General features: G+C 57.1%; 58 protein-coding genes, 1 pseudogene and 1 riboswitch (1 of these 60 running past the window's edge). Of the genes and pseudogenes, 31 read left to right on the top strand and 28 right to left on the bottom strand.

Annotated features, from left to right (window positions below):
* Position 1 precedes the first annotated feature (1 nt).
* Positions 2-1,813, top strand: coding sequence for a phosphogluconate dehydratase (gene edd / locus GNG27_RS14055; RefSeq protein WP_156264053.1), 1,812 nt, complete (start codon positions 2-4; stop codon positions 1,811-1,813).
* Between the two features lie 39 nt (positions 1,814-1,852).
* Positions 1,853-2,494, top strand: coding sequence for a bifunctional 4-hydroxy-2-oxoglutarate aldolase/2-dehydro-3-deoxy-phosphogluconate aldolase (locus tag GNG27_RS14050; RefSeq protein ID WP_059307637.1), 642 nt, complete (start codon positions 1,853-1,855; stop codon positions 2,492-2,494).
* Between the two features lie 103 nt (positions 2,495-2,597).
* Here GNG27_RS14050 and GNG27_RS14045 read toward each other — a convergent pair whose 3' ends face one another.
* Both GNG27_RS14045 and purT read right to left on the bottom strand, forming a co-directional pair.
* Positions 2,598-3,920: an IS4 family transposase gene (locus GNG27_RS14045; protein WP_156264052.1), complete on the bottom strand. Its 1,323-nt coding sequence runs from the start codon at positions 3,918-3,920 to the stop codon at positions 2,598-2,600.
* Positions 3,921-4,024: 104 nt separating this feature from the next.
* Positions 4,025-5,203 (bottom strand): formate-dependent phosphoribosylglycinamide formyltransferase, encoded by a 1,179-nt coding sequence (gene purT / locus GNG27_RS14040; protein WP_156264051.1) that lies wholly within the window; start codon positions 5,201-5,203, stop codon positions 4,025-4,027.
* A gap of 148 nt (positions 5,204-5,351) precedes the next feature.
* On the opposite strand from purT, the gene yebF reads away from it, so the two are divergent.
* The 3 genes from yebF (at position 5,352) to ptrB (ending at position 8,615) form a co-directional block, all read left to right on the top strand.
* A complete protein-coding gene (gene yebF / locus GNG27_RS14035) occupies positions 5,352-5,705 on the top strand; it encodes a protein YebF (RefSeq protein ID WP_156264050.1) in 354 nt (117 codons plus the stop codon).
* An 87-nt stretch (positions 5,706-5,792) separates the two neighbouring features.
* Positions 5,793-6,443, top strand: coding sequence for a tellurite resistance TerB family protein (locus tag GNG27_RS14030; protein ID WP_156264049.1), 651 nt, complete (start codon positions 5,793-5,795; stop codon positions 6,441-6,443).
* Between the two features lie 90 nt (positions 6,444-6,533).
* Entirely contained in the window at positions 6,534-8,615 is a 2,082-nt protein-coding gene (ptrB, locus tag GNG27_RS14025) for an oligopeptidase B (protein WP_156264048.1), read from the top strand.
* Here the strand turns inward: ptrB and exoX are convergent.
* The 3 genes from exoX to GNG27_RS14010 form a co-directional block, all read right to left on the bottom strand.
* Positions 8,597-9,259, bottom strand: a complete 663-nt coding sequence (gene exoX / locus GNG27_RS14020) for an exodeoxyribonuclease X (protein WP_142489960.1) — start codon at positions 9,257-9,259, stop codon at positions 8,597-8,599. The two genes, ptrB and exoX, sit on opposite strands and share 19 nt — an antisense overlap.
* A 24-nt stretch (positions 9,260-9,283) precedes the next feature.
* A complete protein-coding gene (locus GNG27_RS14015) occupies positions 9,284-9,943 on the bottom strand; it encodes a carbon-nitrogen hydrolase family protein (RefSeq protein WP_156264047.1) in 660 nt (219 codons plus the stop codon).
* Between the two features lie 107 nt (positions 9,944-10,050).
* Positions 10,051-10,281: a DNA polymerase III subunit theta gene (locus tag GNG27_RS14010; protein WP_156264046.1), complete on the bottom strand. Its 231-nt coding sequence runs from the start codon at positions 10,279-10,281 to the stop codon at positions 10,051-10,053.
* A 136-nt stretch (positions 10,282-10,417) separates the two neighbouring features.
* Here GNG27_RS14010 and yobA point away from each other — a divergent pair, with 136 nt between their 5' ends.
* Genes yobA through GNG27_RS13995 form a run of 3 tightly spaced genes read left to right on the top strand, consistent with a single transcriptional unit; the run spans position 10,418 to position 12,019 of the window.
* Positions 10,418-10,792 carry a CopC domain-containing protein YobA gene (yobA, locus tag GNG27_RS14005; RefSeq protein ID WP_142489957.1) on the top strand — a complete coding sequence of 125 codons (375 nt, stop codon included), beginning with the start codon at positions 10,418-10,420 and terminating at the stop codon, positions 10,790-10,792.
* Between the two features lies 1 nt (position 10,793).
* On the top strand, positions 10,794-11,666 hold the full coding sequence (gene copD, locus GNG27_RS14000) for a copper homeostasis membrane protein CopD (protein ID WP_156264045.1): 873 nt from the start codon (positions 10,794-10,796) through the stop codon (positions 11,664-11,666).
* A gap of 14 nt (positions 11,667-11,680) precedes the next feature.
* Complete coding sequence (locus GNG27_RS13995; protein WP_142489955.1) at positions 11,681-12,019, top strand: YebY family protein; 339 nt, start codon at positions 11,681-11,683, stop codon at positions 12,017-12,019.
* Between the two features lie 399 nt (positions 12,020-12,418).
* Here GNG27_RS13995 and GNG27_RS13990 read toward each other — a convergent pair whose 3' ends face one another.
* Positions 12,419-13,366 (bottom strand): VirK/YbjX family protein, encoded by a 948-nt coding sequence (locus tag GNG27_RS13990; protein WP_156264044.1) that lies wholly within the window; start codon positions 13,364-13,366, stop codon positions 12,419-12,421.
* Positions 13,367-13,544: 178 nt separating this feature from the next.
* Here GNG27_RS13990 and pphA point away from each other — a divergent pair, with 178 nt between their 5' ends.
* Entirely contained in the window at positions 13,545-14,186 is a 642-nt protein-coding gene (gene pphA, locus GNG27_RS13985) for a protein-serine/threonine phosphatase (RefSeq protein WP_156264043.1), read from the top strand.
* Here the strand turns inward: pphA and GNG27_RS13980 are convergent, their stop codons facing one another.
* The 5 genes from GNG27_RS13980 to yebS form a co-directional block, all read right to left on the bottom strand.
* Positions 14,187-14,378 carry a YebW family protein gene (locus tag GNG27_RS13980; protein WP_142489952.1) on the bottom strand — a complete coding sequence of 64 codons (192 nt, stop codon included), beginning with the start codon at positions 14,376-14,378 and terminating at the stop codon, positions 14,187-14,189.
* Positions 14,379-14,482: 104 nt separating this feature from the next.
* Positions 14,483-14,722 (bottom strand): YebV family protein, encoded by a 240-nt coding sequence (locus tag GNG27_RS13975; protein WP_032611546.1) that lies wholly within the window; start codon positions 14,720-14,722, stop codon positions 14,483-14,485.
* Positions 14,723-14,825: 103 nt separating this feature from the next.
* On the bottom strand, positions 14,826-16,268 hold the full coding sequence (rsmF, locus tag GNG27_RS13970) for a 16S rRNA (cytosine(1407)-C(5))-methyltransferase RsmF (protein ID WP_156264042.1): 1,443 nt from the start codon (positions 16,266-16,268) through the stop codon (positions 14,826-14,828).
* Positions 16,269-16,344: 76 nt separating this feature from the next.
* Positions 16,345-18,978 carry a PqiB family protein gene (locus tag GNG27_RS13965; protein WP_142489950.1) on the bottom strand — a complete coding sequence of 878 codons (2,634 nt, stop codon included), beginning with the start codon at positions 18,976-18,978 and terminating at the stop codon, positions 16,345-16,347.
* On the bottom strand, positions 18,947-20,230 hold the full coding sequence (gene yebS, locus GNG27_RS13960; RefSeq protein WP_156264041.1) for a membrane integrity lipid transport subunit YebS: 1,284 nt from the start codon (positions 20,228-20,230) through the stop codon (positions 18,947-18,949). The genes GNG27_RS13965 and yebS overlap by 32 nt, the downstream gene beginning before the upstream one ends.
* A 131-nt stretch (positions 20,231-20,361) precedes the next feature.
* Here yebS and GNG27_RS13955 point away from each other — a divergent pair, with 131 nt between their 5' ends.
* The 4 genes from GNG27_RS13955 (at position 20,362) to htpX (ending at position 24,788) form a co-directional block, all read left to right on the top strand.
* On the top strand, positions 20,362-20,859 hold the full coding sequence (locus GNG27_RS13955) for a GAF domain-containing protein (RefSeq protein WP_142489948.1): 498 nt from the start codon (positions 20,362-20,364) through the stop codon (positions 20,857-20,859).
* Between the two features lie 97 nt (positions 20,860-20,956).
* Complete coding sequence (proQ, locus tag GNG27_RS13950; RefSeq protein WP_142489947.1) at positions 20,957-21,643, top strand: RNA chaperone ProQ; 687 nt, start codon at positions 20,957-20,959, stop codon at positions 21,641-21,643.
* 19 nt (positions 21,644-21,662) lie between these two features.
* On the top strand, positions 21,663-23,711 hold the full coding sequence (prc, locus tag GNG27_RS13945; RefSeq protein WP_156264040.1) for a carboxy terminal-processing peptidase: 2,049 nt from the start codon (positions 21,663-21,665) through the stop codon (positions 23,709-23,711).
* 195 nt (positions 23,712-23,906) lie between these two features.
* Complete coding sequence (gene htpX, locus GNG27_RS13940; protein WP_142489945.1) at positions 23,907-24,788, top strand: protease HtpX; 882 nt, start codon at positions 23,907-23,909, stop codon at positions 24,786-24,788.
* 47 nt (positions 24,789-24,835) lie between these two features.
* On the opposite strand, the gene GNG27_RS13935 is transcribed toward htpX, so the two are convergent.
* Positions 24,836-26,209 (bottom strand): MFS transporter, encoded by a 1,374-nt coding sequence (locus tag GNG27_RS13935; RefSeq protein ID WP_156264039.1) that lies wholly within the window; start codon positions 26,207-26,209, stop codon positions 24,836-24,838.
* 178 nt (positions 26,210-26,387) lie between these two features.
* Here GNG27_RS13935 and kdgR point away from each other — a divergent pair, with 178 nt between their 5' ends.
* On the top strand, positions 26,388-27,179 hold the full coding sequence (kdgR, locus tag GNG27_RS13930) for a DNA-binding transcriptional regulator KdgR (RefSeq protein WP_106993296.1): 792 nt from the start codon (positions 26,388-26,390) through the stop codon (positions 27,177-27,179).
* A 54-nt stretch (positions 27,180-27,233) separates the two neighbouring features.
* Here the strand turns inward: kdgR and GNG27_RS13925 are convergent, their stop codons facing one another.
* Positions 27,234-27,473 (bottom strand): YobH family protein, encoded by a 240-nt coding sequence (locus GNG27_RS13925; protein WP_142489943.1) that lies wholly within the window; start codon positions 27,471-27,473, stop codon positions 27,234-27,236.
* Between the two features lie 159 nt (positions 27,474-27,632).
* On the opposite strand from GNG27_RS13925, the gene mgrB reads away from it, so the two are divergent.
* The 7 genes and pseudogenes from mgrB to rlmA all read left to right on the top strand — a co-directional run bounded on the left by mgrB (position 27,633) and on the right by rlmA (position 32,858).
* Positions 27,633-27,776, top strand: coding sequence for a PhoP/PhoQ regulator MgrB (gene mgrB / locus GNG27_RS13920; RefSeq protein WP_103180034.1), 144 nt, complete (start codon positions 27,633-27,635; stop codon positions 27,774-27,776).
* A 73-nt stretch (positions 27,777-27,849) separates the two neighbouring features.
* Positions 27,850-28,140, top strand: a complete 291-nt coding sequence (locus tag GNG27_RS13915; RefSeq protein WP_156264038.1) for a YebO family protein — start codon at positions 27,850-27,852, stop codon at positions 28,138-28,140.
* 19 nt (positions 28,141-28,159) lie between these two features.
* Positions 28,160-29,149, top strand: coding sequence for an MBL fold metallo-hydrolase (locus tag GNG27_RS13910; RefSeq protein WP_156264037.1), 990 nt, complete (start codon positions 28,160-28,162; stop codon positions 29,147-29,149).
* Positions 29,150-29,676: 527 nt separating this feature from the next.
* Positions 29,677-29,821: pseudogene (locus GNG27_RS13905) on the top strand (DUF2627 domain-containing protein).
* 12 nt (positions 29,822-29,833) lie between these two features.
* Positions 29,834-30,043, top strand: a complete 210-nt coding sequence (gene cspE / locus GNG27_RS13900) for a transcription antiterminator/RNA stability regulator CspE (protein ID WP_001062678.1) — start codon at positions 29,834-29,836, stop codon at positions 30,041-30,043.
* A gap of 217 nt (positions 30,044-30,260) precedes the next feature.
* Positions 30,261-31,979, top strand: coding sequence for a peptidoglycan glycosyltransferase FtsI (gene ftsI / locus GNG27_RS13895; protein WP_156264036.1), 1,719 nt, complete (start codon positions 30,261-30,263; stop codon positions 31,977-31,979).
* 63 nt (positions 31,980-32,042) lie between these two features.
* Positions 32,043-32,858, top strand: a complete 816-nt coding sequence (gene rlmA, locus GNG27_RS13890) for a 23S rRNA (guanine(745)-N(1))-methyltransferase (protein WP_156264035.1) — start codon at positions 32,043-32,045, stop codon at positions 32,856-32,858.
* On the opposite strand, the gene mntP is transcribed toward rlmA, so the two are convergent.
* From mntP to manX, 5 genes are all read right to left on the bottom strand, one after another.
* A complete protein-coding gene (mntP, locus tag GNG27_RS13885) occupies positions 32,855-33,418 on the bottom strand; it encodes a manganese efflux pump MntP (RefSeq protein WP_142490115.1) in 564 nt (187 codons plus the stop codon). The genes rlmA and mntP overlap by 4 nt on opposite strands.
* A 1-nt stretch (position 33,419) precedes the next feature.
* Positions 33,420-33,610, bottom strand: a riboswitch (yybP-ykoY riboswitch).
* A gap of 197 nt (positions 33,611-33,807) precedes the next feature.
* Positions 33,808-34,266, bottom strand: a complete 459-nt coding sequence (locus GNG27_RS13880; protein WP_156264034.1) for a DUF986 family protein — start codon at positions 34,264-34,266, stop codon at positions 33,808-33,810.
* Positions 34,267-34,323: 57 nt separating this feature from the next.
* The gene (locus GNG27_RS13875; protein WP_039030789.1) at positions 34,324-35,175 is read right to left on the bottom strand and encodes a PTS mannose transporter subunit IID; all 852 of its coding nucleotides are present in this window, start codon (positions 35,173-35,175) and stop codon (positions 34,324-34,326) included.
* Positions 35,176-35,187: 12 nt separating this feature from the next.
* Complete coding sequence (locus GNG27_RS13870; RefSeq protein WP_142489937.1) at positions 35,188-35,985, bottom strand: PTS mannose/fructose/sorbose transporter subunit IIC; 798 nt, start codon at positions 35,983-35,985, stop codon at positions 35,188-35,190.
* Between the two features lie 47 nt (positions 35,986-36,032).
* Entirely contained in the window at positions 36,033-37,004 is a 972-nt protein-coding gene (gene manX, locus GNG27_RS13865; RefSeq protein WP_142489936.1) for a PTS mannose transporter subunit IIAB, read from the bottom strand.
* A 463-nt stretch (positions 37,005-37,467) separates the two neighbouring features.
* On the opposite strand from manX, the gene yoaE reads away from it, so the two are divergent.
* Positions 37,468-39,027 (top strand): CNNM family cation transport protein YoaE, encoded by a 1,560-nt coding sequence (yoaE, locus tag GNG27_RS13860; protein ID WP_142489935.1) that lies wholly within the window; start codon positions 37,468-37,470, stop codon positions 39,025-39,027.
* Here the strand turns inward: yoaE and GNG27_RS13855 are convergent, their stop codons facing one another.
* From GNG27_RS13855 to pabB, 4 genes are all read right to left on the bottom strand, one after another.
* Positions 39,028-40,620, bottom strand: coding sequence for an EAL domain-containing protein (locus GNG27_RS13855; RefSeq protein WP_156264033.1), 1,593 nt, complete (start codon positions 40,618-40,620; stop codon positions 39,028-39,030).
* Positions 40,621-40,768: 148 nt separating this feature from the next.
* Positions 40,769-42,133, bottom strand: a complete 1,365-nt coding sequence (gene sdaA, locus GNG27_RS13850) for an L-serine ammonia-lyase (RefSeq protein ID WP_142489933.1) — start codon at positions 42,131-42,133, stop codon at positions 40,769-40,771.
* Positions 42,134-42,316: 183 nt separating this feature from the next.
* On the bottom strand, positions 42,317-42,895 hold the full coding sequence (locus tag GNG27_RS13845) for a CoA pyrophosphatase (RefSeq protein WP_142489932.1): 579 nt from the start codon (positions 42,893-42,895) through the stop codon (positions 42,317-42,319).
* Between the two features lie 3 nt (positions 42,896-42,898).
* A complete protein-coding gene (gene pabB / locus GNG27_RS13840; protein WP_156264032.1) occupies positions 42,899-44,251 on the bottom strand; it encodes an aminodeoxychorismate synthase component 1 in 1,353 nt (450 codons plus the stop codon).
* A gap of 61 nt (positions 44,252-44,312) precedes the next feature.
* Between pabB and GNG27_RS13835 the strand changes: the two genes are divergently transcribed.
* The gene (locus GNG27_RS13835; protein ID WP_142489930.1) at positions 44,313-44,498 is read left to right on the top strand and encodes a YoaH family protein; all 186 of its coding nucleotides are present in this window, start codon (positions 44,313-44,315) and stop codon (positions 44,496-44,498) included.
* Positions 44,499-44,503: 5 nt separating this feature from the next.
* On the opposite strand, the gene GNG27_RS13830 is transcribed toward GNG27_RS13835, so the two are convergent.
* Entirely contained in the window at positions 44,504-44,848 is a 345-nt protein-coding gene (locus GNG27_RS13830) for a RidA family protein (RefSeq protein ID WP_142489929.1), read from the bottom strand.
* Between the two features lie 127 nt (positions 44,849-44,975).
* Between GNG27_RS13830 and GNG27_RS13825 the strand changes: the two genes are divergently transcribed.
* The 5 genes from GNG27_RS13825 to rnd all read left to right on the top strand — a co-directional run bounded on the left by GNG27_RS13825 (position 44,976) and on the right by rnd (position 51,371).
* A complete protein-coding gene (locus GNG27_RS13825; protein WP_156264031.1) occupies positions 44,976-46,886 on the top strand; it encodes an ATP-dependent DNA helicase in 1,911 nt (636 codons plus the stop codon).
* A 66-nt stretch (positions 46,887-46,952) separates the two neighbouring features.
* Entirely contained in the window at positions 46,953-47,648 is a 696-nt protein-coding gene (gene tsaB, locus GNG27_RS13820) for a tRNA (adenosine(37)-N6)-threonylcarbamoyltransferase complex dimerization subunit type 1 TsaB (RefSeq protein ID WP_142489927.1), read from the top strand.
* Between the two features lie 37 nt (positions 47,649-47,685).
* On the top strand, positions 47,686-48,279 hold the full coding sequence (locus GNG27_RS13815) for a Slp family lipoprotein (protein ID WP_156264030.1): 594 nt from the start codon (positions 47,686-47,688) through the stop codon (positions 48,277-48,279).
* 204 nt (positions 48,280-48,483) lie between these two features.
* On the top strand, positions 48,484-50,169 hold the full coding sequence (fadD, locus tag GNG27_RS13810; RefSeq protein ID WP_142489925.1) for a long-chain-fatty-acid--CoA ligase FadD: 1,686 nt from the start codon (positions 48,484-48,486) through the stop codon (positions 50,167-50,169).
* Positions 50,170-50,243: 74 nt separating this feature from the next.
* A complete protein-coding gene (gene rnd / locus GNG27_RS13805; protein WP_156265147.1) occupies positions 50,244-51,371 on the top strand; it encodes a ribonuclease D in 1,128 nt (375 codons plus the stop codon).
* 91 nt (positions 51,372-51,462) lie between these two features.
* Here rnd and minE read toward each other — a convergent pair whose 3' ends face one another.
* The 3 genes from minE to minC are packed head-to-tail and all read right to left on the bottom strand — an operon-like array spanning position 51,463 to position 53,264.
* On the bottom strand, positions 51,463-51,732 hold the full coding sequence (gene minE / locus GNG27_RS13800) for a cell division topological specificity factor MinE (protein ID WP_032611475.1): 270 nt from the start codon (positions 51,730-51,732) through the stop codon (positions 51,463-51,465).
* Between the two features lie 3 nt (positions 51,733-51,735).
* The gene (gene minD / locus GNG27_RS13795; RefSeq protein ID WP_142489923.1) at positions 51,736-52,548 is read right to left on the bottom strand and encodes a septum site-determining protein MinD; all 813 of its coding nucleotides are present in this window, start codon (positions 52,546-52,548) and stop codon (positions 51,736-51,738) included.
* A gap of 23 nt (positions 52,549-52,571) precedes the next feature.
* Positions 52,572-53,264: a septum site-determining protein MinC gene (gene minC / locus GNG27_RS13790; RefSeq protein WP_142489922.1), complete on the bottom strand. Its 693-nt coding sequence runs from the start codon at positions 53,262-53,264 to the stop codon at positions 52,572-52,574.
* 125 nt (positions 53,265-53,389) lie between these two features.
* Between minC and GNG27_RS13785 the strand changes: the two genes are divergently transcribed.
* From GNG27_RS13785 to GNG27_RS13775, 3 genes are all read left to right on the top strand, one after another.
* On the top strand, positions 53,390-53,665 hold the full coding sequence (locus tag GNG27_RS13785; RefSeq protein WP_156264029.1) for a YcgL domain-containing protein: 276 nt from the start codon (positions 53,390-53,392) through the stop codon (positions 53,663-53,665).
* 47 nt (positions 53,666-53,712) lie between these two features.
* Positions 53,713-54,372 (top strand): fumarylacetoacetate hydrolase family protein, encoded by a 660-nt coding sequence (locus GNG27_RS13780; RefSeq protein ID WP_156264028.1) that lies wholly within the window; start codon positions 53,713-53,715, stop codon positions 54,370-54,372.
* A 93-nt stretch (positions 54,373-54,465) separates the two neighbouring features.
* Positions 54,466-54,909: a YcgN family cysteine cluster protein gene (locus GNG27_RS13775; RefSeq protein ID WP_142489919.1), complete on the top strand. Its 444-nt coding sequence runs from the start codon at positions 54,466-54,468 to the stop codon at positions 54,907-54,909.
* 98 nt (positions 54,910-55,007) lie between these two features.
* On the opposite strand, the gene dsbB is transcribed toward GNG27_RS13775, so the two are convergent.
* Entirely contained in the window at positions 55,008-55,538 is a 531-nt protein-coding gene (dsbB, locus tag GNG27_RS13770) for a disulfide bond formation protein DsbB (RefSeq protein WP_156264027.1), read from the bottom strand.
* Positions 55,539-55,680: 142 nt separating this feature from the next.
* Positions 55,681-56,796 carry the 3' portion of a sodium/proton antiporter NhaB gene (nhaB, locus tag GNG27_RS13765; protein WP_156264026.1) on the bottom strand. Its footprint extends 423 nt past the window's final position, so 1,116 of the gene's 1,539 nt are visible here — the last part of the coding sequence; its start codon lies beyond the right edge, outside the window; its stop codon occupies positions 55,681-55,683.

Genomic DNA, 56,796 nt, shown 5'->3' with positions numbered 1-56,796 from the left:
TATGAATTCGACTTTGTTACGGGTAACACAGCGCATTGTTGAGCGCTCGAAAAAGACCCGTTCAGCCTACCTCGCGCGCATTCAGCAGGCGAAGACCGATACGGTCCATCGTTCGCAGCTGGCCTGCGGTAACCTGGCGCATGGTTTTGCCGCCTGCCAGCCAGAAGATAAAGCCTCGCTGAAAAGCATGCTGCGTAACAATATCGGCATCATCACCTCCTACAACGACATGCTCTCGGCGCATCAGCCGTATGAGACCTACCCGGACATCATTCGGAAAGCGCTGCACCAGGCCAATGCCGTGGGCCAGGTCGCGGGCGGGGTGCCTGCGATGTGCGACGGCGTGACCCAGGGTCAGGACGGGATGGAACTCTCGCTGCTGAGCCGGGAAGTGATCGCCATGTCCGCCGCGGTCGGCCTGTCGCATAACATGTTTGATGGCGCGCTGTACCTCGGCGTGTGCGACAAGATTGTTCCGGGGCTGGCGATGGCGGCCCTGTCGTTTGGTCATCTTCCTGCGCTGTTCGTGCCGTCAGGCCCGATGGCCAGTGGTCTGGCTAATAAAGAGAAAGTGCGCATTCGCCAGCTGTATGCCGAAGGCAAAGTGGATCGCATGGCGCTGCTGGAGTCGGAAGCGGCGTCCTATCACGCGCCGGGCACCTGTACGTTTTACGGTACCGCCAACACCAACCAGATGGTGGTGGAATTTATGGGAATGCAGCTGCCGGGCTCGTCGTTTGTCCACCCGGATGCACCGCTGCGTGAAGCCCTGACCGCCGCAGCGGCGCGGCAGGTGACCCGCCTGACCGGTAACGGCAACGAGTGGATGCCGCTCGGTAAAATGGTTGATGAAAAAGTGGTGGTCAACGGTATCGTGGCTCTGCTGGCGACCGGCGGCTCCACCAACCACACCATGCACATGGTGGCGATGGCCCGTGCTGCGGGCATTCTCATCAACTGGGACGATTTCTCCGATCTGTCTGAAGCGGTGCCGCTGATGACCCGTCTCTACCCGAACGGCCCGGCAGACATTAACCACTTCCAGGCGGCGGGCGGCGTACCGGTGCTGATGCGCGAGCTGATGAAGGGCGGTCTGCTGCATGAAGACGTCAACACGGTGGCCGGTTTTGGCCTGCAGCGTTACACCCTGGAGCCGTGGCTGAACGATGGCGAGCTGGACTGGCGTGAAGGGGCTCAGGCTTCGCTGGATGAGAGCGTGATCGCCACCTTCGACAAGCCATTCTCTCACCACGGCGGCACCAAAGTGCTGAACGGCAACCTGGGTCGGGCGGTAATGAAGACCTCTGCGGTGCCGGTGGAAAACCAGGTTATTGAGGCCCCGGCGATTGTGTTCGAGAGTCAGCATGACGTGCTGCCGGCATTTGAAGCCGGTCTGCTGGACAAAGATTGCGTGGTTGTGGTCCGTCATCAGGGACCAAAAGCGAACGGCATGCCAGAATTACATAAACTAATGCCGCCACTTGGTGTATTATTGGACCGCTGTTTCAAAATTGCGTTAGTAACCGATGGACGCCTCTCCGGCGCATCAGGTAAAGTGCCTTCTGCCATCCATGTCACCCCGGAAGCTTACGACGGTGGATTGCTGGCAAAAGTGTACGATGGCGACATCATCCGCGTTAACGGTCAGACCGGCGAGTTGACCTTACTGGTGGATGAGGCGGTACTTGCCGCACGTAAGCCACATATTCCTGACCTGAGCGCATCGCGCGTGGGCACGGGGCGCGAAATGTTCAGTGCGCTGCGCGAGAACCTCTCGGGCGCAGAGCAGGGCGCGACCTGTATTACGTTTTAAGACGACAAGAATTATCGATCTGGCGAGAGAAAAACTCTGATGAAAAACTGGAATACAAGTGCAGAAGCAATCCTGAAAACTGGCCCGGTAGTGCCGGTGATCGTGGTTAACAAGCTGGAACACGCTGTGCCGATGGCGAAAGCGCTGGTTGCCGGTGGCGTTCGCGTCCTGGAAGTGACCCTGCGTACCGCCTGTGCAATGGATGCGATTCGCGCCATCGCCAAAGAAGTGCCGGAAGCCATCATCGGCGCAGGTACCGTACTGAACCCTCAGCAGCTGGCTGAAGTCACCGAAGCCGGTGCGCAGTTCGCCATCAGCCCGGGCCTGACCGAGCCGCTGCTGAAAGCGGCAACCGAAGGCTCTATTCCACTGATCCCGGGCATCAGCACCGTATCTGAGCTGATGCTGGGTCTGGACTACGGCCTGAAAGAGTTCAAATTCTTCCCGGCGGAAGCCAACGGCGGCACCAAAGCGCTGCAGGCTATCGCAGGTCCGTTCGCCAACGTGCGTTTCTGCCCGACCGGCGGCATCTCTCCGGCGAACTACCGTGACTACCTGGCGCTGAAAAGTGTGCTGTGCATCGGCGGCTCCTGGCTGGTTCCGGCGGATGCGCTGGAAGCGGGCGACTGGGATCGCATCACTAAGCTGGCGCGCGAAGCGGTAGAAGGCGCGCAGCAGTAAGATTTAGGTATTGTGCGCGTTTTTTGCCGGGTGGCGCTGCGCTTACCCGGCCTACGATAAACGTCAAATGTCTAAAAAAAACGGGCCATCAGGCTAATGCTGGTCACTTAAGGTGACCAGCATTGTTTTTAAAGGGGTATTTGGACCTTTTTGGTCTCACTTCTCTCTCATATTTCCGCTCCCGCCTCCCTGGTAGTTTCAGCATCGCGGCGTTACTGTAGAAGTGCTTCAGGTGACCCGGGATGGCTCCCGGTGAAGACCACGGCAGCCCGATTAACAACCGCAGTATCTCTGCCACCGAGCCGCTGAAGCTCAGCTGATACGGCAGGTAATCCCCTTTCAGGCTGAACGCCATTTTCACCATCTGATACCGCACCAGGTTGTACGTCAGCAGTATTCCCCACAGCTCCTGCCTCACCAGTTCCGGTAATTTACTTCTCAGCGTCCAGCGGTTGCCGCACAGGTACTGCTTTGCCTCACGGTACCCCAGCTCGATTTCCCACCGGTGCTTATACAGCTCAGCAATGTCTGCTGCCGGATAACGCATCGCATCCGTCATCGACGTGACAACCTGACGCTCCACGCCGTTAACCTTCCTGCTGATTAGCCGTACGGTGAGTTCATCCGGCAGGCCTTCCCACTGCTTTCTTGCCTGCGGCGAGGTCTTCAGCATTATCAGCTCATCCTGTTTACCCAGCCTGCGCACCACTTCATACTGCGTTCCCTTCTTCAGCGGCAGCAGCCAGTGGCGGTTCTCACCTGTCTGATGCCAGTCATGCAGCAGGCCCGCTGACCAGAAGCCCCGGTCGAACAGCGTCACGCTGTTATCCGGAGCCTGCTTCGCCAGTCCGGCGGCCAGCCGCACTTCACTGACATCATAGCGGTCCATCACGCTGGCCCGCAGCAGATGGCTGCTCAGCTCCATCAGGCACACCATGCGAACCTGCGGACAGCCACGTGCTCCGTACTGATTGCCGGCTTTCGCGAAGGCTGCGGCATTTTCCGGTGTGTCGGGCGTGCGCCAGACCACGCCGTCAACGGCATTGAGCGTCAGGCCGTTCCAGTGCGGGTGCCGGGCTTCCTCATGCCAGTGCTGTTGCGTGAGCCCGAACAGCACCCGGATGGCATCCTCACCCAGGGTTTTACGGCGGGCAATCACGGAGCTGGGTGCGGTGAATGGTCTACCGGTCCGGTCAACAATGTCCATCAGGTTGACGATATGGGACAGGGGTTTGTTGTTGAATATCGCCATGCCAATAACCAGCCAGACCATGGACTCAAGGGGAAGCTTGCGCTTACGCAACGTCACCGTGTCAGTGAGGGAAAAGGCCTGCTGAATAAGGTCGGGAGGAAGGAGGTCGGCAAGACTCTGGACCTCTTCGGGGGCGGTGAGATTGATAATGCCGAGGGCCTGGGAAAGTTCCATTTAAAAAGGGCTCCATGATAAACATGGAACCCTTTTTACACCAGCCACCGGATCGGTCAACCGATCCTTAAACGATCGGCATTAGGCCATCAGGCCCGTTTTTTTTATCCAGCTACCTGCACGCTGGCGGCGGCCTGTTTCGCCCGCTCTACCGCCTCTTCCACGCTGTCACCCGTCGCCAGCGCCACGCCTAAGCGACGCGAACCTTCGATTTCCGGCTTACCGAACAGACGCAGCTGCAGGCCCGCGCCCACCGCGGCATCAACGTTATCAAAAGTGACGTTCTGGCTGGTCAGCTGGGGCAGGATCACTGCTGACGCTGCCGGACCATACTGACGCACGCCACCGACCGGCAGGCCGAGGAAGGCACGGACGTGCAGGGCAAACTCGGAGAGGTCCTGCGAGATCAGGGTCACCATGCCGGTATCGTGCGGACGTGGGGAGACTTCGCTGAAAATTACCTCGTCGCCGCAGACAAACAGCTCAACGCCAAACAGCCCGTGGCCGCCCAGGGCTAGCACCACTTTGCGGGAAATATCTTCGGCGCGCGCCCGGGCCAGCGGGCTCATCTGCTGCGGCTGCCAGGATTCACGGTAGTCGCCATCTTCCTGGCGGTGGCCAATAGGATCGCAGAAGTGCACCCCATCGACGGCGCTGACGGTCAGGAGGGTGATCTCAAAATCAAACTGCACTACCCCCTCAACGATGACCCGGCCGGCACCGGCGCGGCCACCCTGCTGGGCGTAATCCCAGGCCTGGTCCAGCTGGTCGGCGCTGCGCACAAAGCTCTGTCCTTTGCCGGAGGAGCTCATCACCGGCTTAATGATGCACGGGTAGCCAATGTCGTTCACCGCCTGCAGAAAATCGCTCTTGCTGTCGGCAAAACGGTAGCGGGAAGTAGGCAGGGCCAGCTCTTCCGCGGCCAGGCGGCGAATACCTTCCCGGTTCATGGTCAGCTTCGCGGCGCGGGCACAGGGCACCACGTGCTGGCCTTCGGCTTCCAGCGCCAGCAGGGTATCGGTGGCGATGGCTTCGATTTCCGGCACCACGAAGTGCGGTTTTTCTGCGGCAATCACCGCGCGCAGGGCGTCGCCATCGAGCATATTAATGACGTGCGAGCGATGGGCAACGTGCATGGCCGGGGCATCGGCATAGCGATCGACGGCGATCACTTCAATCCCTAAGCGCTGGCACTCGATGGCCACTTCTTTGCCCAGTTCACCGGATCCGAGCAACATTACGCGCGTCGCTGCCGGGCGCAGCGCAGTTCCTAAACGAGTCATAATCATCCCCCTGAAAAAGTTGCGCGCAGTATAAACGAAAACGTTTGCGTCTGTCTTGCTTCGCGAAAATCTGCCATGCCGACAGGCGGTTATTTGCATCGTCATATTTTTCGGCCATGCTTTTGGGGAGCCAATACAGGAGATCGTGATGAACAAAACAGGGGTCGTGATGGCGCTGGCGCTGCTGGGTGCCAGCCTGACGGCGCAGGCCGCCGATGAGAAAACCGTGAAGTTTCCGACCTGTGAAGGTCAGGATGCCGAGGGGATTGCCGCCAGCGTGAAGCGGGACTATCTGCAAAACCGCATCGTGCGCTGGGTGGACGATCAAAAGACGCTGGGGATGGCCGACCCGGTAGCGTGGATCAACCCGAAGGAGGTGAAGGGTGAAAAAGATCGCTGGACCGTGCCGCTGACGGTGCGGGGCAAAAACACCGATATCCATTATCAGGTGAAGGTGGACTGTAAAGCGGGCAGCGCGCAGTACCAGTCAGCGAAAAAGTGAATTTTCGCTTCTTTTGTCGCCGCAGACATTTCCTGACATCCCCTCGCTTAGGCTGTGAGATTCATGCACCGTTAAGTGAGGGAAATCATGTCAAACTGGTTGAATCAATTACAGTCGCTGCTGGGGCAGAAAGCGGGGTCATCCTCGGGAGAAGGGCTGAGCAAAATGCTGGCGCCAGGGGCGCTTGGCGGCCTTGCCGGACTGCTGGTAGCGAATAAATCCTCGCGTAAGCTGTTGGCGAAATACGGCACCGGGGCCCTGCTGGCGGGCGGCGGCGCTATTGCCGGTACCGTGCTGTGGAACAAGTATAAGGACAAGGTGCGCAGCGCCCATCAGGATGAACCGCAGTTTGGTCAGCAGGCCTCTGCACTGGATGTGCGCAGCGAAAGGCTGATCCTGGCCCTGGTCTTTGCGGCGAAGAGCGACGGGCACATTGACGATCGAGAGCGCGCCGCCATTGAGCAGCAGCTGCGGGAAGCGGGCGTGGAGGAGCAGGGCAGGGCGCTGGTGGCCCAGGCCATCGAGCAGCCGCTGGATCCGCAACGACTGGCGCAGGGGATAAAAAATGAAGAGGAAGCGTTGGAGCTCTATTTCCTGAGCTGCGCGGCGATCGATATCGATCACTTTATGGAACGCAGCTATCTCAATGCGCTGGGCGATGCGCTGAAAATCCCGACCGAGGTCCGGGAAGGCATTGAGCAGGATATTCGTCAGCAAAAACAGGCGCTCCCCGGCTAACTTTTTACCCCCGGGTATCCCGTTTCGCTTGCATCGTGCGCATGTTTTGCCAACCTTATAGGGTGTTAAACGTAAAAGAATCATACTGACATGCCACCTAAAGCCCAACGCATACCGCACGCTCTCACCGCGCACGGTGACACGCGTATCGACAACTATTACTGGTTGCGCGACGATACCCGCTCACAGGCGGAGGTGCTGGATTACCTCCACGATGAAAATGACTATGGCCGCAGGGTCATGTCGACGCAGCAGGCGCTGCAGGACCGTCTGCTTAACGAAATGGTAGAGCGCGTTCCGCAGCGTGACGTCTCGGCGCCCTGGAGTCGCAACGGCTATCGATACCGACACGTCTATGAGCCCGGTAACGAATACGCCATCTATCAGCGGCAGTCGGTGCTCTGCGCCGAGTGGGAGGAGTGGGAAACGCTGCTGGATGCCAACCAGCGGGCGTCGCACAGCGAGTTTTATACCCTGGGCGGCATGGCGGTGTCGCCGGATAACGCCATTATGGCCCTGGCCGAAGACTACCTCTCCCGACGGCAGTACGGCTTACGGTTCCGCAATCTGGAGTCCGGGAACTGGTATCCCGAGATGCTCGACAACGTCTCCCCCGATTTTATCTGGGCCAACGACTCGGAGACCGTCTATTACATCAAAAAGCATGCCACCACGCTGCACCCTTTTCAGGTCTGGCGGCATACGGTAGGCACCGCGTCCACCAGCGACGAGCTGGTTTATGAGGAGAAAGACGAAACCTTTTACGTCAGCCTGCACAAGACCACGTCGAAACACTACGTGATTATCTTCCTCGCCAGCGCCACCACTACCGAGGTGCTGCTGCTGGATGCCGAACTGCCGGACGCCCAGCCGCTGTGCTTTATGCCGCGCCGCAAGGATCACGAGTACAGTCTCGACCACTTCCAGCACACCTTCTATCTGCGCTCCAACCGGGAGGGCAAAAACTTTGGCCTTTACAAAACCAAAGTGCGCGACGAACGCAAATGGGAAGTGCTGATCCCGCCGCGCGAGCAGGTGATGCTTGAAGGCTTTACCCTGTTTACCGACTGGCTGGTGGTGGAAGAGCGCCAGCGCGGGCTGACCAGCCTGCGGCAGATCAACCGCAAAACCCGGGAGGTGATCGGTATCGCCTTCGACGATCCCGCCTACGTAACCTGGATTGGCTATAACCCGGAGCCGGAAACGTCGCGCCTGCGCTACGGTTACTCCTCCATGACCACTCCCGATACCCTGTTCGAGCTGGATATGGACACCGGGCAGCGCAAGGTGCTGAAGCAGGCCGCGGTCAAAGGCTTTAATGCTGAACTCTACCGCAGCGAGCACGTCTGGATTGTAGCTCGCGACGGCACCGAAGTGCCGGTTTCGCTGGTCTACCATAAGCACCATTTCCGCAAGGGCAAAAACCCGATCCTCATCTACGGCTACGGTTCTTATGGTTCCAGCATCGACGCCGATTTCAGCAGCAGCCGCTTAAGCCTGCTCGACCGGGGCTTTGTCTTTGCTATCGCCCATATTCGCGGCGGCGGCGAGCTGGGGCAGAAGTGGTATGAAGACGGCAAATTCCTGAAAAAGAAAAACACCTTCAACGACTATCTCGATGTCTGCGATGGGCTGCTGGAGCTGGGGTATGGCGACAGGAAACAGTGCTTCGCGATGGGGGGTAGCGCGGGCGGCATGCTGATGGGTACCGTGATCAACGAACGTCCGGGGCTGTTTAAAGGCGTGGTGGCGCAGGTGCCCTTTGTCGATGTGCTGACCACCATGCTCGACGAGTCCATCCCGTTGACCATTGGAGAGTATGAGGAGTGGGGCAACCCGCAGGATCCGACCTACTACCGCTACATGAAAGCCTACAGCCCTTATGACAATGTGGAGGCGAAGGCCTATCCGCACATGCTGGTCACCACCGGCCTGCATGACTCCCAGGTGCAGTACTGGGAGCCCGCGAAGTGGGTGGCGAAACTGCGTGAGATGAAGACCGACGATAATTTATTGCTGCTCTGTACCGACATGGATGCCGGACACGGCGGGAAATCCGGGCGCTTTAAATCCTATGAAGGGGTGGCGCTGGAGTATGCGTTTATCGTCGGCCTGGCGCAGGAGACACTGACCGCCCGGTCTGGAGAGGCGGATCAGGATCCGCCCAGATAGTGCTTCAGGGTGAGGCGCAGCTCGGGGCTCATTCTGTCGAGGTTGTTATACAGCCAGCGCAGATAGCCCGGATCTTTGTCTGCCACCTCCGCTACCGCTTTCCCGCGATATTTACCGAAGGTAAAGGTGGTCAACAGCGCCGGTCGTCCGGTGATGTCGGCCATCTCATCCGGGGTCCAGCCGGTGGTGTTCATGATATCAATCAGCAACGCGGCGGTAATATAGCAGTCGTACAGGGCGCGGTGATGATGCAGCCCTTCCGGCGTCCTGACGCTGAGTTTGCGCGACTTATAGAGCGCCATATTGCTGTATTTGATCCCCGGCCATACGCGCCGGGCCAGCTTCATAGTACAGATCCATTCTCCCGGCATCTCGGGCAGAACGCGGCGATCGAAGCTGGCGTTATGCGCCACATACCACTGGCTGCCGTGATAGTGCGGGATCACCTCTTCAATCCAGGGTTTGTCGGCCACCATCGCCTCGGTGATGCGGTGAATCGCCATCGCCTGCGGGCTGATGGGGCGATCCGGACGCACCAGATGGCTGCATGGGTTGACGATCTGCCCGTTCACAACATCGACAGACGCCACTTCCACAATCCCTCCCTGCAGATCGCAGGTTTCGGTGTCGATGACACGTAGCATGGCTCTCTCCTGGCCGTAAAAGGTTTAGCGTAATGGAATGATCTCACCTTGCCAACTCTGCTCTACATAGCGACCCGTTAATAACAGCTCGCCGGAATCGGCGCGAAGGATTAACTGCCCGCGCGCATCCCACAGGGCGCTACCGCCGTCGTGATTGGCCACCAGCACCGCAATCCCGTAGCGATGGGCAAAACGCTGCCACTGTGCAAAGGAGGCGGGCCTTTCAGCTTCACTCACCGCCATGCCGCGGGTAAACAGCGTGGCGTTGGGGGTGATATTGGGCGGCTCGGCGTGAGCATCGACAAGAGACAGGCCGCTGCTGTGTCGACTCTCCAGACAGGCACCTGCGCCATGCGGGTAGAGAATGGCCTGGGGCCGTTCCGGGCTAAACCACGCCAGCCCACGCTGACGCTGGCCGTTATCGTCCACCGTGATCCCGGCAATAACCGAGAGGTTACACGCCTGAACGGCCTCATGCAGCGGCGCGAGCTGCTGGCGAGCAGGTGGGGCAGGGAGTTGGCTGTCTGGTAAGACCGGGCCGGTTAACGAGAGTTCCGGAAAGAGCAGCAAATTGCACTGCTGGCGTGCGGCGGCGGTGATAAAACGCAGATGGTGTGATACGTGGTCGTCCACGCAGTGATGGGTCGGCTGGTACTGAGCAGCCGCAATAGTCCAGTGAGACATCGTGATTTCCTTATGCACGGAGTCGCAGAGATTCATAAAGCCCCTGAATGAATCAGGGCTTTTTATCCTGGCATAATCTGTGTAAGGAACTGTAACAGCGGGTAAGGTTACTTAACTTTCGGCTCCCACGGCAGGTGCGAGAGGTTAACAGAGGTTAATCGATGCGCAATCAGTCGCTCGCGAAACCAGTCGCGCAGGTGCGCCGGTTGTTCCCGCTCTACCACCTCAGCGATAACCGGCATGTTATAGCGCTCTTTAAAAGCTACGCCCGCAGCGGCCAAATCTACATTCACTTTGTCCATCTCCTCCTGGGGGAGGGTGGCGAGATTAGTCTTCATAAGGGTCTCCTTCATTTGCGGGCCAACGTTACCCAAACGGCGGCGCATTGACAAGCCCGGGCAGGATGATCCTCGACTGGATCATTATACAGAGTTATCCTCTGACAATCAGGCATAACAAAAAGGAATGTATGTGATGGCGATACCCCTTTCCCGTGCTCTCTGCACGCTGACTCTGTTATTGACTACGTTGACGACGCCGGTTGTCTTTGCTCATGCCCATTTGCAGCATCAATACCCCGCGGCCGATGCCGCCGTTGACGCGGCGCCCCAGGCATTAACGCTCAACTTCTCCGAGGGGATCGAGCCGCGGTTTAGCGGGGTTTCCGTCACGGATGATAAACAGCAGCCCGCCGAAACCGGGGCGGTAAAACGCAATGAGAAGGACCCGACCCAGCTGATCGTGCCATTAAACTCTCCGCTGACGGCAGGCACCTACCGGGTGGACTGGCATGTGGTCTCCGTGGATGGTCACAAAACCCAGGGTAGCTACCGTTTTAGCGTGAAGTAAAATGCTGGCGTTCTGCTACGTTACGCTGCGTTTTGTCCATTTTTCCGCCCTGATGGTGCTGTTCGGCAACGCCCTGTACGGCGCCTGGCTGGCACCCGTCTCGCTGCGGCGTCTGCTGGCGCGCCGTTTTCGTCGCCAGCAAAAAGCGATCGCTTCTGTTGGCCTGCTCTCAGCAGTGATGATGCTGGCGCTACAGGGCGGGATGATGGGCGATGGCTGGCAGGATGTTATTAGCGCGCCAACCTGGCTTGCAGTACTCACCACCCAGTTTGGCCGGATCTGGCTATGGCAGATTATCCTGGCCCTGATGACCTTCTGGATTGCCTGGCTGGAACCGCGAAAAGCCGTTCCGCTGATCCTGCTGTTTACCGCCGCGCAGTTTATCCTGCTGGCGGGCGTCGGGCATGCGGCGATGCATGAGGGCATTCTGGGGAGAGTGCAGCGCAGCAATCATGGCCTGCATCTGCTGTGTGCGGCCGTCTGGCTGGGTGGCTTATTGCCGCTGCTCTTTTGCCTGCGCCTGTCGCGCGGACGCTGGCGGGAGGCCGCCATCTATACCATGATGCGCTTCTCGCGCTATGGTCATCTGGCCGTCGCCGGGGTGGTACTCACCGGGGCGATCAATACCCTGCTGATCCAGGGCTGGGTAGCGCCGTGGCACTCGGCATGGGGGCGGTTGCTGTTGTTGAAATGTGCGCTGGTGGCAATGATGGTGGTAATTGCGCTGGTGAATCGGTATGTTCTGGTGCCGCGATTTCGTTCTGGCGACGGACGTGAGCAACGCTATTTTATCAGGATGACGCAGACTGAGGTTGTGCTGGGGGCGCTGGTTCTGGCGGCAGTCAGCCTGTTCGCGACCTGGGAACCCTTCTGACGAGGTGGAACACAATGAAAAAAACAGTACTTTCTCTCTTATTGCTGGCCTGTTCCGGCACGGCGCTGGCGGCACCGCAGGTGATCACCGTTAGCCGGTTTGAAGTGGGTAAAGATAAATGGGCGTTTAACCGGGAAGAGGTGATGCTGACCTGTCGTCCAGGCCATGCGCTGTATGCCATCAACCCAAGCACGCTGGTGCAGTATCCCCTGAACGACGTGGCGCAGCAGCAGGTCGACAGCGGTAAGAGCAACGGCCAGCCGATTTCCATAATCCAGGTTGATGACCCGGCTAACCCAGGGCAGAAGATGAGTCTGGCGCCGTTTATTGAGCGCGCCAATACGCTCTGCTAGCTTCCCGCTTCCAATAAAAAAACCGCAGGCTTCTCTTCGGAAGCATTGCGGTTTTTGTGTTTAAGGACAGGCTAACGCTTTTTTTCAGGCCACTTTTGCTGCGGACTGGAAAACCTGGCGTCGTCATCTATTCTTAAAGTGCAAGGCGACTTAGCCTGCATTAATGCCAACTTTTAGCGCACGGCTCTCTCCCAAGAGCCATTTCCCTGGACCGAATACAGGAATCGTATTCGGTCTCTTTTTATCTGTTGAAAGTAAACGCATTTTCCTGTTGCGGACTTTAACAGTTGGGCAACATCCTCTGTTATTCCTTAAACCATACCACACTACGCCCGGCGGAAGTCCAGCGCTTTTTAGCGCTTGTGTTAAATTTTTGCCTGTCACCGATGAAAGCAGATATTAGCGGCAAAACCGGACGCGGATGGCCTGCTCAATCTCATCCAGCAGCTGAAAACGACGACGGTATTCGGCGCGTTTTTTACTGGCAATGCTCTCCAGTGATTTGCGTTCCATGCCGGCTGGCAGGGCCCAGCGGAAGGCAGTGTCCTGCTTACCGCCCAGTGACGCCCAGAATTCATCGTAGCTGGCGTGCAGATGACGCCCTTTGCTCAGACGGTAACGCAGGGCGCGAAAAACATGGCCCTCATCGCTGACGCCGTAAATGGCGCTGATATTTGACTGCTTCGCCAGGTTGAAGACGGCTTCCAGCAGAATACGTTTCGGAAACAGGCCATAACAGGCCCGTGTGGCGTTTTTAATCGTCTCCCGGCCGACATCACGGCGTGGCCCCTGCAGGCCGCCAATCACCAGCGCGCTGCGCCCGTTCTCTCCGATGACGCTGAAGGTCAGACTTGCCAGCAGGGTATTATCCCTGGCGCGTAACCAGAGAGTGGTTTCCCCCTCGCGCTCGGCCTTCACCGCGGAAGTGGCGTAGATCGTATAGCAGGCGTCCTCTTTGGTGGCGAACTGCAGCAGCGGAAGCGGCGACGGGCTGGTAAAAAGATGCGCCAGGCTACTATCCGGTAGCGCATCAATCCAGGCATAGTGGTGCAGGATCGCCGCAGCGCGCTCACCGGCCGTCAGCCCGCGGGTGAGGTACTGGCGCTGGGTTTTCACCGGCAGCGTTGGCTGTGCCTTCAGCAAGGTTGAAAAATCATCGCGACGGGCGATCGTCTCCAGCATGCGGGTGGTCGAGGACCAGAACAGCAGGGTGCGCAGGAAAAATTTCAGCCGGTAATCGCGTTTTTGCCACAGCGGCCCGGGCGTAAAATCGCCTTTCGTCAGGGCGAGAATCACGGAAGAACGGTGCGCGTATGGCACCTCAGCAGGCAGGATAGTATTTGACACGATGAAGACCTCTTTATAATTCTGCAATTATCTTAAAGGTCATCGGATAATCATTTAACCGTTGCTAAACCTTTATTTCCGCTTCGTTTAATAACGATTGAGGTTATTAAACAGGGTGCCTTCCTCTCCTCACCAGTGCTCCATTCCGCAGGGGCTATACTGATCCTGAGGAGGCGCTATGTATCTAAAACTTGATGGTCACAACTGGCGACACGTCTGGGTGGTAAGCGATCTTCACGGCTGTTATCAACTGCTTATGGATGAAATAAAGCAGCGGCATTTTAATCCGTATGAGGATTTACTTATTTGCGTCGGCGATCTTATCGACCGCGGGCCGGACAGCGTCAAATGCCTGCAGTTATTAAATGAAAACTGGTTTTATGCGGTGCGCGGTAATCATGAGCAGATGGCGCTGGATGCCCTGCATAATAAGAGCTTCGGGCTGTGGTTGATGAACGGCGGCGTCTGGTTTGCCGAATTAAAGGGCGACCAGCAGCAGGCTCTCGACCTGTTCAGGCGCTGCGAAACGCTGCCGTGGATTATCGAAATCACCTGCGCCAACGGCGTGAACGTGATTGCCCATGCCGATTACCCGTCATCGCAGTATGAATGGGATAAACCGGTCGCGAAGCAGCGCATTCTGTGGGACAGGGATCGCCTGCGGGCTCTAATGAACGGTCATGAGGAGGGGATTGCCGGGGCCGATCACTTCTGGTTTGGCCATACGCCGCTAAGTCAGCGGTTTGATTGCCAGAACCTGCACTATATCGATACCGGGGCGGTGTTTGGCGGGTCGTTGACTCTGGCGCAGCTACAGTGATTAGAGGTCGGCATACTCCTGAGCCGGACGCCAGAAGCCGTCGATAAAGTCTTCGACCGGATAGCAGCCGCCGTGACGGATCCGCTGATCGTCCATCGAAGCCTCGCACTGCAGTTCGGTGCGATAAACGTCCACGACCAGGTCTTCGCAACCCGCGTCCAGATAACAGATAAACAGAACCAGTGCGTACATCATGCCCCTTAGCATTCACTATCGTATTAATATTGTAGGGGATGATTCAGGGAAGGGGAAAATACGCTGACAAATAACCCGCCTGCGGGCGGGTTCTCTCCAAATCATGCAAGGCGCATGATCCAGGCATCGGAACCTTGATCGTAATGCTCACGGTATAGTACGGAGTGTTCGCCATCGAGGAGTGCCGGGACGCTGGTATCTGCATCCCAGGCATCGAGCTGCATGCACAGGTCAGGGTCAGACTTGCAGGGGATGGTTAACGTTCGTTCGCCCTGCGTATCGCCGTTTAACTCGGCATCATCGATTTCGAATGCGCCAATGCGCACATTGGTTTTCGTCATAATGCTCTCCAGAATCTCGCTGTGGTCTGGTACGACCAGTATAGTCGCCCACTTTTCAGCCTGGTCAATGGAGAGCAAAAGCGCCAGTAAAAAAGTGCCTTTTTTAGCCCGCGTCACCGTTACCGGTAAACAAACGACCATCGCGAACCAGCTCGCGCGGGTAGCTATTCTTCAGACGTGAGCCCACCTTTTTCGCCAGACCGATGGGGAAGCCCTGGTAAGTCACCACCGCATCATCTCCGGCAGGGGTCGCCTGCGGCCAGACGTCGCGGCCGCGATACCACTCTTCCGCTTCCTGCTGGGTTAAGGCAAAAGCGTTGTCCTGACTGGCCAGGGCAATCACCGCTTCATGCTGCCAGCGGTAACCTTTATTGTGGGTTTCTGCCAGCCGTATGCCGAGGCGGGAGAAGCGCACTTTGCCGATCAGCGGCTCAATCTCCATCGGGAATAACCACACCTCTTTGTCGCGCTGCCACAGTCGCAGGTTATCGTCCCAGTGCAGACCCGCCTGGTTTGCAGCAGCAGTAATCTGCGCGGCTTCGCGGGTTTTAAGCGGCGTGAACGGGAAAGTGCCCACCTTGAATTTAGGGGCTGGCAGAGGCGCGATGGCGGCGGTTTTGCGCAGCCGTGCCACGAAGAAGCCTTCGCAGTCGTAGATGTGCGGGAAGACGTGCAGGAAGCCTTCCGGCGTGACGCATTCACTGGCGCTGGCGAACAGGTCGTTCAGCGGCAGAAACTCCACGGCGTCGGGATACTGCTCTTTTAACCACAGGCAGACCGCTTCGTTCTCGTCGCGGTTGAGAGTGCAGGTGGAGTACACCAGGGTGCCGCCGGGACGCAGGGCATGGAAGGCGCTGTCGATCAGCTCGCGCTGGGTGGCGGCGATCTCCAGATTGCTGGCCACGGACCAGTTCATCAGCGCATCGGGATCTTTGCGCACCACCCCTTCGCCGGAGCAGGGGGCGTCCAGCAGGATCGCATCAAAGGCTTCCGGTAGCGCAGCGCCAAACACGCGGCCATCAAAATGGGTTAACGCCACGTTGCTGATCCCGCAGCGGCTAATGTTGGCATGCAGCACCTTAACGCGGCTGGCGGAAAACTCATTGGCGAGGATCGCCCCCTGATTATTCATCCGCGCGGCGATTTGGGTGGTTTTGGAGCCCGGGGCTGCCGCCACGTCCATCACGCGGGATGGCGTATTGTCGTCAGCAAAGAGCGCGGCAACCGGCAGCATGGAGCTGGCTTCCTGAATGTAAAACAGCCCGCTCAGGTGCTCGGCGGTACTGCCCAACGGCAGGGCTTCCTCGTCGTCACGTTCGATCCAGAATCCCTCTTCGCACCACGGAACCGGCGTCAGTTGCCAGCCGTACGGCGCGACCAGGGTGAGGAAATCCTCCACGCTGATTTTTAGGGTATTGACGCGCAGGCTGCGGCGCAGCGGGCGCTGGCAGGCGGCGATAAACGCATCGAGAGCGAGAGAGTCAGGCAGAGCCTGGCGCATTTGCGCCAGAAATTCATCTGGCAGATAGACGGGACGTTGAGACACGAGCGCACCACAGGGAGTAAAAGAGGCGCGCAGTGTACCACAAAGGCTCCGGTGGGTTGACACCGGAGCGCAGGCATTAACGTGGCAGGGCGGTTCCCCAGGTGCGCCACTCTTTCGGCTCGCTCTCCTGCAACAGGAAGTGCTTGCCGGGCTGGGATTTCGGTGCCAGCGGCGTGCCCGGTGGCGTCGCGAAGGCGATCCCCCCACGGATAAACTGATTAAAGGTCCCGGTTTTCACTACCCCGCCGGTCAGACCGAAATCGAGCGAGTAGCCGGAGGCCAGCCAGAAGACCGAGTTGTTCCGCACCAGATGCTGATAACGATCGCTGATGCGCAGGGCCACCATCACCCTGTCGGAAAGCGTCCCCAACGTCAGGCCAGTGACCGTGCCCACTTCCATTCCGCGGAACAGCACCGGCGTACCGATATCGAGCGATGCCGCATCCGGCACTTCCACCACAATGCTCAGGCCATCGAGATAGCGTGAGTCGGTGATGGTCGCTTCCTGCAACTCAAAATCGCGGCGCGGTTTGCCCTGTCCGGGCTCGACGTTGATATAGGGCTGGAGGATAGTATCCAGATGCTCCACGCCTGCGGCGGAAATCTGCGGGGTGATCACCGAGAAGCGTGTTCCGGCGCGGGCGAAGTTATCGACATATTCCGGATACAGCACCGCTGTGGCCTGCACTTCATTGCGGGCGGTAATCAGCTTCAGGCTCTGGACCTGGCCAATATCAATCCCCAGATAGCGCACCGGCATCCCTTCCGCGAGCTTGCCGGCATCAAAGGCGTGCAGGGTGATCTGACCGCCCACCGCGCGGGCGGCAGTTTCAGACGGATAGAGGATCCGCTTGTCACCCTTACGCTGGCTGGCGCTGGCGCCGCTCAGGTTGTCAAAGCTGATGGCACCGCGCAGGGCACGGGAGAGGGGGGAGGCCTGCACCGTCAGCCCGCTGCCGTTGAGCTGCACCTTGGCCCCGCCTTCGGCCCAGAACACGCTGTTGCTGGTCAGCAGCTTGCGGTACTCCGGTTTGATATGCAGTTCGATATCAAAGGCATTTGCGCGCGGGCGCACGAGGATCACCTCACCCACTTCGAATTTGCGATACAGCACCACCGAGCCCGCCTGCACGTCCGGCAGGGTGTCGGCTACCAGCGTGAGGGTGGTGGTCGGCAGATCGCTCAGGCTGTTTTCGAGGGCTTTGTCCAGGTTGGCATACAGCGGGTAGCTGTCGCGCATGGCGCCTTTCTCACCCGGCAGGATACGGATCCCGCCGCTGATCCACTCGCTGGCGCTGGCCGCCAGGAACTCGACCCCGTCGAGCCCGACTTTGACATCCACCCGGCTGTTGACCACGAATTTGCTGTCGCCATGCACCAGCTCGCGGTACTGCGGATCGATCGCCACCTCAAAGGTAACCCCTTTGCTGGTTAACGACCGCTCAAGCACCTGACCAATCTGCACGCCGTGCAGAATCAGCGGCTGACCGGCGTCGATACCGTAGCTTTCCGGCGCGCTAAGGCTTACGGTCAGGACACCTGGTTTTTGTAACAGCGCCTTATCGGCAGGGGCGATAGTAAACTGGTTGACCGGTTCGCCGCCGCCGGGGATCAGCTCAAAGGTACTGCCGGTGAGCAGGCTGCTGACGCTGGGGTTGCTGAGGGACAGCTTAGGGCTGCGCATTTCGATACGCGTTTTTTCCCGCAGCAGATCGACCACGCTGGGATCAACGGTCATCTCACCGGTCACCAGGCCGCCAGGATTCAGCGTCATTTTGGTGAGCTGACCTACCTGTAGCCCCTGATACATCAGCGGCGTGGAGTCGGCCTTGAGGCCATCCGCAGAGGGGAGGGTGAGCTTGACGATCACGCCGCGCTGGCTGTGGGCCAGATCTTTGTACAGGCCGAAATCATCTTCCTGTGTGGCGGGCTCGGAGCCTTCCGGCGAATCGAAGGCGATGGCACCATTCACCAGCGCCGCGAGGCTTTCCAGCTTTACTTTGGCCCCGCTCAGGCTCAGGTCGGCATCGACGCCAGAGACGTTCCAGAAGCGGCTGCCTTTTTTCACCAGCGAGGTGAAGCGTCGTTCAATCAGCACGTCGATGGTCACCCCCTGCTTATTGGGGGTGATGGCGTAGTCGTAGACGCGGCCCACGGGGATCTTGCGGAAATAGACCAGCGACCCGCTGTTCAGTGAGCCCAGATCCGGGGCGTGGAGATGAATCATCAGATCGCCGTTGTTGAGCCGGTACTTCGGCTGCGTATCCAGGGCGGTAAAGTGATCCTTTGGCTCACCTTTGCCCGGCATCATGCCGATGTAGTTGCCGCCGACCAGCGCATCCAGCCCGGAAACGCCCGCCAGCGAGGCTTTTGGCGTCACCAGCCAGAACTGCGTTTCTTCCCGCAGGGCGTCTTTCATATCGGACTTGATGCTGGCGCGAACCTCAATTTTATTCAGGTTCTTGTCCAGAGAAATATCCTGGACGGTGCCCACCTCAACCCCCTGGAAACGCACGGGCGTACGGCCCGCAACGATACCGTCGGCGCTCTGGAAATCAATGGTAATGGTATTGCCGCGATCTTCGTAACTGGTCCAGATTAACCAGCCGGCGATCATCAGAGCGATAACCGGCAGTAACCAGAAAGGCGAAATACGACGTTTTGTTTTAACTCGCGCTTCAGTCGGCGAAGCTGGCGTTTCCTGACTCATGTGCATCCCAAAGTAAGCGGCTATCCAGCCATTCCACTGCAAGAATAGTCAATATCACCGCAGTACCGAAATAGAGCGCCGCGGGTCCCATAGTAAAAGCAAGGAGCTGATCGCGATTGATCAGCGACATCATCAACGAAATAACAAACAGATCCAGCATTGACCAGCGGCCAATCCAGGTAACGAAACGCAACAGCAGTATGCGGGTTCTTAGCCCCTGTTCACATTTAAAATGAATGCTGACGAGCAGGGTAAACATCACCACGACTTTGGTAAAGGGCACCAGAATACTGGCGATGAACACCACGGCCGCGACGGCGATGTTGCTCTGCGCCAGCGAGACGATGCCCGACATAATGGTATCTTCCTGGCGTGCACCGTTGACGTAAATCACCGAGATGGGCAGCAGGTTAGCCGGTAACAGCAGTATCAGCGAGGCGATCAGCGCCGCCCAGCATTTTTGCAGACTGTTATGGCGGCGCAGGCGCAGCGGAATATGGCAGCGCGGGCAGCGACCGCGCGCGTCGGGTAGCCCGGTATAGTGACAGCCCAGACAGACCCGCAAATCGGTGTTGTAGCGGGTGGCAGGGCGCTGGGGGTAAAACCGCTCCCAGAGCTGCTCCACGTTCAGGTGGATCATTGTGAGAATGCTGAGGATCACCAGCGCGATAAAGGCGAACAGACCACTGCCGGGCTGCAGCCAGGCGTAATCCTGCACCTTGATTGACGCCACGACGATCCCCACCAGGTAGATATCCAGCATCACCCACTCCTTAAGCCTCTCGAGCATCAGAAGCACCGGGCGCAGGTTCATCCCCAGAATATTGCCAAACCACAGGTAGGCGATGGCGGCCACCAGCACTACCGGCGCGCCGACGGTGCAGAACAGTACCATCGAGGCGGTGAGGGGATCGCCCTGGCGGGTCATCTGCCAGATCCCCTCCAGCAGGTTGGCGTCAATACGCACACCCAGCAGGTGCAAACTGAGCAGCGGTTCGCTCCAGGCAAAGGGCATCAGCAGCAACATGGTGACGGCCATCGCGGCCAGTCGCGTCAGGGACCAGTCGCGGCCATCGCGGATTTTTGCGTTGCAGCGCGGGCAGAAAGCACTTTGGTATGATTTCATCTTTGGCAACGTAAAAAGCGTATCGCATTGCGGACAACGCTGATAATGTGCACGGGGCAGCGCATCGCCAACCGCATGCACAGTAATCTTTTTCGCCGGTGTTATTTTCGGTGTTTTAAGAGCCATCGGTCGCGCTAAAAAAGGATAGTTAATAGTTATCTTAACTCATGAATGGATTCATCTTGAGCATGAACGTAAATAATGCGTATTTTAATAGGCTATGCTGTAATTTTGTAAGACAACCAAGTGATTGAATAATGAACAAAACAGAATTCTACGCGGATTTGAACCGTGACTTTCAGGCATTGATGGCAGGTGAAACCAGTTTTTTAGCCACGCTGGCGAATACCAGCGCGTTGCTTTTCGAACGTCTGTCTGATGTGAACTGGGCCGGTTTCTATCTGCTGGAAGGCGAGACGCTGGTGCTGGGACCCTTCCAGGGCAAGCTGGCCTGCGTACGTATTCCGGTCGGGCGCGGCGTGTGTGGTACCGCGGTGGCGCAGGACCAGGTGCAGCGTGTTGATGATGTCCACGCGTTCGACGGGCATATCGCCTGCGACAGCGCCAGCAATGCTGAAATCGTACTTCCTCTGAAAGTGAATAATCAGATTATTGGTGTACTGGATATCGACAGCACGGTCTTCAACCGCTTTACCCACGAGGATGAGCAGGGGCTGCGCGAGCTGGTGGCGAACCTTGAAAACGTCCTCGCCGCGACCGATTATCATAAATTCTTTGCGAGCGTCGCAGGATAATCAACGGATAACGTAGCATTTACCGATGGCGTCATTATAATGACGCCTGTTCATGCCTGCGGCTTGTCGGCAACGTCCGTTGTAATCAGGAAATTTCATGGAAAATCAACCTAAGTTGAATAGCAGTAAAGAAGTTATCGCGTTTTTGGCCGAACGTTTTCCTCAATGTTTTAGTGCCGAAGGCGAAGCTCGTCCCCTGAAAATTGGTATTTTTCAGGATCTGGTAGAGCGTGTTGAAGGTGAGATGAACCTCAGCAAAACCCAACTCCGCTCCGCCTTACGTCTTTATACTTCGAGCTGGCGTTACCTGTACGGTATCAAAGCGGGCGCAACGCGTGTGGATCTCGACGGCAACCCTTGCGGTGTGCTGGATGAGCAGCACGTTGAGCACGCCCGTAAGCAGCTCGAAGAAGCCAAAGCGCGAGTTCAGGCTCAGCGTGCTGAACAGCAGGCGAAAAAACGCGAAGCTGCCGCGGCCAATGGCCAGGAAGAAGCCCCTCGCCGTGAACGCAAGCCACGTCCTGCACCGCGTCGCAAAGAGAACACCGAGCGTAAGCCACGTGCTGAGCAACCGGCGGCAAAAGCCCCGCGTGCGCCTCGTGAAGAGCCGCGCCACACTCCGGTTTCTGACATTAGCGTCCTGAGCGTTGGTCAGTCTCTGAAGGTGAAAGCGGGTAACAATGCTATGGATGCCACCGTACTGGAAATCACCAAAGATGGCGTTCGTGTACAGCTGACTTCTGGTCTGTCAATGATTGTACGCGCAGAACACTTGTTGTTCTAAAACGGAGGCCAAGCCCGGCATGAACACATTTTTTAAGCTCACCGCGCTGGCTGGCCTGTTTGCGATAACAGGCCACGCCTTCGCTGTGGACGAGATTACGCGTGTCGATCAAATTCCGATTTTGAAGGAAGAGACTCAGCACGCAACGGTCAGTGAGCGCGTTACCTCGCGCTTCACCCGCTCGCACTATCGTCAGTTCGACCTTGACCAGGCCTTTTCGACAAAAATTTTCGACCGCTATCTGAACCTGCTGGACTACAGTCACAACGTCCTGCTGGCCAGCGATGTCGAACAGTTTGCCAAAAAGCAGTCTGAGGTGGGTGACGAGTTACGCAGCGGCAAGCTGGACCTGTTCTACGATCTGTATAACCTGTCGCAGAAACGCCGTTTCGAGCGCTATCAGTACGCGCTTAAGGTGCTTGAACGTCCGATGGACTTCACGGGTAACGACACCTTTAATCTTGACCGCAGTAAGTCGCCGTGGCCGAAAGATGAAGCCGAGCTGAATGCCCTGTGGGACAGCAAAGTGAAGTACGACGAGCTGAGCCTCAAACTCACCGGTAAAGATGAGAAAGAGATCCGCGAAACGCTGACCCGCCGCTACAAATTTGCCATTCGTCGCCTGGCGCAGACCAACAGTGAAGATGTGTTCTCGCTGGCGATGACCGCCTTCGCGCACGAAATCGATCCACACACCAACTATCTCTCTCCGCGCAACACCGAGCAGTTCAACACCGAAATGAGCCTCTCCCTTGAAGGGATCGGTGCGGTGCTGCAGATGGACGACGATTACACCGTCATCAACTCCATGGTTGCCGGGGGCCCGGCTGCCAAGAGCAAGGCGATTAGCGTAGGCGATCGCATTGTGGGTGTTGGCCTGGTTGGCCAGAACATGGTCGATGTGATCGGCTGGCGTCTGGATGATGTCGTTGCTCTGATCAAAGGGCCAAAAGGCAGCAAGGTCCGTCTGGAAATCCTGCCTGCCGGTAAAGGCACCAAGACCCGTATCGTTACCCTGACCCGCGAGCGTATCCGTCTGGAAGATCGCGCGGTGAAGATGTCGGTGAAAACCGTGGGTAAAGACAAAGTCGGCGTGCTGGATATTCCTGGCTTCTATGTGGGCCTGACGGACGACGTCAAGGTTCAGCTGCAGAAGCTTGAAAAACAAAACGTTAAGAGCGTCATTATCGATCTGCGTACCAACGGCGGCGGCGCCCTGACCGAAGCGGTTTCGCTTTCGGGTCTGTTTATCCCGTCCGGCCCGGTGGTACAGGTACGCGACAACAACGGTAAAGTGCGTGAAGATGCCGATACCGATGGCGTTGTTTACTATAAAGGCCCGCTGGTGGTGCTGGTCGATCGCTTCAGTGCGTCGGCATCGGAGATCTTTGCCGCTGCAATGCAGGACTACAGCCGCGCACTGATTGTTGGCGAACCGACCTTCGGGAAAGGCACGGTGCAGCAGTATCGTTCCCTGAACCGCATTTACGATCAGATGCTGCGTCCGGAATGGCCGGCGCTGGGCTCGGTACAGTACACCATTCAGAAGTTCTATCGCGTGAATGGCGGCAGTACCCAGCGTAAAGGCGTGACCCCGGATATCATCATGCCGACTGGCACTGAAGAGACGGAAACCGGCGAGAAGTTCGAAGATAACGCGCTGCCGTGGGATAGCGTTAACGCTGCCACCTACGTGAAGTCGGGCGATATGACTCAGTTTGGTCCGGCGCTGTTGAAGCAGCACGACGATCGCATCGCCAAAGATCCTGAGTTCCAGTACATCGTGAAGGATATTGCCCGTTTCAATGCCCTGAAAGCGAAACGCAATATCGTCTCTCTGAACTACGCTCAGCGTCTGAAAGAGAACGAAGAGGATGATGCAACACGTCTGGCGCGTATCAATGACCGCTTTAAACGTGAAGGCAAGCCTCTCCTCAAAAAACTGGACGACCTGCCGAAGGATTACCAGGAGCCCGATCCGTATCTTGATGAGACGGTGAAGATCGCCATTGACCTGGCGCAACTGGAAAAAGATCATCCTGCCGGGAATCCCGCCCCGGCGAAATAATCTCCCCTGACAGGCACAAGAAATTGTGCCTGTTTTTTTGTTAACCGCATCCAGCCGTCAGGCAGTCATTTCATTGTGTAAAGTTGTGTCTTTCTGGTGACTTACGCCGCTGCAATCCTTGAAAATATGCGGAATACCCATACGATGTGGGTAATCGCATAGTGCGTTTTGTTAAACTGAGGTTAAAAGAATATTATGATGCGAATCGCGCTCTTCCTGCTCACCAACCTTGCGGTCATGGTGGTCTTCGGGCTGGTGCTCAGCCTGACAGGAATTCAGTCGAGTAGCGTTCAGGGCTTGTTAATCATGGCGCTGCTGTTTGGTTTCGGTGGCTCCTTTGTCTCGCTGCTGATGTCCAAGTGGATGGCGCTCAAGTCCGTGGGCGGCGAGGTTATTGAGCAACCGCGTAACGACATGGAACAGTGGTTGATGACCACCGTTGCCAACCAGGCCCGCCAGGCGGGTATTGCTATGCCGCAGGTCGCGATCTATCACGCGCCGGACATCAACGCCTTCGCCACCGGCGCGCGTCGCGACGCGTCTCTGGTTGCGGTCAGTACCGGCCTGTTGCAGAACATGAGCCGTGACGAAGCCGAGGCGGTTATCGCCCATGAGATCAGCCACATTGCCAACGGCGATATGGTGACCATGACCCTGGTTCAGGGTGTGGTGAACACCTTTGTTATCTTTATCTCGCGTATTATCGCGCAGATTGCCGCAGGCTTTATGGGCGGCGATCGGGAGGAAGGCGAAGCGAGTAACGGCAACCCGCTGATTTATTTTGCGGTCTCAATGGTGCTGGAACTGGTGTTTGGTATCCTGGCGAGCATTATCACCATGTGGTTCTCCCGTCACCGTGAGTTCCATGCGGATGCCGGCTCAGCCAAACTGGTAGGTCGCGAGAAGATGATTGCCGCGCTGCAGCGTCTGAAGACCAGCTACGAGCCGCAGGAAGCCTCCAGCATGATGGCGTTCTGCATCAACGGTAAATCGAAATCGCTGAGTGAACTGTTCATGTCCCACCCGCCGCTGGACAAGCGTATCGAAGCGCTGCGTAGCGGCGAGTACCTGAAATAACGGTTTCGGGTCGGAAATAAAAAAGCGCGTCCCCGGACGCGCTTTTTTTATGCCTGCGAACGTGGCTGCGTCACCCTTAGCCCGCTGATAATGGCCGCGACGGTGGCCAGCGTGCCGGCGGTCAGCAGCGCCAGATGGGTCCCGCTTTGCCCGGCCAGGTTAAACATCAAGGCCACCAGCGCCGCCCCGGTACTTTGTCCCAGCAGGCGGGCGGTACCCAGCATGCCGCTGGCGCCGCCGCTGCGATGGCGAGGGGCGGCGGTAATAATGGTATGGTTATTTGGCGACTGGAACAGACCAAAGCCCGCCCCGCACAGCATCATCCGCCAGATAATATCCAGATCGTGCGGTGCCGCCGGCAGCAGGGCGAGGGCGAAAAGACCGACCGCCATTATCACCAGCCCCAGCGCCCCCAGTAAGCCCGCATGCACCCGTTCAATCAGATAGCCTGCCAGCGGCGCCATCACCATCGTGGCCAGCGGCCATGGGGTTAACAGCAGACCCGTTTCTACTTCCGAGCGACCAATCACGCTCTGCAGGAAGAAGGGCAGAGAAACCAGGGCCAGCATCTGCGCGCAGAAGGAGCATATTGACGTACCGATAGAGAGCGAAAAGAGCGGAATACGCAGCAGATCCACCGGCAGTAATGGTACCGGCAGGGCCAGCTGACGCCGCACGAAGAAGAAGCCGACTACCAGCAGCGCCACAACTTCGCCGGCAATTAACGTCAGCGACTGTCCCTGGGCGAAACCGCTGAGGGCGGTGATCAGCAGGCCAAAGGTGAGGGCGTTCATCACCGCGCTCGGCAGATCGAATTTAGGCATACTGCTTTTCGGGCCGTTGGCGGGCAAGTAGCGCAGGGCGAACAGCAGCGCCACGATCCCCAGCGGGACATTGATCAGGAACAGCCACTGCCAGGAGGCTACCGAGAGGATCGCCGCCGCAATTGTCGGGCCTGCCGCCGAGGAGACGGCGACAATAAAGGAGTTAATGCCCATCCCTCGTCCCAGATGCCGCTGCGGGTAGATAAGACGAATCAGCGCGGTATTGACGCTCATCAGCGCCGCGCCGCCAAACCCCTGAACGATACGCGCCAGCGTCAGGGTGTGCAATGTGTCTGAAAGGGCGCAGAACAGGGAGGTCAGGGTAAAAACCACCAGTCCGCACTGATAGACCCGGCGGTAGCCAAACATGTCTCCGAGGAAAGAGAACGAGAGTAGCGAGATGACAATCGCTATCTGGTAGGCGTTGACGATCCAGATCGAACTGGCAGGCGAGGCATTCAGGTCGCTGGCGATGGTCGGCAGGGCAACGTTGGCGATGGCACCATCCAGCACCGCCATGGAAATACCGATAATAATGGTCGCAATGGCACCATAGCGCTGCGGTAACGGCAGGCCATCTGTGAGGGTTTTTGTCATGAGAATGAATGAGCAATACAGGTTATTATTAACAGGGTAACGATATTATCACTGTTATTTCGGTTATATGTCGCAGATTTGTAACCAGGTTAGCCAGGATTGATTGCAGCAATGCGGTCGCGAATTTATAATAAAAACCGGTTCTAAATTTTATAAAACACTTGCGTTGAGGTGATTAATGGCAATCGCGGATTTGGATAAACAGCCAGATTCTGTTTCTTCTGTGTTAAAGGTGTTCGGCATCCTGCAGGCGCTTGGCGAAGAGCGCGAAATTGGTATTACTGAGCTGTCCCAGCGTGTGATGATGTCAAAAAGCACCGTTTACCGCTTTTTGCAGACCATGAAATCACTGGGTTATGTTGCACAGGAAGGCGAGTCTGAAAAGTACTCCCTGACTCTGAAGTTATTCGAACTGGGCGCACGCGCGCTGCAGAATGTCGATCTGATCCGTAGCGCGGATATTCAGATGCGTGAACTCTCTCGTCTGACGAAAGAGACGGTGCACCTGGGTGCGCTGGATGAAGACAGCATTGTCTACATCCATAAGATCGACTCCATGTATAACCTGCGCATGTATTCACGCATTGGCCGCCGCAACCCGCTGTACAGTACCGCCATCGGTAAAGTCCTGCTGGCATGGCGCGACCGTGAAGAAGTGAAGCAGATCCTCGAGAACGTCGAGTACAAACGCAGCACTGAACGTACCATCACCACCACCGATGAACTGTTAGCGGTGCTGGATAAGGTGCGTGAGCAGGGTTATGGCGAAGATAACCAGGAGCAGGAAGAGGGCTTGCGCTGCATCGGCGTACCGGTATTTGACCGCTTCGGCGTGGTGATTGCAGGCCTGAGTATCTCCTTCCCGACGCTGCGTTTCTCTGAAGAGCATCTGCACGAATACGTGGAAATGCTGCACACGGCGGCGCGGAAGATCTCTGAGCAGATGGGTTATAACGACTATCCGTTCTGAGTTGTTCCTGCATAAAAAAACGCTGCCTGATGGCAGCGTTTTTTATGGATGGGATCAGCCGTTATCGACTACTGTCTCGCTCTTTCGCAGCAGCGGGCAGCGGGAGAGTCCAATAATTCCGCTGTCAGAATGAATATACTGCGCCGTGCTGAAGCCGCGTGCGGTGAGGTACTGACACTGAATACCCAGTCCGCCAGCGTTCTCTTTACTGCCCGTCAGCACGCCGTAGCCTGCGAGCAGTAAACCTGTCCAGACCAGGGCTATAACAATCAGTGTGCGAATAAAAAAGCGCATTATTGCCTCATTTTTTTTAATGACTGCCGTCTAGCGTAACCGATAAAGTCGCGTGAACAAGCCTATGATTCCGAAAAGCTCGTCTTCACGTTACAGTTAGGCATGGTTTAAGTTGCGCATGATAACCTGGCATCAGGCAGTTATGGGACGGAGAGTGGAGTGAAAAAAATACGCTGGGTAATTCTGGTGCTGGTACTGGTGGCCTGTGTGTTGCTCTGGACGCAGACCATCAATGTGATGTGTGACCAGGATGTACAGTTTTTTAGCGGTATTTGTTCTATCAATAAGTTTATCCCCTGGTAACAGGCATTTTTATCGCAAATGATTTCCTTCCGTAACGCGAGTGCTAGAATGAGCGTTTTTATTGGGGGGTGAAATGGGTGAGTTAGTGAATTCCGGGATGCTTAGTGTGGCATCTCTGGCGATTTCGGGAATATTGCTGATCGTGGGTCTGGTGCTGTGGTTTTTCGTCAACCGTGCAAGCTCCCGTACCAATGAGCAAATCGAGCTGCTGGAAACATTAGTTGATTTGCAAAAACGTCAGAACGCGCTGCTGCGCCGCCTGTGCGAAGCCAATGAACCGGAAGAGAAAGTAGCACCTAAAGCGGCAGAAGAGACGGCTAACAGCCAGGACGATGACTTTATTCGTCTGGTAGCCGAACGCTAACCAGTCAGGGGAGGTGAGTATGGCCTGGAGCAATCCCTGGTGTAACGCCTCCCTCGCGCATCATACCTCGCAGGGTTTTCGCAACACCGATGGAGCTGAGCACCAACCCGGCGATGTCGAACGCTGGCAGAAAGAACGAAAGGCCGCCGGTCTGCCGAAACCGCCCGAACAGGGCTACGACCAGTTTATCCGCCAGTGGTGGCAACCTGTCACACTCAATACCCTTGAAGAAGACGGCGTCTGGTGGTTGGGGCATGCCAGCCTGCTGCTGCGCCTGAACGGGAAATACATTCTCACCGATCCGGCGTTTTCCCGTCGCGCCTCCCCGGTACCCTTTGCCGGGCCGATCAGAAAAACGCCCCCGGTGATGAGCGTCGCGGCGCTTCCACCCCTTGATGCGCTGGTCATTTCCCATAACCACTTTGATCATCTGGATTCCGCCACCTTCCGCCAGCTTCTGCGGCGTTTTCCGCAGCTGACCATTTTCGTGCCGTTAGGCCTGGGGGAGTGGTGCCGCCGGCGTGGGGCAAAACAGGTCGTCGAGCTGGACTGGTGGCAAAGCTATACCTTCGAAGGGTTGGGGTTCACCGCCGTCCCGGCGCAGCATTGGAGTATGCGCACCCTGTGGGATCGCAACCGCTCGCTCTGGTGTGGCTGGGTCTTTGAGGGGCAAAACCAGCGCTTCTGGTTCAGCGGCGATACCGGTTATACGCCGGAGTTACTGACCATCCCGCAGCGGCTGGGAAAACTGGATACCATTGCGATACCCGTTGGCGCGTATGCACCACGTTGGTTCATGTCTGTTCATCATATGGATCCGCAGGCGGCGGTAGCGCTCTGGCAACAACTGGGTATGCCGACGGCGATCCCGATCCACTGGGGGGTGTTTGAGCTGGCCGATGAATCGCTGGATGAGCCTGTAAAAGAACTCTCTTTGGCCCTGAATGATTTATCGCTGCCGGTGGCTAACTTTCAGCCTCTACGCATTGGTCAATATTTATCCATATAAACTATTCTCTGTTCAGTTAGCACTTATTCCGTATTAAACCGACGCATGTCATATTTTATTTTAATCGAAACGTTTTGATTGCCTTTTTTTGATGCAGGTTCATAAAAATATCATTATTTTGGTGCATGGCAACAATCAGCGTTGCGGTGTATATAAGTTAAACAAGCGAAGCGACCCGAAGTGTTTTTTTTCAAGGAAACAAATGCCTGCCGTTACGATTAAATCAGCATAACTTCTTACCAATTGTTCTAAAGGAAATAACCGCCGCACGAAATCGGCCACGCTTGCTGGACGATATGAAGTTCTTGGTCTAAGTTAAAAAAGTCTTTGATAACAGCGTCTACCCTGACGGTTACTGATCGAGCAACAGACGGGCTATGTATACACGTAAGTGCATTACTGTGCAGATTGTGGCAAATCAGTCCCTGAATTTGTGCGGCTGATCGAGACACGTTTAAAAATGGCTTGCCATTATTTAAGTTGTGTGTGATAACACGGTTTGGGTCAAACGAGGTACAGTTCTGTTTATGTGTGGCATTTTCAGTAAAGAAGTCCTGAGTAAACACGTTGTCGTTGAATACCGCTTCTCTGCCGAACCTTATATTAGTGCCTCATGCAGTAATGTCTCAGTTTTATCTCAGTGAATGCCCGCGGGCTAAGAAAACATTCTAAGGAATTTTGCAAATGGCAAAGATTAAAGGTCAAGTTAAGTGGTTCAACGAGTCTAAAGGTTTTGGTTTCATTACTCCTGCTGACGGCAGCAAAGATGTGTTCGTACACTTCTCTGCAATCCAGGGTAACGGCTTCAAAACTCTGGCTGAAGGCCAGAACGTTGAGTTCGAAATTCAGGACGGCCAGAAAGGTCCGGCTGCTGTTAACGTAACCGCTATCTGATCGAACCCCTGCCTAATCTGAAGCGTTCCGACGTTTCAGTTGCAGAGATAAAGCCTCGCGTATGCGGGGCTTTTTAATGCATTTTTTTCAAAGTGTTACCACCTGCGTCTCTGTTTGCAGTTTGTTGCAAAGCTGCGAGAGTATTAGCATTGTTTTCCCCCTCAGGGTGCAAATTTGCCGTTAAATCAGGGCGTTGTTATTCAGCCCTGGAGCCCTGGTGAAAAAGAAACCCGTCAATCCCGCAGTAAACTTCACCCCGTTACGTTTTGCCCTTCTCTGCCTGGCCATTCTTGGCAGCCTGGTTTTCCTGCTGGGGCGCGTCGCCTGGCTGCAGATTGTAAAACCGGATCCGCTGGTCAAGCAGGAGGATATGCGCTCGCTGCGTGAGGTGGCTATTAACGCCCCGCGAGGGATGATCGTCGACAGGGAAGGGCGGCCGCTGGCGGTGAGCGTGCAGGTGCAGGCGGTGTGGGCCGATCCGAAAACGGTGCTGGCGAAAGGCGGTGTCGGGTTTGACGATCGCTGGCAGGCGTTAGCCAGCGCCCTGCATCTGTCGCTCACCAACCTTGCCGCGCGGATCAACAGTAATCCGCAGGGGCGTTTTATCTATCTGGCCCGCCAGGTCGATCCCGCTCAGGCCCAGTGGATCGACAAACTCCATCTGCCGGGTATCAGCCTGCGGGATGAGTCACGACGTTTTTACCCGGCCGGACACGTGGCGGCTAACCTGATTGGCTTTACCAATATTGACGGGCAGGGCATCGAAGGGATCGAGAAAAGCTTTAATGCGCAGCTCACCGGCAAACCCGGCCTGCGCCGAGTGCGCGAAGATCGCTACGGGCATGTGATTGAGAATATTACCGAGGTCCCGCCCGTGCCGGCGCACAATATCCAGCTGAGCATTGATGAGCGGCTACAGACTATTACGGAAGATGCGCTGGACAACGCTGTGGCATGGAACAAAGCGGAGTCGGGGGCCGCGGTGCTGATCAACATTCAGACCGGCGAGATTCTGGCGATGGCCAGCTTCCCGGACTTCAATCCCAATAACCGTGACGGCGCCACGCTGAATGATTTTCGTAATCGCGCCATCAGCGATACCTTTGAGCCGGGCTCTACCGTCAAGCCGCTGGTGTTGATGACCGCGCTGCAGCAAGGGCTGGTGCAGCCGGACAGCGTCATCGACACCCATCCCTACACCCTGGCCGGGCACCGCATTCGCGACGTCGGTTACTACCCGGAGCTGACGCTGACCGGCATCCTGCAAAAATCGAGCGACACCGGCGTGTCCCGCCTCTCGCTGGCGATGCCGATCCAGCGGCTGCTGGATACCTATCACGGGTTTGGCTTTGGCCGCTCCACCGGCCTCGGGTTAACCGGGGAAAGCAGCGGCCTGCTGCCCGAGCGTAAATTCTGGAGCCAGCTCGATCGCGCTACCTTTGCGTTTGGCTATGGCCTGATGGTCACTCCGCTCCAGCTGGCTCACGTCTACGCCACCATTGGCAGCTATGGTCTGGAGCGTCCGCTCTCTATCACCCGCATTGACCCGCCGGTCATCGGCACCCAGGTAATGCCCGTTCCGATTGTGCAGGAGGTAGAGCATATGATGGAGAGCGTGGCGCTGCCCGGCGGCGGCGGGGTCAAAGCGGCGGTACGTGATTACCGGGTGGCAGTGAAAACCGGCACCGCGAAGAAAATCGATGACGGCGGCAACTATGTTGATAAATATGTGGCCTATACCGCCGGCGTCGCGCCGGCCAGCCGTCCGGTATTTGCCCTCGCGGTGGTGATCAACGATCCGCAAAATGGGGCCTACTACGGCGGGGCGGTCTCGGCACCGGTATTCAGCCAGATTATGGGTGACGTGCTGCGTATCGAAAACATCAAGCCGGATGGCTTACCGGCCGATTCCAGCCATCTCATCGTAATGCGTTAAGGCCGTTTTATAGCGGGGCGATTAGCGGTACACTTTCGCCCTTTATGATTGCCCGGAGTTACCATGACATTCTGCTGTCCTCTTTGCCACGCGCCCCTGGCGCACACGGATAAAAGTTACGCCTGCCCGCAGGGGCATCGGTACGATATGGCGAAAGAGGGCTATGTCAATCTGCTCCCGGTGCAGCATAAGCGTTCCCGGGATCCGGGCGACAGTGCGGAGATGATGCAGGCCCGCAGAGCCTTTCTCGATGCCGGCCATTATCAGCCCCTGCGCGACGAGGTCGCCGGTAGGCTGGCAGCGTTATTGCCTGAAGGGGCGACATCGATCCTCGATATCGGCTGTGGAGAAGGATATTACACCGCCGCCTTTGCCGATACTGCCCAGAAAAAGGGCGCCGCAACCTTTGGGCTGGATGTCTCTAAATCCGCCATCCGTGCCGCAGCCAAACGCTATTCGCAGGTGACCTTTTGCGTGGCGTCCAGCCACCGTCTGCCGTTTGAAGAGAGCAGCATGGATGCGGTGATCCGCATCTACGCTCCCTGCAAAGGTGAAGAGCTGGCCCGGGTGGTGAAAGAGGGCGGCTGGGTTATCACCGTCACGCCAGGTCCGCGTCACCTGATGGAGCTGAAGGGGCTGATTTACAGCGAGGTTTTGCTGCATGCCCCGCATTCGGAGCAGCTGGCAGGCTTTGCGCTCCGGGAGGAGCAGTCCCTGGCCTATAATATGTCCCTGAGCGGAACAGAAGCGGTGGCGCTGTTGCAGATGACGCCTTTTGCGTGGCGGGCAAAACCGGAGGTGTGGGAGACGCTGGCAAAACAGGCACTATTCAGCTGCCAGACAGATTTTAGCATCCACTGCTGGCAGCGCGTCGCTTAACCGGCGAAGTGGCTCCACATAATTTGAGCGCCGATACCGATTAATACAATACCGCCGAGGATCTCGGCGCGTTTCCCTAACAGCGGGCCGATAAACCGGCCGATCATCATCCCCAGGGTGGACATGATTAAGGTCGCGCAGCCAATCGCCAGCGCGGTAGCGATAATGTTCACCTGCAGGAACGCCAGCCCCACGCCGACGGCCATCGCATCAAGGCTGGTGGCGATCGCCGTGGTCACCAGCAGCCAGAAGCCGTGGCGGTGAACGGGCTCATCTTCATCAACGTCATTACGAATGCCTTCAATAACCATACGTCCGCCGAGGAAAGTCAGCAGGATAAAGGCGATCCAGTGATTCCACTCCAGCACGAACTGGCTGGCGAGCATCCCCAGACCCCAGCCAATCAGCGGCGTCAGGGTTTCGATAGCACCAAAGATCAGACCGGTACGCAGGGCTTCAGAGAATTTAGGTTTGTGGAGCGTGGCGCCTTTTCCCATGGAAGCAGCAAATGCATCCATAGACATACCAAAGGCCAGAAGAAGTGTTGCAGAGAGGTTCATCAGCGCGTCCAGACCGGGATATCCATATGACACATCACTGCCCCCAGTAAACAGCAGTTGAGGCGTCTATGGTCTCGCCTGATTGGTCTGCCTGACGCAGAAACAATCCGTACGTGCCACGTTTTGCAACGAGTATGTTGACACGTACATTTCCGGCATACCGGAAATCGGCTACTCCCCAACGACGGGCGCAACCTTAACATATTTTGAGAAGTTAAAACAACAACCGGAAAGTATTATTCTCCCGGCTGGTTGATAACGATTTTCATTTAGATTTTGATGTGAAAATAACGTTAATAATATGGCGTGTATTCATCCAGAAAATATAGCTTTGGCTATATGACAGGGTAATTTTTTTGTCAAAATATAGCCAGTGCTATTATTTTATCTTACTGAGTTTTAACGAGTAATTTGTATATCTTCTCCAGGTCGTCAATATTCTTCACCCGGATAAGCAGGCGTCGCTGTTCCAGTTGCATCACCAATACGCCGTCTTCCGATAAATTCATCTCTTTAATACGGTTATATTCTATCCAGACATTGGCGAAAAAGAATCCACTGGATTTGAAGATTATTTTTGGCACCCGCATCCAGAACAGATAAAACGCCATTAATGCCAGGGCACATAATAACCATGTGGTTAATAACGCACCCTGGCTCATGACGTTGTTATAAATCAGGATCATCAGCAGGCCGGCGAAGATCACGGCATCGACGCGACCGCGACGCAGCAGGGGGATAGTGAGCAAGGTAGGGCCGTTGCGGCGCGGCATGATCAATTCGTCGTAGATGGCATACGCCAGAAGGGCAACAATAAAGACAACCAGTACGATGTCCGTGACCGTCATTCATCCTCCGGATAAAAAAACGGGGGCATACATGCCCCCGGTGTATTTAGTGAAAACTTACAGACCCAGCAGACCGATAGCGTAACCCACGATACCGATAACGAAGAAGCCGACGATAATCCACAGCGCATTCACTTTCTTACGCAGCAGCCACATACAGGCGAAGGTCAACAGCAGCGGCACCAGGCCCGGCATCAGCTGGTCAAGGATGGTTTGCACGGTGGTTACGCGAGTCTGACCATCCTGACCGGTGATGGTTGACACCACCAGCGGAATGTTGACGTGCGTCCACTTGTTTACCAGCGCCCCCATCACAAACAGGCCGAGGATTGACGCCCCCTCAGTCAGTTTCTGCAGGAAGCCGCCGCCCATATCCTGAACGATGTCCACGCCCTTACGGTAGCCGTAAGCGACGCCGTAGTAACGGGTCGCCAGACGCACCACGTTAAACAGGATAAAGAACAGCAGAGGACCGAGCAGGCTGCCGCTCATGGCGATACCCGCCCCCAGCGCAGCGAAGACCGGACGCACGGTACCCCAGAAGATCGGGTCACCGACGCCTGCCAGCGGTCCCATCAGACCGACTTTGATACCGTTAATAGCACCATCGTCGATTTCGGCACCGTTCGCACGCTGCTCCTCCATCGCCAGCGTAACGCCCAGTACCGGGGCCGCAACGTAAGGGTGGGTGTTGAAGAATTCCAGGTGACGCTTAATCGCCTGGCGACGCGCTTCGTTATTTTCCGGGTACAGACGTTTGATCGCCGGTACCATTGAGAAGCAGAAGCCCAGCGCCTGCATACGTTCGAAGTTCCATGAACCCTGGAACAGGTTTGAACGGATGAACACGCCACGAATATCCCCTGGAGTCAGTTTTTTCTGAGGGGTAGTTTTAGTCATATCAACCATGTCGCTCACCTGCTAGTCCAGTTCGTTATCGAGATCGTTATTACCAGCAACCTGTGCACCACCGGCTACGCGGTTATATTTCGGGCTCAGCTGGATGTAGAGGATGGCCATGACCGCACCAATCACGCCCAGTGCTACCAGGTTGAAGTTGGTAAATGCCGCGGTAACAAAGCCGAGGTAGAAGAACGGCATCAGGTAGCCTGCGCGCATCATGTTAATGACCATCGCATAACCAACCACCACGATCATGCCGCCGGCGATGTTCAGACCACCGGTAACGACCTCTGGAATGGCGTTCAGCATGCTCTGGACTTCGCTGGTGCCGACAGAAATTGCCACGATAACCGCCGGGATAGCGATACGCATCGCCTGCAGGAACAGGGACGAGACGTGGAGCCACGATAGCGCCGTCAGGTTGCCATTCTCCGCCGCCTTATCAGCCGCATGCTGGAAGGCAACGGTAATGGTACGCACGATAATGGTCAGAACCTGGCCCGCAGCCGCCAGCGGGATAGCCAGCGCGATACCGGCACCGATATTTTGATGGCCGGCGATAACCAGCACGGTAGAGATAATGGAGGCGAGCGCCGCATCCGGTGCAACCGCAGCTCCGATGTTCATCCAGCCGAGGGCGATCATTTCCAGGGTACCACCGATGATGATACCGGTTTTCATATCCCCGAGAACGGCGCCGATTAACGTACAGGCAACCAGCGGACGGTGAAACTGAAATTCATCAAGTACGGATTCCATACCCGCTATACAAGCGACGATGAACACCAGCACAATCTGAAGAGTGGTAATCTCCATTGTACTTCTCCTATGACATAAGCTTTATGTGAAAAATCAGCGCGGGGTTATTTCCCGACTTTGCCGATCAAATCCATCATTTTCAGTTTCTGGTCGGTGGAAACCTTACGGGCCTCCAGTTCAATGCCGCGTGCATTCAGCTTGTTAAAGGCTTCAATATCCTTCTCATCGACTGAAATCGCGTTGTTCACCTGAGTTTTACCCTGGCGGAACGCCATACCCCCAATGTTGACGGACTTGATGTTCACGCCGCCTTCGACAACGCGTTCTACGTCTGTCGGATTGGTAAACAGCAGCATGATGCGCTCGCCCGCATATTTCGGGTTGTTATAAACGCGGATCATTTTGGCGACGTCTACCACGTGGGCGGTTACGCCCGGTGGGGCCACCTGGGTAAGGAGGGTTTTACGGACCGTATCGGCGGCCACTTCATCGCTGACCACGATGATGCGCTGGACGTTGGTCTCTTTGGTCCAGCGCGTCGCGACCTGACCGTGGATCAGACGGTCGTCGATACGGGCAAGGCCAATCTGCATGTAATCGTTCGGGCCCATTGGCTTAAGCGGGGCGGCGGGTTTAGCAGCGGCTGCGGCAACCGGCGCGGGTTTCGCGACTTCGACCGGTTTCGCTTTCAGCGCTTTCACGCCTTCGCGACCGGTTTCAACCGCCAACGCAACCAGCTCGTCAAAGCTCGGGTTGTCGTCGCGTGCCATCAGGGTTTCAACCAGCATCGGAATATTGACCCCGGCGACCACCTCATGCTGCTCTTTATCGACCACAATGCGGCTGGCGGCGTTAAACGGGCTGCCACCCCATGTGTCAACAAGGAACAATACGCCGCTGCTGGTGTCCAGTCTGGACAGTTGAGCCGTGTATTTCTCTATTAGTGTCTCGGCGTTTTCACCGGGAACGAAATCGATCCAGCCGACGTTTTCCTGTTCGCCTAAAAGCATTTCTGCGGTTTTAAGTAACTGCTCTGCAGCCCAACCATGTGTGCCTATAACAATAGCAATAGTCACTTGCTACCTCCTTTTATTATCGTTAATGCCCAAAACGCGTCAGGACATTAGTGATCTTCTTCGAAAGAACGAATCGATTCAGATAAGGGTTAGAGTTCAACTCACTCAGTCTTACGCGATTTATTTTAGACAGTGAAAAAATAATTTATGTGATGAAGATCCGTAATTTAGCCTAAGCCAATGAGATATTTCTGTGATCAAAAAAAGCGCTGAAACATCTGTTTGCAAAGGAAAGTAAATCTTTGCCATAAAGCCCAGGTCTCTGATATGTTTAGCGTCCGTTTACTTGTCAGGAGTATTGGGCAGCAGCCCACTGTATGGACCGTCACCGACGCCAGTCACACACCCGGCCAATTCTGGCCAGCCTTACCGGCGATTCGCGCCACTCACTGTTTACGCCTTTTACCGCTTCGCCCGAATCTATCGCGGCGCCGTTTTGCCATTCCTTTAGCAGGAGCTTGTCATGGAATTCTTAATGGACCCGCAGATCTGGGTGGGATTGCTCACGCTGGTGGTGCTTGAGATCGTACTCGGCATCGATAACCTGGTGTTTATTGCCATCCTTGCGGACAAACTTCCGCCTAAACAACGGGATAAAGCACGCTTAATCGGCCTGTCACTGGCGCTGATCATGCGTCTTGCGCTGCTGTCGGTCATCTCCTGGATGGTGACGCTGACGCAACCGCTGTTCACCGCATTCGATTTCACCTTCTCAGGGCGTGACCTGATCATGCTGCTGGGGGGTATATTCCTGCTCTTCAAGGCCACAACCGAACTCCATGAACGGCTGGAAAATCGCCAGCATGACGACGGACACGGTAAAGGCTACGCCAGCTTCTGGGTGGTGGTTCTGCAAATTGTGGTGCTGGACGCCGTCTTCTCCCTCGATGCGGTGATTACCGCTGTCGGCATGGTGAACCATCTGCCGGTGATGATGGCCGCCGTGGTCATTGCGATGGCGGTGATGTTGCTCGCCTCGAAGCCGTTGACACGATTCGTCAACCAGCATCCGACCGTGGTGGTGCTCTGTCTGAGCTTCCTGCTGATGATTGGTCTGAGCCTGGTGGCAGAAGGTTTCGGCTTCCATATTCCGAAAGGCTATCTGTACGCTGCAATTGGTTTCTCGATCATTATAGAGATGTTTAACCAGATTGCCCGCCGCAACTTTATTCGCCAGCAGTCGAACCAGCCGCTACGTGCCCGTACCGCTGATGCGATTCTGCGTCTGATGGGCGGCCGTCGTGAAGCCAAAGCGCAGCAGGACAGCGACAACCATGCTCCGGTGCCGGTACCCGAAGGTGCCTTTGTGGAAGAAGAGCGTTATATGATCAACGGCGTGCTGTCGCTGGCCTCGCGCTCCCTGCGCGGGATCATGACCCCGCGCGGCGAGATCAGCTGGGTCGATGCCAGCCTGAGCGTGGAAGAAATCCGCCAGCAGCTGCTCTCCTCCCCGCACAGCCTGTTCCCGGTCTGTCGCGGTGAGCTGGATGAGATCATCGGCATTGTGCGTGCCAAAGAGATGCTGGTGGCGCTGGAAGAGGGTGCCAATGTGGAAGCTATCGCTGCCGCGTCGCCTGCCATCGTGGTGCCGGAAACCCTCGACCCGATCAACCTGCTTGGCGTGCTGCGCCGTGCCCGGGGTAGCTTTGTTATCGTGACCAACGAGTTTGGCGTGGTGCAGGGCCTGGTGACGCCGCTGGACGTACTGGAAGCCATTGCCGGTGAGTTCCCGGATGCCGACGAAACGCCGGAAATCATCAATGATGGTGACGGCTGGCTGGTAAAAGGCACCACCGACCTGCATGCGCTGCAACATACGCTCGGTCTGGAACATCTGACCAACCATGACGATGATATCGCGACGGTAGCCGGTCTGGTGATCGCCGTTAACGGTCAGATCCCGCGTAGCGGTGATGTGCTTGAATTACCGCCGCTGAAGATCACGATCGTGACCGCCAATGATTACCGCGTTGACCTGGTGCGCATTGTTAAAGAGCAGTCTGCCCACGACGAAGAAGAGTAATCAGGGTAGTGACGGCATCATGTTCCCGCTGTGAGGAGGTGGCGGAGGTGAACTCTCCGCCAGCCACTGCGGGAAATCCCGCAGCGGCATGGGCCGCGCATACAGGAACCCCTGCAGAATTTCGACACCGTGCAGGCGAAGATGCTTCGCCTGGTCGCAGGTTTCCACCCCTTCGGCCACCAGCTCAATGTTCAGACGCTGGGCCAGGGCAATAATAATATCCGTCACCGTCGAGTTAACGGCATCGGTGCCAATCGCGGCGGTGAAGGATTTATCAATTTTCAACACTTCCGGATTGAGTTTCTCCAGCCACGACAGCGAGCTGTTGCCGGTGCCGAAATCATCGATCGCCAGCTTGACCCCTTTCTGATGCAGTGCCTCCACGATGTTGTAATCCATCTCCAGCAGGGTATCGCGCTCGGTGAGCTCTATCACCAGCTGCTGCGGGGGGGCGGCGCTGAACCAGACGTGATTCAGATCGTGGAGAAGCACCCCGTCGCGAAAATGTTTGGCCGCCACGTTGATGCCAATATGAAATCCCGGCGCGGGCGGAAATATTGCCAGCTGGCTGACGGTTTCGATCAGCACGTAGCGGGTCAGGGGGACAATCAGGTTATGCTCCTCCGCCAGCGGGATAAAAATATCCGGGGCGATCCATCCCTGCCGCGGATTATTCCAGCGCAGAAGGATCTCAACCCCGACGCAATTCTGTTTTTTGGCATCGATCAGCGGCTGGCAAAACAGCTCAAACTCACCGGCAGCAAGCCCGTAATTAATCTCCCGGGTGAAGCTCATGCGACTGGCGGTGGCAAGCCAGGCGATATAGCCCACCAGCATGGTGAATATCACCGCCAGCGGCAGCTGCGACGGGAGGTTTTTCAGCGCCAGATCCGTCGGGCCAGGGCCGTTAACGGTAATGGTGAACGGGAAATTTCCGGAGGCCTGCTGATACACCGTTTCGTCACTGTCAAATACCAGCGCGTCTGAGAGCTGGCGCTCATGGTTCAGATGTTTACCGCCCACGCTAAGATTAACGTCGTTGATGATCGGCAGCTGGGGCTCCAGAAGTAGCCTGGCAATGAGATCGATATTCACAATCTCCATCACCCCGTCGTCGCTCTGGCCGGGCACCGGATACCACTGGATAAGCACCGGGCTGCCTTTCAGCAGGGCGTGGTCGGAGGTGAGAAGCAATAAAGGCTGAGACGCGGGCAGCCGGGGCTGGAGCTGGCTGATGGGAATGTCGCGGTTACCGAACATGCTGGAGCAGTAGAGGATACCGTCCTTAATCAGGCCAATCGAGCGTACGGTTTGCAGGGAAGCGGCCTGTTTGCGCAATAAGAAATTGACCTCCACGCAGGGCAGGCCGATCAGCGGCTGTACCACGTCGCGCCCGGTCTCCAGCGGCTGGAGGATCTTATCCAGCGTCTCGACAGCATGCGATACGAAGGCGGCGGTAGACTGCTGATTTAAATTGCGCTGCGAAATAAAGCCGATAATTAGCGTGCAAACAAGGGTGGTAAGTGACAGCACCAGGCAGACGATGATCCGTTTGCGGCGATAATTTTTAATTATCCTGTGAGCTGTTTGCATGCCACGGCCACCCGAATGCCCGTGGCAACTCAGGTAGTGTAGTGGGCATTATTTCAGGTAACGAGAAAAGTGCATAAAATTCGCCCATCCGTATCAGATGGGCGAAGGAGGTATGAAAGACAAAAGTCGCAGTGGCGCCGTCAGAGGATTAGTCGCACTGCACCTTGATGGCCAGGCCGCCGCGGGAGGTCTCACGGTATTTGGCGTTCATGTCTTTGCCGGTTTCATACATGGTTTCGATCACCTTATCCAGCGAAACGCGCGGTTCGCTGGTGCGGCGCATCGCCATCCGCGAGGCGTTGATCGCTTTCACCGAAGCAATGGCGTTACGTTCGATACAAGGTACCTGTACCTGGCCTGCAACCGGGTCGCAGGTCAGACCGAGGTTATGCTCCATGCCAATCTCCGCAGCCACGCACACCTGTTCCGGGCTGGCGCCCAGCAGCTCTGCCAGACCGGCCGCCGCCATTGAGCAGGCCACGCCCACTTCACCCTGACATCCCACTTCTGCACCGGAGATGGAGGCGTTCATCTTATAGAGCGCGCCCACCGCGCCCGCGGCGAGGAAGTAGCGAATATAGATATCCGGGCTCACCGATTCGATAAAGTGATCGTAGTAGGCCAGTACCGCCGGAACGATACCGCAGGCACCGTTGGTCGGAGCCGTTACCACGCGGCCACCGGCGGCGTTCTCTTCGTTTACTGCCAGGGCAAACATGTTCACCCAGTCGATGACGTTCATCGGATCGTTAGAATATTTGTCGGTGGTGACCAGCATCCGGCGCAGGGCAGAGGCGCGACGCGGTACGCGCAGCGGGCCCGGCAACACGCCTTCGGTATTGATACCGCGATCGATACAGGCGCGCATGGTCTGCCAGACGTTAGCAAAATAGTCTTCAATCTCTTTCTTGCTGTGCAGCGCCAGTTCGTTCTGCATCACCATACCGGAGAGGGACAGGCCGGTCTCGTGGCAGTAATCCAGCATCTCTTTCGCTGACTTGAACGGGTAAGGCACGTTCACGTCGCCCGTCGCGTCCTGGCCGAAATGCTCTTCGTCGACAATAAAGCCGCCGCCGATGGAGTAATAGGTTTTGCTGTAGACCACTTTGTCGCCGCTGAAGGCGTGGATCTGCATCCCGTTTTCATGCAACGAGAGGTTGTCGCTGCGAAAACGCATGCCGTCATCCTGTGGGAAGTCCACTTCCTGCCGGCCATTCGCCAGCAGCAGACGACCGCGCGTTTCCACGTCGCGGATAAACGCCGGAATGGCGTCAATATCTACGGTGTCCGGCATATTTCCGGCCAGACCCATAATAATGGCGATATCGGTGTGGTGGCCTTTACCCGTTAACGACAGTGAACCGTAAACGTCCACGGCCACGCGGGTAATGCTGTCCAGTAATCCTTTTTCGACCAGGTCATCGACGAACTGTTTACCGGCCTTCATCGGCCCTACAGTGTGGGAAGAAGAGGGACCAATCCCCACTTTGAACATGTCGAATATACTAATCACTTTAACACTCCTGACAGGGTTACCGGGTTTCCAGTAACGATGTAATAACTTCGCATAGTGTAAGAGGGAAGCCCGCCGTCAGCTCAACTATTCACATGAATTAAACTAATGCCTGAGGCGGGATAAACTAATAGCGGGAGGCGGATCGCAAAGGTACAAAAAAAGGGCGAATGTAAAGTATAGTCAAGGTTTCAGGCCGATCTGCAGCGCCAGCTCACGAATAATTCCTGCCGTCATGCCCCAGACAAAATAATGCTCATACCAGGATAACCACACCCGATGATCGTGGCCACGACGATGAATATCGAGTGGATGATAACGGCCCAGACGCAGGGCTTCCGCCAGCGGCATTTCGAATACCGACTCCACTTCGTCTTCGCTGGCGTGATAGTGCAGATCCGGCGGGATAATGCCCACTACCGGGGTCACCTGAAAACCGGTCACGCTGTCTACCGGCGGCAGGACGCCAATCACCTCGACCTTGTGCGGCGGGATAGCCACCTCTTCCTCGGCTTCACGCAGGGCGGCGGCAATTAACGAGGCGTCGGTGCTGTCCACCGCGCCGCCGGGAAAGGCCACCTGACCGGCATGCTTGCGCAGCTTCGCCGAGCGCCGGGTCAACAGCAGGCCCGGCTGCTCCCGGCGCACCACCGGGATCAATACCGCCGCCTGACGCTGGTTCAGCGACGTGCTGTTCACCTGCGGGCGCAGAAGCTGAAAACGCGATAAAAAATTGTCGAGGGTCAGGTCGTGGGTATTCACCAGTTAGCGCTCCAGTTGTTGCAGAATACGATTCACTTTATCAAAGGTTTCCTGATATTCCGCCGCGGCCTGGCTGTCAGCCACGATCCCGCCGCCTGCGGAACAGTAGATCTGCCCGGCCACCGCCGTCAGGGTGCGAATAGTGATGCTGGTGTCCATGCCGCCGCACAGGCTGAGATAGCCGATGCTGCCGCACCAGGCGTTACGACGATGGGGCTCCAGCTCGTCGATGATCTCCATTGCCCGCACTTTTGGCGCGCCGGTGATCGAGCCGCCCGGGAAGGCGGCGCGCAGCAGATCGCACGCGGTCTGCGCTGGCGGCAGCCGGGCGGTAATGGTGCTCACCAGGTGATGCACGGCCGGGAAAGGCTCAACCACGAACAGCTCCGGCACCCGCACGCTCCCCGGCTCCGCTACCCGGCCAATGTCGTTGCGCATCAGATCGACAATCATCAGGTTTTCGGCTCTGTCTTTCGGCGAGGCGGCGAGCTTCTCCGCCTGCTGGCGATCGGCATCCGCATCCGCGAGGCGTGGCAGGGTGCCTTTGATCGGGCGGGTCTGGATAGTGCCATCCGCCAGATGGATAAAACGCTCCGGCGACAGGCTGAGGATCGCCCCCTCGTCGAGGCGCAAAAAGGCGCTGAACGGGGCGCGGTTGCTCGCATTCAGTCGGGTAAAGGCCTGCCATTCGTCCCCTTCATAGCGGGCCTGGAAACGCTGGGCCAGATTGACCTGATAGCAGTCGCCGCTGTGCAGAAACGCCTGCACACGATCGAATTTTTCATGATACTCCGCCGCGGTCATATTGGCCTGCCAGCCGGAGGTCAGCCGGAACGCGGGCACATTCGCGGGTGCGCGTTGCGATTCAAGCCACGCCAGGCGGGCTTCAGCATCGCCATGACAGACCAGCGACACCTGCTGGCGGTGATGATCGACCAGGATCGCCCAGTCGTAAAGACCCACGGCCATGTCCGCCAGGGTGATATCGCGCCCGGCCCGTTCCGGCAGCTGTTCGAAGCGGCGGCCGAGGTCGTAGCCGAACAACCCCAGCGCGCCGCCCTGGAAGGGCAGGTCCGGGTTCGGCGTGCAGGGCAGGCCCATCTCATCAATGGCCTGCTGAAGCAGACTCAGCGGGCAGGCGTCAGAGTGAACCCCGTCGATCAGCGTATCCACCCCGTGGGTCACCAGCGTGGTGCGCGGGTCGGCCACCAGAATGTCAAAGCGGCTGTAAGGATGATCCGCATGACCGGAGTGCAGCAGCATCGCCCACGGCAGATGGCTTATTGGCGCAAACCATAATTCTGCGGCGTCAGGACGCCAGGGTAATGTCAAAACAGTGGGGGATAACGGGTTCATGGGTGGTAGACTACCGGGCAGCGTGAAATAATTAGCGCTGATAATTTAGCAGGAGTTGACGATGTTTGCAGGTTTACCTTCACTGAGCCACGACCAGCAGCAAAAGGCCGTCGAGCGTATTCAGGAGCTGATGTCCCAGGGGATGAGCAGCGGACAGGCTATTTCCCAGGTGGCAGAAGAGCTGCGCGCCACCCATACCGGCGAGCGGATCGTGGCGCGTTTTGAAGATGAGGATGAAGAAGAGTAACGCCCTTACACCGCGGCGATAATCTTAATTTCAACCTTATACTGCGGTTTCATCAGCGCCGCCTGTACCGTGCAGCGTACAGGCGCGTGACCTGCCACGACCCACTCATCCCAGGCTTTGTTCATCGCCGCAAAATCGTCTTTATTGGCCAGGAAGATAGTCGCATCCAGAATGCGGGACTTGTCGCTGCCCTGTTTTTCCAGCACCGCGTCGATCTGCGCCAGGGTATTGGCGGTCTGCTCATACGCGTCGGCGTCGAGATTCGCCGGTACGCCGGTGTAGTACAGGGTCTGGTTGTGGATCACTACATCTGACCAGCGGGCTTCGGCATCAATGCGCACAATTGTCATATACGTTTCCTCGTGAGTGTCTGTTTCAGCAGGCAAGACTGCCATATTGTTTTGCCTGCGTCACTCTCGACTGGCGCCAGGGCGAGCGGCCTGACATAATCCCCTGTGCAAAAATACAGGGGGCAGAGTGGCAGACGATTTCGCAGCAGACGGACAGTTAGCAAAGGCAATTCCAGGCTTTAAGCCGCGCGAGCCGCAGCGTCAGATGGCGCACGCGGTGGCCGATGCGATCGACAGCGCCCAGCCGCTGGTGGTGGAAGCGGGCACCGGCACCGGTAAAACCTATGCCTACCTCGCGCCCGCGCTGCGCGCCAAAAAGAAAGTGATCATCTCCACCGGCTCAAAGGCGTTGCAGGATCAGCTCTACAGCCGCGATCTGCCCACCGTAGCTAAGGCCCTGAAATATAAAGGCCGTCTGGCCCTGCTGAAAGGGCGCTCCAACTACCTCTGTATTGAACGTCTCGAACAGCAGGTGCTGGCGGGGGGCGATCTGCCGGTACAGACCCTCAGCGACGTGATCATCCTGCGCAGCTGGGCCAACCAGACCCTCGACGGGGATATCAGCACCTGCGCCAGCGTGGCCGAAGACTCCGCCGCCTGGCCGCTGGTCACCAGCACTAACGACAACTGCCTCGGCAGCGACTGCCCGCTGTACAAAGACTGCTTTGTGGTCAAAGCGCGTAAAACGGCGATGGATGCCGACGTAGTGGTGGTCAACCACCACCTGTTCCTGGCGGATATGGTGGTGAAAGAGAGCGGCTTTGGCGAGCTGATCCCCGAGGCCGACGTCCTGATCTTCGATGAAGCCCATCAGCTCCCGGATATCGCCAGCCAGTACTTCGGCCAGTCCCTCTCCAGCCGTCAGCTGCTGGACCTGGCGAAAGATTTTACCATCGCTTACCGCACTGAACTGAAAGATACCCAGCAGCTGCAGAAGTGCGCCGACCGACTGGCGCAAAGCACGCAGGATTTCCGCATGCAGCTCGGGGAGCCAGGCTATCGCGGCAATCTGCGCGAACTGCTTGCCGATCAGCATATCCAGCGCGCGCTGCTGCTGCTCGATGATGCCCTTGAGCTCTGCTACGACGTGGCGAAGCTCTCCCTGGGACGCTCGGCGCTGCTGGATGCCGCCTTCGAGCGCGCCACCCTGTACCGCGCCCGCCTGAAACGGCTGAAGGCGTTTAACCAGCCGGGCTACAGCTACTGGTACGAATGCAACTCGCGCCATTTTACCCTCGCGCTGACGCCGCTCACCGTGGCCGATAAGTTCCAGGAAGTGATGGCGCAGAAGCCGGGCAGCTGGATTTTTACCTCCGCCACGCTGTCGGTAAACGACGATCTGCACCACTTCACCGAACGTCTTGGTATCGCAGAGGCCAAATCCCTGCTGTTGCCGAGCCCGTTTGATTATGCCACCCAGGCGCTGCTCTGCGTCCCGCGTAATCTGCCGCTGCCCAATCAGCCCGGCGCCGCCCGTCATCTGGCGGCCATGCTCAAGCCGATGATCGAGGCCAACAACGGCCGCTGCTTTATGCTCTGCACCTCCCACGCCATGATGCGCGATCTGGCAGAGCAGTTCCGCGCCACCATGACCCTGCCGGTGCTGTTGCAGGGTGAAACCAGCAAAGGCCAGCTGCTGCAGCAGTTTGTCACCGCGGGGAATGCCCTGCTGGTGGCGACCAGCAGCTTCTGGGAAGGGGTGGACGTGCGCGGCGACGCTCTGTCGCTGGTGATCATCGACAAGCTGCCCTTCACTTCGCCGGACGATCCGCTGCTGAAGGCGCGGATGGAAGATTGCCGCCTGCGCGGTGGGGATCCCTTCGACGAGGTGCAGCTCCCGGACGCGGTCATCACCCTCAAACAGGGCGTGGGCCGTCTGATCCGCGACGTGGACGATCGCGGGGTGCTGGTGATCTGCGATAACCGCCTGGTGATGCGTCCGTACGGGGCCACCTTTATCGCCAGCCTGCCGCCGGCACCGCGCACCCGGGATATCGATCGCGCGGTGCGCTTCCTGGCGGCGTCTCAGTCGGAGTAATTTGCTGACGGGTGTGTTAAAATGCGCGCCTTTTTGTGACTGACCCTTGCGAGAGCGCGACAACACATGCGAATTCTGGCTATTGATACCGCCACAGAGGCCTGCTCTGTTGCCCTGTGGAACGACGGTAAACTCTGTGCTCATTTCGAAGAGTGCCCCCGGGAACATACCCAACGTATCCTGCCTTTGGTGAAGATGATCCTCACCGAGGGCAACACCTCCCTGAATAACCTCGATGCTCTGGCTTATGGCCGCGGCCCCGGCAGCTTTACCGGCGTGCGCATCGGTATTGGCATTGCTCAGGGGCTGGCGCTGGGCGCCGAACTGCCGATGATTGGCGTTTCGACCCTCGCCACCATGGCTGAGGGTGCCTGGCGCAACACCGGTGCCACCCGCGTGCTGGCCGCCATTGACGCCCGGATGGGCGAAGTCTACTGGGCGGAGTACACCCGCGATGAGCAGGGCGTCTGGCACGGTGAAGAGAGCGAAGCCGTGCTCACGCCGGAAGCGGCAGGCGAGCGCATGAAGCAGCTTTCGGGTGAGTGGGCGACCGTCGGGACCGGCTGGCCGGCGTGGCCAGCGATGGCAAACGACAGCGGTCTGACCTTGGTGGACGGCAAGGTGCTACTGCCTGCCGCCGAAGATATGCTGCCTATCGCCCGTCAGCTGCTGGCCGCAGGAAACACCGTGGCGGTCGAGAAGGCCGAGCCGGTTTATTTGCGAAACACCGTAGCGTGGAAGAAACTTCCGGGCCGGGAGTGAATCTCAGTATCAGAGCCTGAGAAAAAGGAGTCGCATCATGGCGGTTCAAAAATATGTCGTTCGTCTGCTGACCGTCGGGGCACTGGCCCTGGCATTAACAGGATGTGTCTCTGTCCCTGATGCGATCAAGGGCAGCAGCCCGACGCCGCAGCAGGATCTGGTCCGGGTGATGAACGCCCCGGAACTGTACGTCGGCCAGGAAGCACGCTTTGGCGGCAAAGTGGTGGAGGTGATGAACCAGCAGGGGAAAACCCGTCTGGAAATTGCCACCGTTCCGCTGGACAGCGGCGCGCGGCCGATGTTGGGTGAAGCCTCACGCGGGCGCATCTATGCCGATGTGAACGGTTTCCTCGACCCGGTAGACTTCCGTGGCCAGCTGGTCACCGTCGTCGGCACCATCACCGGCGCGGAGCAGGGCAAAATTGGTAATACGCCGTATAAATTTATGACCCTGCAGGCCAAAGGCTATAAACGCTGGCGGGTAGTGCAGCAGGTAGTGATGCCGCCGCAGCCTATCGATCCCTGGTACTGGGGCCCGCATCCGTGGCGCTATGGATATGGCTACGGCTATGGCGGCTGGCCAGGTTATGGTCCCGGACCGGCTCAGGTTCGGACGGTGGTAACAGAGTAAATATCTGTTATAACTGAAGAAGAAACAGCGGCCCTGCCGCTGTTTCGTTTTTTTTATCGCTATAACAAAAATAAATAGTGACGCGCTTCGCAACCTTAAATCCGGACAATTAATAAACTGGTACGCTGAGTTAATATTATGTTAACGACTTGTTTATTAACCGGGGCTGTGATGACGACGAACACGCATTTCAGAGGTGATGTAGTGAAGAAGGTTTGGCTTAACCGTTATCCTGCGGATGTGCCTGCAGAGATCAATCCTGACCGTTATCAATCCCTGGTTGAACTGTTTGAAAACTCCGTGACGCGCTACGCCGATCAGCCTGCGTTTGTGAACATGGGTGAGGTGATGACCTTCCGTAAGCTGGAAGAGCGCAGCCGGGCGTTTGCGGCCTACTTGCAACAGGGTTTAGGCCTGAAAAAAGGCGACCGGGTCGCGCTGATGATGCCGAACCTGCTGCAATATCCGGTGGCGCTGTTTGGCATTCTGCGCGCCGGGATGATCGTGGTTAACGTTAACCCGCTGTATACCCCGCGCGAGCTGGAGCATCAGCTGAACGACAGCGGCGCAGCGGCAATTGTGATTGTCTCGAACTTCGCGCACACCCTCGAGAAAGTGGTCGACAAAACCCAGGTGAAACACGTCATTCTGACGCGGATGGGCGATCAGCTCTCCACCGCCAAAGGGACGCTGGTGAACTTCGTCGTCAAGTATGTCAAACGTCTGGTGCCTAAATATCACTTGCCGGACGCCATCTCCTTCCGCCGGGCGCTGCACAACGGCTACCGCATGCAGTACGTGAAACCGGAACTGGTGCCGCAGGATCTGGCCTTCCTGCAGTACACCGGGGGGACCACCGGGGTGGCGAAAGGGGCGATGCTGACCCACCGCAACATGCTGGCGAACCTCGAGCAGGTGAACGCCACCTACGGGCCGCTGCTGCATCGTGGCAAAGAGCTGGTGATCACCGCGCTGCCGCTCTATCACATCTTCGCCCTGACCATGAACTGCCTGCTGTTTATCGAGCTTGGCGGGCAGAACGTGCTGATCACCAACCCGCGCGATATTCCGGGGCTGGTCAAAGAGCTGGCGAAATATCCTTTCACCGCCATGACCGGGGTGAACACCCTGTTTAACGCGCTGTTGAATAACAAAGAGTTCCAACAGCTCGACTTCTCCACCCTGCATCTGTCGGCGGGCGGTGGGATGCCGGTGCAGCAGGCGGTGGCCGAGCGTTGGGTCAAACTTACCGGGCAGTATCTGCTGGAGGGCTATGGCCTGACCGAGTGCGCCCCGCTGGTGAGCGTGAACCCGCACGATATCGACTACCACAGCGGCAGCATCGGCCTGCCGGTGCCCTCCACCGAAGCCAAACTGGTGGATGATGAAGATAACGAAGTGGCGCATGGTGAACCGGGTGAACTGTGCGTGAAAGGGCCGCAGGTGATGCTGGGCTACTGGCAGCGTCCGGATGCTACCGATGAAATCATCAAGGACGGCTGGCTGCACACCGGGGATATCGCGGTGATGGATGATGAAGGTTTCCTGCGCATCGTCGATCGCAAGAAAGACATGATCCTGGTCTCCGGGTTCAACGTCTATCCGAACGAGATCGAAGACGTGGTGATGCAGCACAACGGCGTGCTGGAAGTGGCTGCAGTAGGTGTTCCGGCGGGCAGCAGCGGTGAAACGGTGAAAATCTTTGTGGTGAAAAAAGATCCGTCCCTGAGTGAAGAGGCGCTGATCACCTTCTGCCGTCGCCAGCTGACCGGCTACAAAGTGCCGAAACTGGTGGAGTTTCGCGACGAACTGCCCAAATCGAACGTCGGGAAGATATTACGACGAGAATTACGTGACGAAGCGCGCGCCAAAGTAGACAATAAAGCCTGAGCTTCGTGTTAGTCACCCAAAGACGCTGGCCATGCCGGCGTTTTTTTATGGGCGCAAACCAAAGAGAATATGATTTGAATTACCAGATGATCACCACCAACGACGAGCTGGCTTCGCTGTGCGATGTCACCCGTGACGCACCCGCCATTGCGCTGGATACCGAGTTTGTGCGGACCCGCACCTATTACCCGCAGCTGGGTCTGATCCAGATGTATGACGGAAAAAATGTGTCGCTTATCGACCCGCTGGGGATCACCGACTGGGCGCCGATGCGCGAGTTGCTGCTGAATACCGCCATCACCAAATATCTGCATGCCGGCAGTGAAGATCTGGAAGTTTTCCTCAATACCTTCGGCATCATGCCGGAGCCGCTGATCGACACCCAGATCCTCGCCGCCTTTGCCGGTCGCCCGCTGTCCTGGGGCTTTGCCGCCATGGTGGAAGAGTACACCGGGCTGGCGATCGACAAGAGCGAGTCCCTCACCGACTGGCTGGCTCGCCCGCTGACGGAACGCCAGCTCGACTACGCGGCGGCGGATGTGTTCTACCTGCTGCCGATCGCCGGTCAGCTGATGAAAGAGGCCGAAGCCTCCGGCTGGCTGGCTGCCGCCCTGAATGAGTGTCGGATGACGCAGCTGCGTCGTCAGGAGATCACCGATCCGAAAGAGGCGTGGCGCGACATCAGCAACGCCTGGCAGCTGCGCACCCGCCAGCTGGCCTGTCTGCAGCTGCTGGCCGACTGGCGTCTGCGTAAGGCGCGCGAGCGCGATCTGGCAGTGAACTTTGTGGTGCGTGAAGAGCATCTGTGGGCCGTGGCGCGTTACATGCCGGGTAGCCTGGGCGAGCTGGACAGCATCGGGCTTTCCGGTTCGGAGATCCGCTTCCACGGTAAAACCCTGCTGGCGCTGGTGGAGAAGGCGCAGGCGTTGCCGGAAGAGGCATTGCCGCAGCCGCTGTTAAACCTGATGGATATGCCGGGTTATCGCAAAGCGTTTAAGGCGATCAAAGCCCTGGTGCAGGAAGTGGCGGCGGAAAGTAAAGTCAGCGCTGAGCTGCTGGCCTCACGTCGTCAGATCAACCAGCTGCTGAATGCGCACTGGAAGCTGAAACCGCAGAATGGTACGCCGGAACTGATGGCAGGCTGGCGCGGAGAACTGATGGCCGATCGCCTGAATGCGTTGCTGGAAGAATATCCGCAGTAACTGGGCTCTGTAACCCCCGGCGGCGCGATGCTTGCCGGGGCTACAAATCCGTAGGCCGGGCAAGCGTAGCGCCGCCCGGCAACAACCACGGTTAAGAACGCGACTCTTCCGCTTCCGGCAGGGTCACGTTGAGCTCCAGAATCGAGATATCCCCGTCCTTTTGCTCCAGCTGTACGGTCACCATTTCCGGGTCAATCTGCACATACTTGCAGATCACTTCCAGAATGTCTTTACGCAGCTGCGGCAGGTAGTGCGGTTCCGCGTCGCTGCGGCGGCGTTCTGCCACGATGATCTGCAGACGCTCTTTTGCGATGTTAGCGGTGCTTTTTTTCCGCGAGAGAAAAAAGTCCAGTAATGCCATAACTTATCCTCCGAACAGGCGTTTGAGGAAACCTTTCTTCTCTTCTTCTATGAAGCGGAAAGGACGTTCTTCTCCGAGCAGACGATCTACCGTGTCCGCATACGCTTTACCGGCGTCTGCGTTAGCGTCGAGGATAACCGGTTCACCCTGGTTAGACGCGCGCAGCACGGATTGATCTTCCGGGATGACGCCAACCAGTTTGATGCGCAGGATCTCCAGCACGTCTTCCATACTCAGCATATCACCTTTATTGACACGACCCGGATTATAACGGGTCAGCAACAGGTGCTCTTTAATCGGTTCTTCGCCATTTTCCGCACGGCGGGATTTCGAGGCGAGGATCCCTAAAATACGGTCGGAGTCGCGCACGGACGACACTTCCGGGTTGGTGGTAATGATGGCTTCATCGGCGAAGTAGAGCGCCATCAGCGCGCCGGTTTCGATGCCCGCCGGTGAATCGCAGACCACGAAATCGAACTCCATTTTTTTCAGCTCATCGAGCACTTTTTCCACGCCTTCACGGGTCAGCGCATCCTTGTCGCGCGTCTGCGAAGCGGGAAGAATATAAAGGTTGTCGGTACGTTTATCTTTAATCATCGCCTGATTCAGCGTGGCGTCACCCTGAATCACGTTCACAAAATCGTACACCACGCGGCGTTCGCAACCCATAATCAGGTCAAGGTTACGCAGGCCGATATCGAAATCGATAACGACGGTTTTCTTTCCCTTCTGGGCCAAACCAGTAGCGATGGCCGCGCTGGAGGTGGTCTTGCCAACGCCTCCTTTACCCGAAGTAACAACAATAATGCGTGCCATAGAAATTCCTTGTTAAAAAGGGATCAATTCAACGGTTGAACGGTCAAAGCGTTGTCTGCCAGGCGCAGACGTGCCGCTTTGCCAGAAAATTCGGCCGGGATGTTATCACTCAGCCAGTAAACACCTGCGATGGAAACCAGCTCCGCCTCCAGGTGGGTACAAAAAATTTGCGCATCGCGATCGCCGCTGGCACCCGCCAGCGCACGGCCTCGCATTGAGCCATAAATATGGATATTGCCATCCGCAATCAGCTCCGCCCCCGCGCTGACGTGGTTGGTCACAATCAGGTCACAGTTTGGCGCATAAATGCGCTGACCGGAACGCACCGGCAGATCAATCAATCGCGTTTTTGTGACAGGAGTAACAGGGACTTCAGGTGGGGCAGGGGGCTCTGCGCGCGGGGCTTTATCTTTGCCTTCGTTCAGCAGCGGAAGACCCGCCCGATCGATTTCGGCTTTCAGTTCAGCGTCTTTGCAGCCGCTGATGCCCACAATTCGCAGGCCGGTGGCGGTGACCGCCTGTTGCAAATGGTGCCAGTTAACCGGCGCTTCGAGGCCGCTTACGTTGATGACCACGGGCGCATGTTTCAGAAATGCGGGCGCCTGGGCGATTTTGTCTTCTAACGCCTGACGAATAACCTCGGGTTTTGCTTCATGCAAATGAACCACTGATAAGGTGAAGCTACTGCCTTTAAGCTCGATGGGCGTGTTTGACATCCTGGCCTTACTCAATTTGCTTTTACCACGACGTGCGCGCCGTGATATTCCGAAGAGTATCAGGCATGTTATAGTCACAATTATATTGAGGCAAGTCACCCTCCCGCTTAATTCAGAGTAAATATATGTTTTGTGTGATCTACAGAAGTACCCAGCGCGACCAGACCTACCTGTATGTCGAAAAAAAGGACGATTTCTCCCGCGTGCCTGAGGCACTGCTGAAAAGCTTCGGTAAGCCGCAGCTGGTGATGCTCATGCCCCTCGACGGGCGTAAGCAGCTGAGCAACGCCGATCTGGAAAAAGTAAAAACCGCATTGAACGAACAGGGCTATTATTTACAACTCCCTCCACCGCAAGAGAATTTACTCAAACAGCATCTCGAGGCGCAGGGGAAAAAATAGTTTAAGAATTATCTGTCAGCGTCACATTAACCGTTCAGGGGACGTATATGTATCAACATCATAACTGGCAAGGAGCCTTACTGGATTATCCGGTAAGTAAAGTCGTCTGCGTAGGAAGTAATTACGCAAAGCATATTCAGGAAATGGGAAGCGCGATTCCGGACGAGCCGGTGCTGTTCATTAAACCGGAAACGGCGCTCTGTGATATCCGCCAGCCGCTGGCATTACCCCAGGGGCTTGGCTCGGTTCACCACGAAGTGGAGCTGGCGGTGCTGATCGGCGCCACGCTGCGTCAGGCTTCTGAAGATCATGTGCAGAAGGCGATTGCCGGTTATGGTGTGGCGCTGGATCTGACCCTGCGCGATGTGCAGGGCAAAATGAAGAAAGCGGGCCAGCCGTGGGAAAAAGCCAAAGGCTTTGATAACTCGTGCCCGATCTCCGGATTTGTCCCGGTGTCGGAATTTCAGGACGATCCGCAGAACACCACCCTGAGCCTGAAGGTGAACGGCGAGGTGCGTCAGCAGGGCTCCACCGCCGACATGATCCATAAGATTGTGCCGCTGATTGCCTATATGAGTCGTTATTTCACCCTCAAACCGGGCGATGTGATCCTCACCGGCACCCCGGAAGGGGTGGGTCCACTCTCCGGCGGCGACGAGCTGGAAGTGGCCGTTAACGGCCTGTCGCTGAAAACCCGCGTGCTGTAATCCCCGCTTGCCGCCCCTTTTGGGCGGCAAAACTTGCATCGAGGTGCCAGACTGGTTATAAGGTGCGCTTTATTTTGACGTGTGGACATCCTTATGAGCGAAATCCCTTTCTGGCAAAGCAAAACTCTCGACAACATGACCGACGCCGAGTGGGAATCGCTGTGCGATGGCTGCGGGCAGTGCTGTCTGCATAAGCTGATGGATGAAGACTCGGACGAAATCTATTTCACCAACGTCGCCTGCAATCAGCTGAACATCAAAACCTGCCAGTGCCGAAACTACGAGCGACGCTTCGAGTTAGAGCCGGACTGCATCAAGTTGACCCGCGATAACCTGCCGACCTTTGAATGGCTGCCGCCGACCTGCGCCTATCGTCTGCTGGCGGAAGGGAAAGACCTGCCGAAGTGGCACCCGCTGCTGGCCGGTTCCAAAGCGGCGATGCACGGCGAGCGAATTTCTGTGCGCCACATTGCGGTGCGGGAATCAGAGGTGCGCGACTGGGAAGACCATATTATGAATCACCCCAACCGCGCATAATAAAAAACCCGCCTCGGCGGGTTTTTTATTGCCGGGTGGCGCTGCGCTTACCTGGCCTACAACACCGTAGGCCCGCGCAAGCGAAGCGCCGCCGGGCATTAGCGGCCAAACAGATCGCGTTTTTTCGGTTTAAACGGCTGGGCAATCAGCACCAGCAGCGCTACGACCAGATAGGCGGCGAAAATGCCCACCAGCCACTGCGGCATCTCAAGGGTCAGGAACTCCCACTGACGCACGGAGCAGTCACCGCTTGCCACGAATACCTGCGGCAGCCACTTATCCAGCGGCAGCCAGCTCGGGAAGCGGGCGGCAAAATCGCAGGTCTGAAACGGCGACGGATGCAGCTGGATCATGGTGTGCTCCCAGGCCAGCTGCAGGCCTTTTCCCGCGCTGTAGAGCCAGATGGCAATCGCGCCGTAGCGCAGCGGGCTTTTCGGCGCGATGGCGCCGACCAGGCCTGCGCCCATCACGCCAAACAGCGCGCTGCGTTCATAGATACACAACACACAGGGCTTCAGCATCATCACATGCTGGAACCACAATGCCACCATTTCGAGCGCGAAGGCGGTCAGGGCCAACAGCAACCACGCTCCGCGTCCACGCGAGCACTGGTTCAAAAATTTCAACATAATCATTTCCCTGGAACAGGTATAGAAAGCGCAGTGTAAACGAAAACAATTTGCGCGCCAGTCTCGGCACGCAAAATATAACGTAATCGGATATTTATCATTCGTCAGTGCAGCCGGGTAATAAATTACCCGGCTGACTCACTTAATGCGTCGCCAGTATACCCGTCTGTAACATCCATTGGGTAAAAGGAATGAGGGTAATTTTGACGCACAACAAACCGACGCAGGTTAATACCACCGTATAGGGCAGGGCCATCCACACCATCCGGCCATAAGAGAGTCTTATCAGCGGCGCCAGCGCCGAGGTGAGCAGGAACAGGAACGCCGCCTGGCCGTTTGGCGTGGCGACGGAGGGCAGGTTAGTCCCGGTGTTGATCGCTACCGCCAGCAGTTCAAACTGTTGCTGGTTTATCGCCCCGCTCTGTAGCGCGGTTTTGGCCTCATTGATATAGACCGAGCCGACAAACACGTTGTCGGAGATAGCCGACAGCAGGCCGTTAAACAGATAGAAGAGCGACAGCTGCGCATCTTGCTCGGCCTGTAGCACGTAGCGGATGATCGGCGCAAACAGCTGCTGGTCGACTATTACCGCCACCACCGCGAAAAAGACCGCCAGCAGGGCAGTAAAGGGCAGCGCTTCGGTAAAGGCTTTGCCGATAGCGTGCTCGTCCGTCACGCCGGTGAAGGAGGTCGCCAGGATGATCACCGACAGGCCAATCAACCCCACCTCCGCCAGATGAAACGCCAGGGCGATAATCAGCCAGACGCCAATCATCCCCTGAAAAATCAACGCCAGCTTCTGTTGACGGGTCCGCTGGCTGCGGCTCTCATCATCGTAACGCTGCAATACTTCGCGAACCTGGGTCGGGAGCAGGGTGCCGTAACCAAACCATTTAAACTTCTCCACCAGCCAGCAGGTCAGCAGGCCGCACACCAGCACCGGCACGCTGACCGGGGCCACCCGCAGGAAAAACTCGGTAAAGTTCCAGCCCACGGCTTTGGCGATGATCAGGTTCTGCGGCTCGCCGACCATGGTCATCACCCCACCCAGCGCGGTGCCCACGCCGGCGTGCATCATCAGGCTGCGCAGGAAGGCGCGAAACTGCTCCAGCACCTCGCGCTGTTTGTTATCAACCTTGCTGTCATCATGCAGGTTATCTTCCGGCTGGGCGGAGGCCACCCGGTGATAGATCCCGTAGAAGCCGACGGCGACGCTGATCACCACCGCCACCACCGTCAGGGCATCGAGGAACGCCGA

The organism is Leclercia sp. 119287 (assembly GCF_009734485.1).
Taxonomy (GTDB): domain Bacteria; phylum Pseudomonadota; class Gammaproteobacteria; order Enterobacterales; family Enterobacteriaceae; genus Enterobacter; species Enterobacter adecarboxylatus_C.
Note: the sequence above shows the minus strand (reverse complement) of the source record. Positions and strands in the feature narration are given on the sequence as shown.

Coding starts and splice junctions, on each gene's coding strand:
- GNG27_RS13935 (WP_156264039.1), bottom strand. CDS start 26,209: ATGACAAAAACCCTCACAGATGGCCTGCCGTTACCGCAGCGCTATGGT.
- GNG27_RS13785 (WP_156264029.1), top strand. CDS start 53,390: ATGTTTTGTGTGATCTACAGAAGTACCCAGCGCGACCAGACCTACCTG.
- pphA (WP_156264043.1), top strand. CDS start 13,545: ATGTATCTAAAACTTGATGGTCACAACTGGCGACACGTCTGGGTGGTA.
- GNG27_RS13830 (WP_142489929.1), bottom strand. CDS start 44,848: ATGACAATTGTGCGCATTGATGCCGAAGCCCGCTGGTCAGATGTAGTG.
- minD (WP_142489923.1), bottom strand. CDS start 52,548: ATGGCACGCATTATTGTTGTTACTTCGGGTAAAGGAGGCGTTGGCAAG.
- GNG27_RS13855 (WP_156264033.1), bottom strand. CDS start 40,620: ATGCAAACAGCTCACAGGATAATTAAAAATTATCGCCGCAAACGGATC.
- GNG27_RS14050 (WP_059307637.1), top strand. CDS start 1,853: ATGAAAAACTGGAATACAAGTGCAGAAGCAATCCTGAAAACTGGCCCG.
- yebF (WP_156264050.1), top strand. CDS start 5,352: ATGAACAAAACAGGGGTCGTGATGGCGCTGGCGCTGCTGGGTGCCAGC.
- GNG27_RS13775 (WP_142489919.1), top strand. CDS start 54,466: ATGAGCGAAATCCCTTTCTGGCAAAGCAAAACTCTCGACAACATGACC.
- rlmA (WP_156264035.1), top strand. CDS start 32,043: ATGACATTCTGCTGTCCTCTTTGCCACGCGCCCCTGGCGCACACGGAT.
- GNG27_RS13925 (WP_142489943.1), bottom strand. CDS start 27,473: ATGCGCTTTTTTATTCGCACACTGATTGTTATAGCCCTGGTCTGGACA.
- GNG27_RS14015 (WP_156264047.1), bottom strand. CDS start 9,943: ATGTCTCACTGGACTATTGCGGCTGCTCAGTACCAGCCGACCCATCAC.
- copD (WP_156264045.1), top strand. CDS start 10,794: ATGCTGGCGTTCTGCTACGTTACGCTGCGTTTTGTCCATTTTTCCGCC.
- GNG27_RS13975 (WP_032611546.1), bottom strand. CDS start 14,722: ATGACGAAAACCAATGTGCGCATTGGCGCATTCGAAATCGATGATGCC.
- minC (WP_142489922.1), bottom strand. CDS start 53,264: ATGTCAAACACGCCCATCGAGCTTAAAGGCAGTAGCTTCACCTTATCA.
- minE (WP_032611475.1), bottom strand. CDS start 51,732: ATGGCATTACTGGACTTTTTTCTCTCGCGGAAAAAAAGCACCGCTAAC.
- GNG27_RS14045 (WP_156264052.1), bottom strand. CDS start 3,920: ATGGAACTTTCCCAGGCCCTCGGCATTATCAATCTCACCGCCCCCGAA.
- tsaB (WP_142489927.1), top strand. CDS start 46,953: ATGCGAATTCTGGCTATTGATACCGCCACAGAGGCCTGCTCTGTTGCC.
- ptrB (WP_156264048.1), top strand. CDS start 6,534: ATGCCACCTAAAGCCCAACGCATACCGCACGCTCTCACCGCGCACGGT.
- GNG27_RS13955 (WP_142489948.1), top strand. CDS start 20,362: ATGAACAAAACAGAATTCTACGCGGATTTGAACCGTGACTTTCAGGCA.
- purT (WP_156264051.1), bottom strand. CDS start 5,203: ATGACTCGTTTAGGAACTGCGCTGCGCCCGGCAGCGACGCGCGTAATG.
- GNG27_RS13980 (WP_142489952.1), bottom strand. CDS start 14,378: ATGTACGCACTGGTTCTGTTTATCTGTTATCTGGACGCGGGTTGCGAA.
- GNG27_RS14030 (WP_156264049.1), top strand. CDS start 5,793: ATGTCAAACTGGTTGAATCAATTACAGTCGCTGCTGGGGCAGAAAGCG.
- GNG27_RS13835 (WP_142489930.1), top strand. CDS start 44,313: ATGTTTGCAGGTTTACCTTCACTGAGCCACGACCAGCAGCAAAAGGCC.
- pabB (WP_156264032.1), bottom strand. CDS start 44,251: ATGAACCCGTTATCCCCCACTGTTTTGACATTACCCTGGCGTCCTGAC.
- edd (WP_156264053.1), top strand. CDS start 2: ATGAATTCGACTTTGTTACGGGTAACACAGCGCATTGTTGAGCGCTCG.
- kdgR (WP_106993296.1), top strand. CDS start 26,388: ATGGCAATCGCGGATTTGGATAAACAGCCAGATTCTGTTTCTTCTGTG.
- mntP (WP_142490115.1), bottom strand. CDS start 33,418: ATGAACCTCTCTGCAACACTTCTTCTGGCCTTTGGTATGTCTATGGAT.
- GNG27_RS13965 (WP_142489950.1), bottom strand. CDS start 18,978: ATGAGTCAGGAAACGCCAGCTTCGCCGACTGAAGCGCGAGTTAAAACA.
- yoaE (WP_142489935.1), top strand. CDS start 37,468: ATGGAATTCTTAATGGACCCGCAGATCTGGGTGGGATTGCTCACGCTG.
- GNG27_RS13870 (WP_142489937.1), bottom strand. CDS start 35,985: ATGGAGATTACCACTCTTCAGATTGTGCTGGTGTTCATCGTCGCTTGT.
- GNG27_RS13910 (WP_156264037.1), top strand. CDS start 28,160: ATGGCCTGGAGCAATCCCTGGTGTAACGCCTCCCTCGCGCATCATACC.
- yobA (WP_142489957.1), top strand. CDS start 10,418: ATGGCGATACCCCTTTCCCGTGCTCTCTGCACGCTGACTCTGTTATTG.
- proQ (WP_142489947.1), top strand. CDS start 20,957: ATGGAAAATCAACCTAAGTTGAATAGCAGTAAAGAAGTTATCGCGTTT.
- htpX (WP_142489945.1), top strand. CDS start 23,907: ATGATGCGAATCGCGCTCTTCCTGCTCACCAACCTTGCGGTCATGGTG.
- exoX (WP_142489960.1), bottom strand. CDS start 9,259: ATGCTACGTGTCATCGACACCGAAACCTGCGATCTGCAGGGAGGGATT.
- GNG27_RS13915 (WP_156264038.1), top strand. CDS start 27,850: ATGGGTGAGTTAGTGAATTCCGGGATGCTTAGTGTGGCATCTCTGGCG.
- GNG27_RS13815 (WP_156264030.1), top strand. CDS start 47,686: ATGGCGGTTCAAAAATATGTCGTTCGTCTGCTGACCGTCGGGGCACTG.
- prc (WP_156264040.1), top strand. CDS start 21,663: ATGAACACATTTTTTAAGCTCACCGCGCTGGCTGGCCTGTTTGCGATA.
- GNG27_RS13780 (WP_156264028.1), top strand. CDS start 53,713: ATGTATCAACATCATAACTGGCAAGGAGCCTTACTGGATTATCCGGTA.
- GNG27_RS13880 (WP_156264034.1), bottom strand. CDS start 34,266: ATGACGGTCACGGACATCGTACTGGTTGTCTTTATTGTTGCCCTTCTG.
- cspE (WP_001062678.1), top strand. CDS start 29,834: ATGGCAAAGATTAAAGGTCAAGTTAAGTGGTTCAACGAGTCTAAAGGT.
- GNG27_RS14010 (WP_156264046.1), bottom strand. CDS start 10,281: ATGAAGACTAATCTCGCCACCCTCCCCCAGGAGGAGATGGACAAAGTG.
- GNG27_RS13875 (WP_039030789.1), bottom strand. CDS start 35,175: ATGGTTGATATGACTAAAACTACCCCTCAGAAAAAACTGACTCCAGGG.
- dsbB (WP_156264027.1), bottom strand. CDS start 55,538: ATGTTGAAATTTTTGAACCAGTGCTCGCGTGGACGCGGAGCGTGGTTG.
- yebS (WP_156264041.1), bottom strand. CDS start 20,230: ATGGCTCTTAAAACACCGAAAATAACACCGGCGAAAAAGATTACTGTG.
- GNG27_RS13995 (WP_142489955.1), top strand. CDS start 11,681: ATGAAAAAAACAGTACTTTCTCTCTTATTGCTGGCCTGTTCCGGCACG.